The sequence below is a fragment of the Nocardia sp. NPDC058705 genome, assembly GCF_042749305.1.
GTDB lineage: Bacteria > Actinomycetota > Actinomycetes > Mycobacteriales > Mycobacteriaceae > Nocardia.
In genome coordinates, this window is sequence record NZ_JBHYRN010000019.1 from 1 (window position 1) to 56,707 (window position 56,707).

Annotated in this window: 53 protein-coding genes, 1 pseudogene and 1 riboswitch (1 of these 55 cut by a window edge); of the genes and pseudogenes, 24 read left to right on the top strand and 30 right to left on the bottom strand. The window is 67.8% G+C overall.

Annotated elements, in window-relative coordinates; genetic code table 11:
- The first annotated feature begins 254 nt into the window (after positions 1–254).
- Positions 255–806: a hypothetical protein gene (locus tag ACFW6D_RS21040; RefSeq protein WP_379330544.1), complete on the top strand. Its 552-nt coding sequence runs from the start codon at positions 255–257 to the stop codon at positions 804–806.
- 4 nt (positions 807–810) lie between these two features.
- A complete protein-coding gene (locus ACFW6D_RS21045; RefSeq protein WP_379235786.1) occupies positions 811–1,086 on the top strand; it encodes an Lrp/AsnC family transcriptional regulator in 276 nt (91 codons plus the stop codon).
- Positions 1,087–1,134: 48 nt separating this feature from the next.
- Here the strand turns inward: ACFW6D_RS21045 and trpD are convergent, their stop codons facing one another.
- Together trpD and ACFW6D_RS21055 are read right to left on the bottom strand one after the other, a co-directional pair.
- Positions 1,135–2,196, bottom strand: a complete 1,062-nt coding sequence (gene trpD, locus ACFW6D_RS21050) for an anthranilate phosphoribosyltransferase (protein ID WP_379330546.1) — start codon at positions 2,194–2,196, stop codon at positions 1,135–1,137.
- Positions 2,197–2,289: 93 nt separating this feature from the next.
- Entirely contained in the window at positions 2,290–2,706 is a 417-nt protein-coding gene (locus ACFW6D_RS21055; protein ID WP_379330548.1) for a hypothetical protein, read from the bottom strand.
- Positions 2,707–2,887: 181 nt separating this feature from the next.
- Here ACFW6D_RS21055 and ACFW6D_RS21060 point away from each other — a divergent pair, with 181 nt between their 5' ends.
- From ACFW6D_RS21060 to ACFW6D_RS21075, 4 genes are read left to right on the top strand one after another with little or no spacing between them, the layout of a single operon-like run.
- A complete protein-coding gene (locus tag ACFW6D_RS21060) occupies positions 2,888–3,499 on the top strand; it encodes a heme-copper oxidase subunit III (RefSeq protein ID WP_379330550.1) in 612 nt (203 codons plus the stop codon).
- A 59-nt stretch (positions 3,500–3,558) separates the two neighbouring features.
- Positions 3,559–4,419 (top strand): c-type cytochrome, encoded by an 861-nt coding sequence (locus tag ACFW6D_RS21065; protein ID WP_379330552.1) that lies wholly within the window; start codon positions 3,559–3,561, stop codon positions 4,417–4,419.
- On the top strand, positions 4,416–5,555 hold the full coding sequence (locus ACFW6D_RS21070; RefSeq protein ID WP_379330554.1) for a ubiquinol-cytochrome c reductase iron-sulfur subunit: 1,140 nt from the start codon (positions 4,416–4,418) through the stop codon (positions 5,553–5,555). Before ACFW6D_RS21065 ends, ACFW6D_RS21070 begins: the two co-directional genes overlap by 4 nt.
- Entirely contained in the window at positions 5,552–7,183 is a 1,632-nt protein-coding gene (locus ACFW6D_RS21075) for a cytochrome bc complex cytochrome b subunit (RefSeq protein WP_379330556.1), read from the top strand. The genes ACFW6D_RS21070 and ACFW6D_RS21075 overlap by 4 nt, the downstream gene beginning before the upstream one ends.
- 59 nt (positions 7,184–7,242) lie before the next feature.
- Here the strand turns inward: ACFW6D_RS21075 and ACFW6D_RS21080 are convergent, their stop codons facing one another.
- On the bottom strand, positions 7,243–7,740 hold the full coding sequence (locus ACFW6D_RS21080) for a polyadenylate-specific 3'-exoribonuclease AS (RefSeq protein ID WP_379330738.1): 498 nt from the start codon (positions 7,738–7,740) through the stop codon (positions 7,243–7,245).
- A 182-nt stretch (positions 7,741–7,922) separates the two neighbouring features.
- Here ACFW6D_RS21080 and ACFW6D_RS21085 point away from each other — a divergent pair, with 182 nt between their 5' ends.
- The gene (locus ACFW6D_RS21085) at positions 7,923–9,308 is read left to right on the top strand and encodes a class II 3-deoxy-7-phosphoheptulonate synthase (RefSeq protein WP_379330558.1); all 1,386 of its coding nucleotides are present in this window, start codon (positions 7,923–7,925) and stop codon (positions 9,306–9,308) included.
- Between the two features lie 93 nt (positions 9,309–9,401).
- On the opposite strand, the gene pknB is transcribed toward ACFW6D_RS21085, so the two are convergent.
- Complete coding sequence (gene pknB, locus ACFW6D_RS21090; RefSeq protein WP_379330739.1) at positions 9,402–11,333, bottom strand: Stk1 family PASTA domain-containing Ser/Thr kinase; 1,932 nt, start codon at positions 11,331–11,333, stop codon at positions 9,402–9,404.
- Between the two features lie 125 nt (positions 11,334–11,458).
- Between pknB and ACFW6D_RS21095 the strand changes: the two genes are divergently transcribed.
- Positions 11,459–11,827, top strand: a complete 369-nt coding sequence (locus tag ACFW6D_RS21095) for an Rv2175c family DNA-binding protein (protein WP_379330560.1) — start codon at positions 11,459–11,461, stop codon at positions 11,825–11,827.
- A 4-nt stretch (positions 11,828–11,831) separates the two neighbouring features.
- Here ACFW6D_RS21095 and ACFW6D_RS21100 read toward each other — a convergent pair whose 3' ends face one another.
- The 6 genes from ACFW6D_RS21100 to ACFW6D_RS21125 all read right to left on the bottom strand — a co-directional run bounded on the left by ACFW6D_RS21100 (position 11,832) and on the right by ACFW6D_RS21125 (position 18,240).
- Positions 11,832–12,242, bottom strand: a complete 411-nt coding sequence (locus tag ACFW6D_RS21100; protein WP_379330562.1) for a type II toxin-antitoxin system VapC family toxin — start codon at positions 12,240–12,242, stop codon at positions 11,832–11,834.
- Entirely contained in the window at positions 12,239–12,520 is a 282-nt protein-coding gene (locus ACFW6D_RS21105) for a type II toxin-antitoxin system Phd/YefM family antitoxin (protein WP_379330564.1), read from the bottom strand. The genes ACFW6D_RS21100 and ACFW6D_RS21105 overlap by 4 nt, the downstream gene beginning before the upstream one ends.
- A 122-nt stretch (positions 12,521–12,642) precedes the next feature.
- Positions 12,643–13,635: a phytoene/squalene synthase family protein gene (locus ACFW6D_RS21110; RefSeq protein ID WP_379330566.1), complete on the bottom strand. Its 993-nt coding sequence runs from the start codon at positions 13,633–13,635 to the stop codon at positions 12,643–12,645.
- A gap of 30 nt (positions 13,636–13,665) precedes the next feature.
- Positions 13,666–15,321, bottom strand: coding sequence for an alpha-(1->6)-mannopyranosyltransferase A (locus ACFW6D_RS21115; protein ID WP_379330568.1), 1,656 nt, complete (start codon positions 15,319–15,321; stop codon positions 13,666–13,668).
- A gap of 101 nt (positions 15,322–15,422) precedes the next feature.
- Positions 15,423–17,072 carry a phytoene desaturase family protein gene (gene crtI, locus ACFW6D_RS21120; RefSeq protein WP_379330570.1) on the bottom strand — a complete coding sequence of 550 codons (1,650 nt, stop codon included), beginning with the start codon at positions 17,070–17,072 and terminating at the stop codon, positions 15,423–15,425.
- Positions 17,073–17,085: 13 nt separating this feature from the next.
- Positions 17,086–18,240, bottom strand: a complete 1,155-nt coding sequence (locus tag ACFW6D_RS21125) for a polyprenyl synthetase family protein (RefSeq protein ID WP_379330741.1) — start codon at positions 18,238–18,240, stop codon at positions 17,086–17,088.
- 318 nt (positions 18,241–18,558) lie between these two features.
- Between ACFW6D_RS21125 and ACFW6D_RS21130 the strand changes: the two genes are divergently transcribed.
- Positions 18,559–19,560, top strand: coding sequence for a methylenetetrahydrofolate reductase (locus tag ACFW6D_RS21130; protein ID WP_379330572.1), 1,002 nt, complete (start codon positions 18,559–18,561; stop codon positions 19,558–19,560).
- 139 nt (positions 19,561–19,699) lie between these two features.
- A complete protein-coding gene (locus ACFW6D_RS21135; RefSeq protein WP_379330574.1) occupies positions 19,700–20,842 on the top strand; it encodes a Fic family protein in 1,143 nt (380 codons plus the stop codon).
- A gap of 104 nt (positions 20,843–20,946) precedes the next feature.
- Here ACFW6D_RS21135 and ACFW6D_RS21140 read toward each other — a convergent pair whose 3' ends face one another.
- Complete coding sequence (locus tag ACFW6D_RS21140) at positions 20,947–21,477, bottom strand: DinB family protein (RefSeq protein ID WP_379330575.1); 531 nt, start codon at positions 21,475–21,477, stop codon at positions 20,947–20,949.
- A gap of 131 nt (positions 21,478–21,608) precedes the next feature.
- On the opposite strand from ACFW6D_RS21140, the gene ACFW6D_RS21145 reads away from it, so the two are divergent.
- The gene (locus ACFW6D_RS21145; RefSeq protein WP_379330577.1) at positions 21,609–22,322 is read left to right on the top strand and encodes a 2'-5' RNA ligase family protein; all 714 of its coding nucleotides are present in this window, start codon (positions 21,609–21,611) and stop codon (positions 22,320–22,322) included.
- Between the two features lie 10 nt (positions 22,323–22,332).
- Here the strand turns inward: ACFW6D_RS21145 and ACFW6D_RS21150 are convergent, their stop codons facing one another.
- A complete protein-coding gene (locus tag ACFW6D_RS21150) occupies positions 22,333–22,911 on the bottom strand; it encodes a DUF2867 domain-containing protein (protein ID WP_379330579.1) in 579 nt (192 codons plus the stop codon).
- A gap of 136 nt (positions 22,912–23,047) precedes the next feature.
- Positions 23,048–24,634 carry a DHA2 family efflux MFS transporter permease subunit gene (locus ACFW6D_RS21155; RefSeq protein WP_379330581.1) on the bottom strand — a complete coding sequence of 529 codons (1,587 nt, stop codon included), beginning with the start codon at positions 24,632–24,634 and terminating at the stop codon, positions 23,048–23,050.
- 84 nt (positions 24,635–24,718) lie between these two features.
- On the opposite strand from ACFW6D_RS21155, the gene ACFW6D_RS21160 reads away from it, so the two are divergent.
- The gene (locus tag ACFW6D_RS21160; RefSeq protein WP_379330583.1) at positions 24,719–25,195 is read left to right on the top strand and encodes a MarR family winged helix-turn-helix transcriptional regulator; all 477 of its coding nucleotides are present in this window, start codon (positions 24,719–24,721) and stop codon (positions 25,193–25,195) included.
- An 18-nt stretch (positions 25,196–25,213) separates the two neighbouring features.
- On the opposite strand, the gene ACFW6D_RS21165 is transcribed toward ACFW6D_RS21160, so the two are convergent.
- The 10 genes and pseudogenes from ACFW6D_RS21165 to ACFW6D_RS21210 form a co-directional block, all read right to left on the bottom strand.
- Positions 25,214–26,362 carry an LLM class flavin-dependent oxidoreductase gene (locus ACFW6D_RS21165; protein WP_379330585.1) on the bottom strand — a complete coding sequence of 383 codons (1,149 nt, stop codon included), beginning with the start codon at positions 26,360–26,362 and terminating at the stop codon, positions 25,214–25,216.
- Positions 26,359–27,168 (bottom strand): DUF1684 domain-containing protein, encoded by an 810-nt coding sequence (locus tag ACFW6D_RS21170; protein WP_379330587.1) that lies wholly within the window; start codon positions 27,166–27,168, stop codon positions 26,359–26,361. The genes ACFW6D_RS21165 and ACFW6D_RS21170 overlap by 4 nt, the downstream gene beginning before the upstream one ends.
- Positions 27,165–28,529, bottom strand: coding sequence for an NtaA/DmoA family FMN-dependent monooxygenase (locus ACFW6D_RS21175; RefSeq protein WP_379330589.1), 1,365 nt, complete (start codon positions 28,527–28,529; stop codon positions 27,165–27,167). Before ACFW6D_RS21175 ends, ACFW6D_RS21170 begins: the two co-directional genes overlap by 4 nt.
- Entirely contained in the window at positions 28,526–29,797 is a 1,272-nt protein-coding gene (locus ACFW6D_RS21180) for an LLM class flavin-dependent oxidoreductase (RefSeq protein WP_379330591.1), read from the bottom strand. Before ACFW6D_RS21180 ends, ACFW6D_RS21175 begins: the two co-directional genes overlap by 4 nt.
- Positions 29,794–31,413, bottom strand: a complete 1,620-nt coding sequence (locus ACFW6D_RS21185; protein ID WP_379330593.1) for a dipeptide ABC transporter ATP-binding protein — start codon at positions 31,411–31,413, stop codon at positions 29,794–29,796. Before ACFW6D_RS21185 ends, ACFW6D_RS21180 begins: the two co-directional genes overlap by 4 nt.
- A complete protein-coding gene (locus ACFW6D_RS21190; protein ID WP_379330595.1) occupies positions 31,410–32,306 on the bottom strand; it encodes an ABC transporter permease in 897 nt (298 codons plus the stop codon). Before ACFW6D_RS21190 ends, ACFW6D_RS21185 begins: the two co-directional genes overlap by 4 nt.
- Positions 32,299–33,273 (bottom strand): ABC transporter permease, encoded by a 975-nt coding sequence (locus ACFW6D_RS21195; protein WP_379330743.1) that lies wholly within the window; start codon positions 33,271–33,273, stop codon positions 32,299–32,301. The genes ACFW6D_RS21190 and ACFW6D_RS21195 overlap by 8 nt, the downstream gene beginning before the upstream one ends.
- A gap of 137 nt (positions 33,274–33,410) precedes the next feature.
- Positions 33,411–35,024, bottom strand: coding sequence for an ABC transporter substrate-binding protein (locus ACFW6D_RS21200; RefSeq protein ID WP_379330597.1), 1,614 nt, complete (start codon positions 35,022–35,024; stop codon positions 33,411–33,413).
- Complete coding sequence (locus tag ACFW6D_RS21205) at positions 35,021–36,091, bottom strand: LLM class flavin-dependent oxidoreductase (protein WP_379330599.1); 1,071 nt, start codon at positions 36,089–36,091, stop codon at positions 35,021–35,023. The genes ACFW6D_RS21200 and ACFW6D_RS21205 overlap by 4 nt, the downstream gene beginning before the upstream one ends.
- 28 nt (positions 36,092–36,119) lie before the next feature.
- Positions 36,120–36,416: pseudogene (locus ACFW6D_RS21210) on the bottom strand (ABC transporter substrate-binding protein); the annotation flags it as partial.
- A gap of 115 nt (positions 36,417–36,531) precedes the next feature.
- Positions 36,532–36,624: riboswitch (SAM riboswitch) on the bottom strand.
- 242 nt (positions 36,625–36,866) lie between these two features.
- Here ACFW6D_RS21210 and ACFW6D_RS21215 point away from each other — a divergent pair.
- Positions 36,867–37,580: a hypothetical protein gene (locus tag ACFW6D_RS21215; protein ID WP_379330745.1), complete on the top strand. Its 714-nt coding sequence runs from the start codon at positions 36,867–36,869 to the stop codon at positions 37,578–37,580.
- Between the two features lie 57 nt (positions 37,581–37,637).
- Here the strand turns inward: ACFW6D_RS21215 and ACFW6D_RS21220 are convergent, their stop codons facing one another.
- The 7 genes from ACFW6D_RS21220 to ACFW6D_RS21250 all read right to left on the bottom strand — a co-directional run bounded on the left by ACFW6D_RS21220 (position 37,638) and on the right by ACFW6D_RS21250 (position 43,596).
- Positions 37,638–37,847 (bottom strand): hypothetical protein, encoded by a 210-nt coding sequence (locus ACFW6D_RS21220; protein ID WP_379330601.1) that lies wholly within the window; start codon positions 37,845–37,847, stop codon positions 37,638–37,640.
- Positions 37,848–37,930: 83 nt separating this feature from the next.
- A complete protein-coding gene (locus tag ACFW6D_RS21225; RefSeq protein ID WP_379330602.1) occupies positions 37,931–38,266 on the bottom strand; it encodes an AbrB/MazE/SpoVT family DNA-binding domain-containing protein in 336 nt (111 codons plus the stop codon).
- Between the two features lie 74 nt (positions 38,267–38,340).
- A complete protein-coding gene (locus tag ACFW6D_RS21230) occupies positions 38,341–39,513 on the bottom strand; it encodes a glycosyltransferase family 2 protein (RefSeq protein WP_379330604.1) in 1,173 nt (390 codons plus the stop codon).
- 1 nt (position 39,514) lies between these two features.
- Complete coding sequence (locus tag ACFW6D_RS21235) at positions 39,515–40,303, bottom strand: LppM family (lipo)protein (RefSeq protein ID WP_379330606.1); 789 nt, start codon at positions 40,301–40,303, stop codon at positions 39,515–39,517.
- Between the two features lie 53 nt (positions 40,304–40,356).
- On the bottom strand, positions 40,357–41,175 hold the full coding sequence (locus tag ACFW6D_RS21240) for a carotenoid biosynthesis protein (protein WP_379330747.1): 819 nt from the start codon (positions 41,173–41,175) through the stop codon (positions 40,357–40,359).
- 232 nt (positions 41,176–41,407) lie between these two features.
- On the bottom strand, positions 41,408–42,973 hold the full coding sequence (locus ACFW6D_RS21245) for a phytoene desaturase family protein (protein ID WP_379330608.1): 1,566 nt from the start codon (positions 42,971–42,973) through the stop codon (positions 41,408–41,410).
- Complete coding sequence (locus tag ACFW6D_RS21250; protein ID WP_379235864.1) at positions 42,970–43,596, bottom strand: GNAT family N-acetyltransferase; 627 nt, start codon at positions 43,594–43,596, stop codon at positions 42,970–42,972. Before ACFW6D_RS21250 ends, ACFW6D_RS21245 begins: the two co-directional genes overlap by 4 nt.
- A gap of 117 nt (positions 43,597–43,713) precedes the next feature.
- Between ACFW6D_RS21250 and ACFW6D_RS21255 the strand changes: the two genes are divergently transcribed.
- The 11 genes from ACFW6D_RS21255 to ftsW form a co-directional block, all read left to right on the top strand.
- Entirely contained in the window at positions 43,714–44,163 is a 450-nt protein-coding gene (locus ACFW6D_RS21255) for an SAV_6107 family HEPN domain-containing protein (protein WP_379235866.1), read from the top strand.
- Between the two features lie 125 nt (positions 44,164–44,288).
- Positions 44,289–44,717 carry a DUF3040 domain-containing protein gene (locus tag ACFW6D_RS21260; RefSeq protein WP_379330610.1) on the top strand — a complete coding sequence of 143 codons (429 nt, stop codon included), beginning with the start codon at positions 44,289–44,291 and terminating at the stop codon, positions 44,715–44,717.
- Between the two features lie 391 nt (positions 44,718–45,108).
- Complete coding sequence (gene mraZ, locus ACFW6D_RS21265) at positions 45,109–45,540, top strand: division/cell wall cluster transcriptional repressor MraZ (protein ID WP_056816815.1); 432 nt, start codon at positions 45,109–45,111, stop codon at positions 45,538–45,540.
- Positions 45,541–45,721: 181 nt separating this feature from the next.
- Positions 45,722–46,720 carry a 16S rRNA (cytosine(1402)-N(4))-methyltransferase RsmH gene (rsmH, locus tag ACFW6D_RS21270; RefSeq protein WP_379330612.1) on the top strand — a complete coding sequence of 333 codons (999 nt, stop codon included), beginning with the start codon at positions 45,722–45,724 and terminating at the stop codon, positions 46,718–46,720.
- Positions 46,717–47,643, top strand: coding sequence for a hypothetical protein (locus ACFW6D_RS21275; protein ID WP_379330614.1), 927 nt, complete (start codon positions 46,717–46,719; stop codon positions 47,641–47,643). Before rsmH ends, ACFW6D_RS21275 begins: the two co-directional genes overlap by 4 nt.
- Positions 47,640–49,514, top strand: a complete 1,875-nt coding sequence (locus ACFW6D_RS21280; RefSeq protein ID WP_379330616.1) for a peptidoglycan D,D-transpeptidase FtsI family protein — start codon at positions 47,640–47,642, stop codon at positions 49,512–49,514. Before ACFW6D_RS21275 ends, ACFW6D_RS21280 begins: the two co-directional genes overlap by 4 nt.
- 207 nt (positions 49,515–49,721) lie before the next feature.
- Positions 49,722–51,356, top strand: a complete 1,635-nt coding sequence (locus ACFW6D_RS21285; protein WP_379330618.1) for a UDP-N-acetylmuramoyl-L-alanyl-D-glutamate--2,6-diaminopimelate ligase — start codon at positions 49,722–49,724, stop codon at positions 51,354–51,356.
- On the top strand, positions 51,353–52,843 hold the full coding sequence (gene murF, locus ACFW6D_RS21290) for a UDP-N-acetylmuramoyl-tripeptide--D-alanyl-D-alanine ligase (RefSeq protein WP_379330620.1): 1,491 nt from the start codon (positions 51,353–51,355) through the stop codon (positions 52,841–52,843). Before ACFW6D_RS21285 ends, murF begins: the two co-directional genes overlap by 4 nt.
- Complete coding sequence (mraY, locus tag ACFW6D_RS21295; protein WP_379330622.1) at positions 52,840–53,916, top strand: phospho-N-acetylmuramoyl-pentapeptide-transferase; 1,077 nt, start codon at positions 52,840–52,842, stop codon at positions 53,914–53,916. The genes murF and mraY overlap by 4 nt, the downstream gene beginning before the upstream one ends.
- Before the next feature lie 50 nt (positions 53,917–53,966).
- Positions 53,967–55,403, top strand: a complete 1,437-nt coding sequence (gene murD / locus ACFW6D_RS21300) for a UDP-N-acetylmuramoyl-L-alanine--D-glutamate ligase (protein WP_379330749.1) — start codon at positions 53,967–53,969, stop codon at positions 55,401–55,403.
- Positions 55,404–55,490: 87 nt separating this feature from the next.
- Positions 55,491–56,707, top strand: partial view of a putative lipid II flippase FtsW gene (gene ftsW / locus ACFW6D_RS21305; RefSeq protein WP_379330751.1) — the 5' portion only. The gene runs 199 nt beyond the window's last position; the window shows 1,217 of its 1,416 coding nt (coding positions 1–1,217); its start codon is at positions 55,491–55,493; the stop codon falls past the right edge of the window.

Here is a 56,707-nt window from a genome sequence, read left to right on the forward strand (position 1 = left end):
ATGCGACGCAGGAGCAAGCCCCGGCGGCTAACCGGCGACCCCTTGGGGCCGCGACTCGAGCGCGCCAGCGCTCCAACAAACACAGCCAGTGCCTAACGGACTACTCGAACCCCGAGGCCACGTCGTTCGATGTGAGCGCGGGTGGTGGCGTAAGTGATCAGCGCCGGATCGAGGTCGGTCACGACATTGCGGGATCATGGGACAGTGACTTCGCCGGACGCGGCGGGGCCGATAGGGATAAGGAGCAGCGGCGGATGTTCGTGAAGGTGTGCGGTCTGACCACCGAGGAGCAGATCGACTGGGCGGTCGAGCTCGGGTACTCCGCGATCGGCGTCATGGTGACGACCAAGAGCAAGCGCTATCGCACCCCCGAACAGGCTCGCGCCCTCGCCGATTACGCACGCGGCCGCATCACCACCTTCGCCGTGGCCCTCGAAGCGAGCGAAGTCGCCGAGGTGACGGACGCGTTCGACGTCGTGCAGCTCTACCAGTGGGCCGACCTGCCGAATCTGGCCTTCTGCTCCGCGAACCCACCCGCACCCGAGCAGACCAGCAAATACTTCTTCTACGACGCCAGCGCGGGCTCCGGCATCTTCGAGGAATTCCCCGATTGGGTGCGCGCGCAACCCGGTCAGATCGTGCTGGCCGGCGGTCTCGACCCGGACAACGTCGCCGCCGTCATCGCCGAGCACCACCCCTACGGCGTCGACGTGTCCAGTTCGGTGGAAACCGCACCCGGCGTGAAGAGCCGGGAACTGATGCGACGATTCAAAGCCGCCACCGAAGCCGGCGAAGTTCTAGAGTGATCCCATGATTACCGCGATCGTGATGATCCAGGCGCAGAACTCTCGCATCCCCGAAACCGCGCAGGCCCTCGCCGATACCGAAGGAGTCGCCGAGGTCTACTCCTGCGCGGGCGACGTCGACCTGATCGCGATCGTGCGTGTCCGCGACCACGCGCGCATCGCCGACGTGGTCACCGGGGCCATCGACAAGGTGGACGGCGTGGTCCGCACCACCACCCACATCGCCTTCAAGTCCTACTCCAGCCATGATGTCGAAGCCGGATTCTCCCTGGGGGAGTGAGCCTTTCGTCGAACGTTGCCTCGGCCGCGGGCGAGCCCGGCCGAGGCGTCAGCGCTCGTCGAGTACCTGGGTGAGTTCGGCCCAGCTCTGCAACAACTTGGCCGCCGCCCCGCTGTCCACCGCCGCGGCGGCGCGCTCGAGCCCGCCGGCCAGCGCGGCATCCAGATCCGAGTCGACATCGCCGACCCCGCGCGAGAGGTCGTAGGCCACGATCGCCGCGGCCGAGTTCAACAGCACCGCGTCCCGCACCGGCCCCGGCGTCCCCGCGAACACCTCACGCGCGATCCGGGCGTTGACCTCGGCGTCGCCACCGCGCAGTTCGTCGAGGTCCACCCGGGCGATCCCGAGGCGCGTCGGGTCGATCACCGTCTGACGGATCCGCCCACCGCTGACCACCCACACATCCGTGAGGTCCGAGGTGGTGATCTCGTCGAGCCCGTCGCGCCCACGCACCACCAGCGCACTCGCGTCACGCGCTGCGAAAACTCCCGCGATCACGGGCGCCAGATCGGCGAACGCGCACCCGATCAGCCCCGCGCGCGGCTGCGCCGGATTCGTCAGCGGTCCGAGCACGTTGAACACGGTCGGAATGCCGATCTCCTTGCGTGCCGCACCCGCGAAGCGCAGCCCGGAGTGGAACAGCGGCGCGAAACAGAACCCGATCCCCGCCTCGCGCACCGACCGCGCCACCGATTCGGGCCCGAGCGCGAGCTTCACCCCCAGCGCTTCCAGCACATCGGCGCCACCGGACTTCGACGAAGCCGCCCGGTTCCCGTGCTTGACCACCGGCACCCCTGCCGAGGCCACGACCACCGAGGACATGGTCGAGATGTTCACCGACCCCGACCGATCGCCACCGGTACCGACGACATCGACCGCGTCGCCATCGATGCGCACCAGCTTCGCGTGTCCGAGCATCCCGGCCACCATGCCCGCCAATTCGGACGGCGTGGGTCCCTTGATCTTCATGGCGACGCCGAAAGCCGCGATCTGGGCAGCGGTGGCGTTGTCGGTGAAGATCTCGTCGATCACCCAGGTGGTGTCGTCCGCGGCCAGGTCGCCACCGTCGGCGAGGGTTCCGAGCACCTGGGCCCAGCTGCGCACGCTCATTTGCTCTGCTTCTCCTTCGACGACACCGTTGCGCCACTACTAGATCGGGCACGCGGGAGGTGGCGCAATGTCTTTTGCGCCGTTCGGGCAAGTTTAAGGGGCCGTACGCGGCGGTTGCATGGCGTCCCACCCGTCGGCGATCCCGTCGTGACGCTGGGCCAGGCCCGCCATTCGCGAACGTTCCTGCGAACAGGTCAGCGGATCCAACCGTTGCACCCGCTGCAGGATGATCGGCACCAGGCCGTCGGACGCAACATCGTCGCCTACGCGCGCATATCCGTCGTACCCCGCGATCTCCACCGCCTTCTCGATCTGCCCGGCGGGCAGGCGCAGATGGTGGCGCAACACCGCGTCGGCCTCCCGATCCAGCTCGCTCGCCCGGTCCAGCGCCGTCGAACACGCCTCGACATCGTCGAAACTCGACGCCACCACCACCAGATCGTCCCGCAGGGGATCCAGCGCCTGCGCGGATCCGCCGAACAGGCGCCGCCACATCCGAACCACGACCATCGTCGCCTCCTCGCGTCTCAGCCTATCCACATCAACCGCTGTCACAATGAGTTGTCGCGCGATCGTCGCCAACACGCCGACGGAAGTCGTAGACCCCCTCTGTGCGTGGGTTTTCCGACTCGCGCCACAAACTTTCGTACCCGGGTACATGTGTCGTACTACGAAGAGTCATACTTACCCCGTGACGACCGCAGTAGGCACCCCAGGATCGGCCATTACTCAGCGTGTGCATTCGCTGAACCGGCCCAACATGGTCAGCGTCGGAACCATCATCTGGCTGTCGAGCGAGTTGATGTTCTTCGCTGGTCTGTTCGCCATGTACTTCGTTGCGCGCGCGCAAGCGCACGGCAACTGGCCCCCGGAGCCGACCGAGCTGAACATGAAGCTCGCCATTCCGGTGACGGCCGTGCTGATCGCATCGTCGTTCACCTGCCAGATGGGCGTGTTCGCCGCGGAGAAGGGCGACGTGTTCGGCCTTCGCCGCTGGTACACGATCACCCTGCTGATGGGCGCGTTCTTCGTGTTCGGTCAGGGCTACGAGTACTACCACCTGGTGCACGAGGGAACCACGATCGCCGGTAGCTCCTACGGCTCGGTTTTCTACATCACCACCGGATTCCACGGTCTGCACGTGATCGGCGGTCTGATCGCGTTCGTGTTCCTGCTCGTGCGCACCACGCTGAGCAAGTTCACGCCCGCCCAGGCCACCGCCGCGATCGTGGTGTCCTACTACTGGCACTTCGTCGACATCGTCTGGATCGGGCTGTTCGCCACGATCTACTTCGTCCGCTAGCGCGCGGTACACCAAAGCTTTTTGCACAAGTCGGTTCCGTCTACTCCAAAGGGACACAGATGAGTTCATCTCCCCCGTCGGCCCCCGAGCCCGCTGACACCGGGCAGGCCGCCGCCAAGGCGCGTAAACAGCGTCGCGCCCGCCGTCGTATCGCGGGTGCTCTCGCGTTGATGATCGGCTTGGTCGGAGCCGGCTTCCTGGCTACCGCGCTCACCCCCGAGCCGCAGGTCGCCACCGCGCACGAGGACCAGTCCGCGCTCATCCGCGAGGGCAAGCAGCTCTACGACACCTCCTGCGTCACGTGCCACGGCGCGAACCTGCAGGGTGTGCCCGACCGTGGTCCGAGCCTGATCGGTGTCGGCGAGGCCGCGGTCTACTTCCAGGTCTCCTCCGGTCGCATGCCGATGGCCATGAACGGCGCCCAGGCCGAGCGCAAGCCGGTCAAGTTCGACGCGCACCAGACCGACGCGATGGGCGCCTACATCGCCGCCAACGGCGGTGGTCCCTCGGTGATCCGCGATGCCAACGGTGAGATCGCGCAGGAATCGCTGCGCGGCGACGACATCGCCCGCGGCTCGGAGCTGTTCCGGATGAACTGCGCCTCCTGCCACAACTTCACCGGCCGTGGTGGCGCGCTGTCCAGCGGCAAGTTCGCGCCGCCCCTGGCTGAGGCCAACGAGCAGCAGATCTACGACGCGATGGTCACCGGCCCGCAGAACATGCCGAAGTTCTCCGACCGGCAGCTGACGCCGGAGGAGAAGCGCGACATCGTCGCCTATGTCAAGAACTCCGCCGAGGAGAAGGCTCCCGGCGGCTGGGATCTCGGCGGATTCGGTCCGGCGACCGAAGGTTTGGCGATCTGGGTCATCGGCATCACCGCCGTTGTCGGCGCCGCGATGTGGATCGGTTCCCGATCATGAGTGGACAGGAGCACAGCGACATGGGTCGCGAACCCACCGAAGACGAACTCGACGCGATGTCGACCGCCGAGCTCGCCGAGCTCGGCACCAAGCGCGACGACGTCGATGTTGTCTACCGCAACGAGCGGTGGCCGGTGCCCGGCACCAAGGCCGAGAAGCGCGCCGAACGTGAGGTCACGTTCTGGTTCGCGATCTCCGGCCTGGCCGCTGCCGCGCTCATCGGTGTCTTCCTGTTCTGGCCGTGGGAGTGGAAGGGCTACGGCGACGAAGGCCATGCCGCCTACTCGCTGTTCACCCCGCTCATCGGCCTGACGTTCGGCATCTCGGTGCTGGTCATCGGTGTCGCCGTGGTGCTGATCCGCAAGAAGTTCATCCCCGCCGAGATCTCCATCCAGCAGCGCCACGACGGCCCGTCGGACGAGGTCGAGCGTCGCACCCTGGCCGCCGAGCTGCAGGAAGCGCTCGACTCCTCGACCCTCGGTCGTCGCAAGATGATGCTCGGTACCGCGGGCGCCGGTGTCGGCGTGCTCGGTGTGGGCGCGCTGCTGGTGTTCGTCGGTGGCATGGTGAAGAACCCGTGGGCCAAGCGCGACAAGTCGCCGCTGTGGGTGTCGGGCTGGACCCCGGACTACCCGGGCGAGACCATCTACATCCGTCGCGACACCGGCCGCCCCAACGACATCGTGCTGGTCCGTCCCGAGGATCTCGACGCCGGCTCCATGGAAACCGTATTCCCGTGGAAAGAGAAGTGGCGCGGGGATTCGCACGAGACCCTGCAGTCGCTGCGCGGCATCCGCAACGCCGTGATGCTGATCCGTCTGCGCACCGAAGACGCCGAGAAGGCGATCAAGCGCAAGGGCCAGGAGAGCTTCAACTTCGGCGACTACTTCGCCTACTCGAAGATCTGCACCCATCTCGGCTGCCCCACCTCGCTGTTCGAGCAGCAGACCAACCGAATCCTGTGCCCCTGCCACCAGTCGCAGTTCTCCGCGACCGAGTGGGGTAAGCCGGTCTTCGGTCCTGCCGCCCGCGCACTGCCTCAGCTGCCGATCACCGTCAACTCCGAGGGCTTCCTGGTCGCCGCGGGCGACTTCATCGAGCCGCTCGGCCCGGCCTTCTGGGAGCGTCGTTCATGAGCTTGGGAGATATGGCCGCCAACCAGGCCAACGAGATGGACGAGCGGTATCGCGCCGCCGCGTTCATGAAGCGGTCGATCAACAAGGTCTTCCCGACCCACTGGTCGTTCCTGCTGGGTGAGATCGCGCTCTACGCGTTCATCATCCTGCTGCTGTCGGGCATCTACCTGACGCTGTTCTTCGACCCGTCGATGACCCACGTGGTCTACGACGGCGCTTACCAGCCGCTGCGCGGTGTCGGTATGTCGCGGGCGTACGAGACCGCGCTGAACATCTCCTTCGAGGTGCGCGGCGGTCTGTTCGTGCGACAGATCCACCACTGGGCGGCCCTGCTGTTCGCGGCGTCGATCATCATCCACCTGTTCCGCATCTTCTTCACCGGCGCGTTCCGCAAGCCGCGTGAAGGCAACTGGGTGATCGGCTCGCTGCTGCTGATCCTGGCGATGTTCGAAGGCTTCTTCGGCTACTCGCTGCCCGACGACCTGCTCTCCGGTACCGGTCTGCGCGCCGCGTTCTCCGGTATCACCATCGGCGTGCCGGTGGTCGGTACCTGGATGCACTGGCTGATGTTCGGCGGCGACTTCCCCGGCGACATCATCATCCCGCGCCTCTACATCGCGCACGTGCTGCTGCTGCCCGGCATCATCCTGGCGCTGATCGGTGCGCACGTCGCGTTGGTCTGGTACCAGAAGCACACCCAGTTCCCCGGACCGGCCCGCACCGAGAACAACGTTGTCGGCGCGCGCATCATCCCGGTGTTCGCCGCCGACCAGGGCGCGTTCTTCGCGTTCACCCTCGGCATCGTCGGCATCATGGGCGGTGTCCTCCAGATCAACCCGATCTGGAACCTCGGTCCGTACAACCCATCACAGGTGTCGGCGGGTTCACAGCCCGACTTCTACATGATGTGGACCGACGGTATGGCGCGTCTGATGCCCGCCTGGGAGGTCTATCTCGGCAACTACACGATCCCGGCCGCGTTCTGGGTCGCGCTGGTGATGGGCCTGGTGTTCACCCTGCTGATCGCCTACCCGTGGATCGAGAAGCGCCTCACCAACGACACCACCGCGCATCACAACCTGCTGCAGCGTCCGCGCGACGTGCCGGTCCGTACCGCTATCGGCGCCATGGCCATCACGTTCTACGTGATCCTGACGCTGTCGTGTGTCAACGACATCATCGCGCTGAAGTTCGACATCTCGCTGAACGCGACCACCTGGATCGGTCGTATCGGCGTGCTGCTGCTGCCGCCGCTGGCGTACTTCATCACCTACCGGTTCTGCATCGGTCTGCAGCGCAGTGACCGGGCGGTGCTCGAGCACGGCATCGAGACCGGTGTGATCAAGCGTCTGCCGCACGGTGAGTACATCGAGGTGCACCAGCCGCTGGGTGGGGTCGACGAGCACGGCCACGCCATCCCGCTGGAGTACCAGGGCGCCCCGGTGCCCAAGAAGATGAACAAGCTGGGTTCGGCGGGCAAGCCGGGTACCGGTAGCTTCCTGAAGGCCGATCCCAAGGCCGAGGGCGAGACCTGGGCCGAGATCGAAGAGGCCGAGGAGCACAAGATGCTCACCGTCCTCGCCGAGCAGCAGGCGATCGCGAACAACAGCGAGCCGTTCGGTCACTGACCGACGACAAGCACAAAGGCCCCGAGTCGAATTCGACTCGGGGCCTTTGCTTTTACCGGTTACAGGCGTGGGGTTCGGCGGTAGGTCTCGATGGCCTCGAACTTGGCCAGATTGTGCCGGGCGTCGGCGAGCGCGTCGTGGGCGTCGTCGGGGATCGGCGGCAGCGCGGGGGAGCCGTTGACGGCCCAGTGCTGGCGCAGTTCGTTGGTGTAGCGCGGCATCCCCTTGGGCAGGGCGGTCATGTCACCCCACAGCTGGCACAGCGCCACATGGTCGTAGGCGCCGACCCAGGCCCACAGCTCTGGCACCACGCTGGGTCGCGGTAGGAAGAACTTGAACAGATCGTCGCGGATCTGCTCCCTGGTCCGATACAGCGGCGACCCGGCAGCAGGCAGCTTGGGCAGCACATGCTTGCGCACCCACGGCCCCGCCTTCGTCGCATCGAATTCGGTGGAGATCGCGTAATACTCGCGCCCGTCCTCGCAGACGACGCCGATCGAGATCAGATCGATCGTCGTGCCGTCCTCGATGAATTCCGAATCGTAAAAATATCGCAGGGAGATCGCCTCTTCGTGCCGGTGGGGTGCGCGTGACGTCCGGCGTGACGATCCGTGCGGTGACCCACGGTGGGTTGACGAAAACCCTATGTCGGCGGCTCGCGCGGACTTCGCACGGGTCGCGCGTCCGACGCAGGTACGCCGGATATTCGCTCGTGCGCGCGGGTACGTATTCTTAGCGGGTGACCTGGACCGTCGACGTACCCATTGACCGCCTGCCGGAACTGCCGCCGCTGCCCACCGAACTGCGTGCGCGCCTGGATGCCGCTCTGGCCCGGCCCGCCCTGCAGCAGCCGTCATGGGACGCCGACGAGGCCGCGACCATGCGGACCGTGCTCGAGAGCGTGCCGCCGATCTGCCTGCCCGCCGAGGTCGAGGACCTCAAGGCGCAGCTGGCCGCCGTCGCGCGCGGTGAGGCATTCCTGATGCAGGGTGGTGACTGCGCGGAGACCTTTGTCGACAACACCGAACCGCACATCCGTGGCAACATCCGTACGCTGCTGCAGATGGCCGTGGTCCTCACCTACGGCGCGAGCATGCCGGTGGTGAAGGTGGCCAGGATCGCCGGCCAGTACGCCAAGCCGCGCTCCGCCGACACCGATGCCATGGGCCTGAAGTCCTACCGCGGTGACATGGTGAACTCGATCGTCGCCGACGAGGCCCTGCGCCGCCACGACCCCTCACGCCTGGTCCGTGCCTACGCCAACGCCAGCGCCGCGATGAACCTGGTCCGCGCGCTCACCAGCGCGGGCACCGCCGACCTGCACCGCCTGCACGACTGGAACCGCGATTTCGTCGCCCAGTCACCCGCGGGCGCGCGCTACGAGACCCTGGCCGAGGAGATCGATCGCGGCCTGCGCTTCATGGCCGCCTGTCAGGTCAACGACCCGAGCCTGAAGACCGCGCGCATCTACGCCTCACACGAGGCGCTTGTCCTCGACTACGAACGCGCCATGCTGCGGCTGAGCGAGAGCGAAACCGGCGAACCGCTGCTCTACGACCTGTCGGCGCACTTCCTGTGGATCGGCGAGCGCACCCGTCAGCTCGACGGCGCCCACATCGCACTGGCCGAGCTCCTCGCCAACCCGATCGGCCTCAAGATCGGGCCGACGACCACGCCGGATCAGGCGGTGGAGTACGTCGAGCGGCTCGACCCGAACAACCAGCCGGGCCGGCTCACCCTGGTCGCTCGCATGGGCAACGGCAAGGTGCGCGACGTGCTGCCGCCCATCATCGAGAAGGTGCAGGCCACCGGCCACCAGGTGATCTGGCAGTGCGACCCCATGCACGGCAACACCCACGAGTCGTCCACCGGTTTCAAGACCCGCCACTTCGACCGCATCGTCGACGAGGTCCAGGGCTTCTTCGAGGTCCACCACGCCCTCGGCACCCACCCCGGCGGCCTGCACATCGAGCTGACCGGCGAGAACGTGACCGAATGCCTCGGCGGCGCCCAGGACATCTCCGACCTCGACCTCGGCGGTCGCTACGAAACCGCCTGCGACCCGCGCCTGAACACCCAGCAGTCCCTGGAACTGTCGTTCCTCGTTGCGGAGATGCTGCGCTGAATCAGCTCGGATGAGGCCCGGGGGCGGTCAGCGATCACCGCGCCCGGGCTTCTCCTTGTGCTCGTCTTTGTCCTTCTCGGGATCCTTGCCCCTTCAAGGCAGGGCGGTGAGCGTGACGACGCTGCCCGCCTCCACATTCGTATTGATGCCCGGTACCTGGCCGATCACCAGGGAACTGTCGGAATCGGTGAGGGACTTGACCTCCACCCGCAGGCCGAGCTGCTGGAGCTTGGACCGGGCGTTGCCGACGTTCTGACCCATCACGTTGGGGACCTTGATCGCGTTCGACACGATCAGCGTCACGGTGTCGCCCGATTGCAGGGTGGTGCCGACGGCGGGCTCGGTCGCGACAGCCTTGTCGCCCTCGACGTTCTTGTCGAACTGCACGCGCGTCTCGCGCACGACCAGGCCCGCGGTGGTCAGGGCGCTGGCCGCCTCCTCAGCGGACTTGCCGCGCACGTCGGGCACATTGACCGGCTGAGATCCCTTGCTGCGGTACACCTTCACCTGCGCGCCCATCGGCAGGATGGTGCCCGGTGCAGGCTCCACCTTCGCCAGTGAACCCTTCGGCGCAGTGCTGGCCGCCTCACCGGCGTCGATCGGCTGCAGACCGCCGTCGCGGATCGCCTGGTTGACGGTGCTGATCTGATCGCCGGTCTTGACGTCGGGCACCCGGGGTTTGCCGTTGGAGATCAGCACCGCGATCGTGGTGCTCTTGGTCACCCGCGACCCGGCCGACGGATCGGTACCGACGACGCCGCCGATCGGAATGGTGTCGGAAGCCTTCTGCCGCAACTCCGTCTCGAACCCGGCCTCCTGCAGGACCGCGACGGCGCGCTCGGAGTCCATCCCCGCGATCGGCGGCACCGCGCTGTAGCGGCCGACCCCGAGCCACCAGCCGCCGATGCCGACCAGCAGGGTCAGCGCGGTGACGATGCCCACCCACATCAACCCTGTTCGACGGGCGTGACTGTCGCCGAACGCGGTGGCCGCGGGCACGGGTGCGTACTCCTCAGGCCGGGGGCGCTGCGCGGTGACCACCCGGGTGTGGTGCGGTTCCATCGCGGGCGAATGGTGTGTGGCAACAGGATTGGGGGTGAACGCGGGATTGGGGGTGTGCGGGCGCTCACCGGGGTGGTGCGCGGCGCCGGTCTGGTAGCTCTCACTGAGGTGTTCGGCCGAATCCCGCGGCGCCGGAACCCGATACGGCGGCAGGTTCAGCTCCATCGCGATCGTCTGCAGCCGCGCCGCCATCTCGTTGGCGTCGGCGAAGCGCTGCGCGGGGTCTCGGGAGGTGGCCTTGGCGACCAACTCGTCGAACTCGGGCGGCACGCCACCGATGAACTTGCTCGGCGCGGGCACATCGTTCTCGACCCGCTGATAGGCCACCGACAGCGAGTTGTCGCCGCTGAACGGCACCCGCCCGGTGAGCAGTTCGAAGATCAGGATGCCGAAGGCATACACGTCGCTGCGCGCGTCGGCGGTGCCGGTGGTGACCTGCTCGGGGGCGAGATAGGCGGCGGTGCCGAGGATCACGCTCGCGGAGGTGGTGTTGGCCGCGGCCACGGCACGCACCAGGCCGAAGTCGGCGATCTTCACCTCGCCCGCGTCCGAGATCAGCACGTTCTCGGGCTTCACGTCACGGTGTACCAGGCCCGCGTCGTGGGCCGTGCCGATCGCGCGCAGCACCGGCTCGGCGACGGCACGCACGGCGTGCGGCGGCATCGGCCCGCGTTCGCGCAGCAGCTCGCGCAGCGTGCCGCCCTCGACCAATTCCATGATCAGGAACGGGTATTCGCCGTCGATGCCCTGGTCGTACACCGCCACCAGCGACGGATGCTTGAGCTTGGCCACCGCCCGCGCTTCGAACTCGAAACGGCTGAGGAACTGCGGGTCACCGGCGAATTTCGGGTCCATCACCTTGATCGCCACGGGGCGATCGAGCCGGGTGTCGGTCCCGCGGAAGACCATCGACATCCCGCCGCGAGCGATCGGCGCATCGATGCGATAGCGCCCTTCCAGCATCTGGCCGATCAAGTGATGTCCTCCGGCATTCAACCGGCCGCCCTGTGCGGCCACCACGATCGTAACCGGGCGGTGTCGGCATGCCAGACGATGCGTGTTCGCCGACACGTACTACCGTTGTGAAGGTGAGTGCCTTCCCTTGCAGCGATGACGTGCTGCCCGACACCGAAACCACCGTCTCGCTGCCCGAGGCGGCCGACATACTCGGCGTCCCGGTCACCTCGGTGCACCAGTTGCTGCGTGACTACCAGATCCTCGCGATCCGCCGCAACGGTGTGGTCGGCATTCCCGCTCGCTTCTTCGACGCCGAAGGCGAGATCGTCCGCATGCTCCCCGGTGTGATCACCGTCATGCGTGACGGCAAGTACAGCAACGAGGACATCCTCGAATGGCTCTACACCGATGACCCCTCCCTCCCCGGTCGCCCCGTCGACGCCCTGCACACCCAACTGGCCCGCGAGGTAGTCCGCCGCGCCCACGCCGAACCATTCTGATTCGTCACGCTCGATCGAACGGGTTCACCAGGGCGGCGCCCGAGCCCTTGAAGTGCTTGGTATTTCGGGTGGCGACGGTGTGACCGTGTGCCAATGCCGTTGCCGCGATCAGACCGTCGCTGACATCGACGGATGCTGGGATCAGCGCCCATCGATGGATGACGGGTGTGTCGACCGCCAGGATGCGTTGCGCGAAGCTGCCTTCGATCTCGTCGACGGCAGCCTCGATCCGGTCCGCGCGGGCGCTCTCCTCTCGCGCACGCAGGAGCGCGACGCCACGACGGAGTTCACCGACGGTGATCACGCTCAACCACAACTCGTTGGACCGGTTGCGCGCGAACCAGTCGAGAACTGCGGAGTGCGGCTTTCGTCGCATCAGTTCGGAGACGACGTTGGTGTCGACGAGAAAGCTCACGACAGCTCGGTGAAGTCGAATTCACGGGGCTGCGACCGCGCCCGCTCGGCCTCCACCTCATCGATGACATCGGCGGTCTCGTCGTCGAGTCCACCGAAGGTCACCAGTAATCGATCGACGAAGCTGATATCGGGCCGGACCAGCCGTCGATACTCGGCGACGTCGATAACCACAGCGACCTCGTCACCGTGGCGAGTGATGGTCTGCGGACCTTCCGCTTCCACCGCGCGCAGTACCTCGGAAAATCGCTGTTTGGCTTCCTGTACCTGCCACCGCATAGCGCACCACCCCTGGTCGGTTCCTATCTGGACAGACTAGACAGATTCTAGTCCGATGTCGAGAGGTCTGGCGGTCGGGACGGCGCGGCCGACGAAATGCGGCGAACCGGCCGACGGCTCGACTAGTGGCGGCGGGTGGTGGCCAAACCCTTGGCGGCGACCAGGATTCGGCGACGATGGGGGACCGTGGCGCGGGTGGTGAAGACCTGGTAGTCGGCCGCTTCGATGCGATCGAGGATTTCGGCGTAGAGGGTGGCGGCGGTGGTGATGGCCGGACGTACCCGGGGGGCGAGCAGGGCGATGCCGGGGACCGCTTGCCGGTAGATGTCGCGGTTGAGGGCGATCAGGTGGGCCAGTGCACGGCGAAGCGGTGCGTCGGTGTGACCGCGCTGGTGGCAGGCGCGCAAGTGGGCTTCATCGACACCGAAGGCTGCGAGTTCGTCGGTGGGAAGGTAGATGCGGTCGAGGTCGAGGTCTTCGGCGACGTCGCGCAGGAAATTGGTGAGCTGGAAGGCTTCGCCGAGGGCGGCTGCGGCCGGTTCGGCATCGGCTACGGGAACAACCGTGCCGAGGACCGGGAGCAGCTGTAGGCCGATGGCTGCGGCGGATCCGTGCATGTACTCGCCGAGCTCGGTCATCGTGGCGTAGCGGGTGCGGTGGGTGGCCGTGCCGGGGACGTCCATGCGCATGGCGTCGAGGAACGTCCAGAGGTGGGCGTGTGCGATGTCGTAGCGGGTGATGGTGTCGGCGGCCGCGGTGACGATCTGACGGCGACGCAGGTCGGTGGTGTCGAGGTTGCCGTGTTCCAGTACCAGCCGTAGTTGCTTCTCGACCAGGTCGAGTTGCTGGGCGGGGGAGTCGGCGAGCGGGGCGGGATCCCGTCGGTCGGTGGCATCCTGCGGGTCGAGAATGCGGACCGGGTTGTCGGCGTGGTCGACGATGTCATCGACCATTCGCGCGAACGCGTACAGGGCGTGCACGGCCCGTCGACGCTCCGGTGAGAGCAGGGTGGTGGCCAGGTAATACGTGCGACCGTGCTCGGCGGCGATCCGACGGCAGCTCGCATAGGCCGCGGAGAGGTCGTCTGTCCGCCGTCGGGGCTCAGGACCGGTCATTACGGCTCTGGAGGCCTGGTGCGCGCCCGCTCATGTCCGAACGGACGGCGCCGATTCCGTGGCAGCGGCCTTCGAACTTGCCCAACGCAGATGCAGCGGATCGACGGTACGCAGCGACAGCGCCGCGACCACGGCGGCGAACATCGCCAGCGCGACATGCCAGAAGTTGTAGAGCCCGTTCGGCCCGTCCGGGTAGAACATCAGCATCAACCAAGTGCACAGCCCCACCAGCCACATCAACGTCCTGGTCGACAGCGCGAATGCCGCTGCCAGCGCCAGCGGCCACGAGTAGTACCAGGGCAGCGCAGCGGGCGAGAGCACCACGATCGCGGCGAACGCGATGATGATGCCCATCACGGCCTCGCGCTCGCTGTGTCGGAACCGCCACCAGGTCGCGACGAGAAGCAATACCAGGGCAACCTGGCACAGTTTGCGGGTCACCCACAGCACCGAGAAGAAGTCCAGCGGGGTCACCCAGGTGACCATGTGCGCGAGGATTGTCGGCAGCGAAAGCCATTGGATGATCTTGTTCGAACCCTGCAGTGCGGTGACCCAGCCGAACCCGACTCCCGCGATGGCCGACGCGGCGCCGAATACCAGCGCGAACACACCGATGCCGATGCCTGCGATCTTCGCGAACACGAACAGCGGATGCGGCATATCGGCGGACGGGCGAGCAGCATCCGGGTGTTTCTGATCTTCGGGAGGTCCGGTCTCGGAGTCCGCGGTGCCACGACGCTCGGCGGCGCGACGTTCCTTCTCGTGCAGGATCCAGATCCATACCAGGAACGGCAGCGCGACACCGGCGGTCGCCTTGATAGCAACGCCGATGGCAACGACGACGATGCCTGCCACGTGGTGGCGTTCGAGCACCAGGGCGATGCCCGCGCACATCAGCCCGACCATCAGCATTTCGTTGTGCACGCCGCCGATCAGGTGCACCAGCACCAGCGGGTTGAGCACCGCCAACCACAGCGCGACCGTCGGCTTGCCGCCGAGGTGCTTGGTCAGGTAGGGCACGGCCCACATCATCAGCGCCAGTCCGGGCAGCATGACGATGCGCAAGGCAATGGTCCCGGCGATCAAATTGTCGCCGGTGAGCGAGGTGATCGCATGGCCGATCAGCAAGAACATCGGACCGTACGGTGCGGTGGTTGTGGTCCAGACTGTGCTCACATTGTCCAGCAGCACACCGGGATTGGCGACGGGACCCACCTGATAGGGGTCGAAACCGTCGCGCAGCAGCGCACCCTGCGCGAGATAGGAGTAGACGTCGCGGCTGAACATGGGCGCCGCGAACAGCAGCGGCGTGGTCCAGATTCCGACGATCGCCCGCAACTCGTTGAGCGTGACCGTCGACTCACCCTTGCTGATGGTGGCGCGGCCCAGTCGAACCCATGCGGTGATCATCATCAGCACACCGGCCCAGATCACGATCGACGACAGCGCATATCCGTGGCCGAACCGCAGCCAGGACAGATGCAGTGCTTCGAGGAGCGGGTCGTGTTTGCGGACAGCGCCCGCGCCGAAACCACCGAAGGTGATCATGGCGGCGCCGAAGAATCCGAGGAGGGCGGCGTGGCCTTCGGGGCTCCGGGCGAACTCGCCCGCAGTGCGCAGCCAGGTTCGGCCGCCGGGATCAGCTCCGGCGGGCAGGTGGCGCTCGAGGGTACGCGTGGTGTCCATGGTGCCTACGGTCGTCTCCGGGGGCGGCATGTTCGGTCGGTCCCCCCGGGTGGTCGGCGGTCGTAACCGCGAGCTGATAAGTCGGCCGTCAGTTTACGGCTTCAAGTTGGAACACTAACCCGGTGGTCGGTACCGGTGCGCGTCCGGCTGCCGGTGATTCGTGCCGCGGCCAGCTTGCCCGACAGCAGCGTGGTGGGCACACCCACCCCCGGAGTGGTGCCGCAACCTGCGAGAACAACGTTGTCGACACCCCTTGGCAGATTGCGCGGCCGGAAGGGCCCGGTCTGCCGGAACAGGTGTGCGATGGAGAACGGGGTGCCCGCGATCATGCCCTGGGCGGCCCAGGTGGCGGGAGTGTCGAGGTGGTCGACGTGGAAGTGCTCGGTGATACCGGTGTAGCCGCGCTGTTCCAGCACCCCGAGCAGCTCGCGCAGATAGAAGGGGCCGAGGCGTTCCCAGTCGAGCGGGGCGGCGTTCAGGTTGGGGCAGGGCGCGAGCACCGACAGCGGTTCGAAGCGCCCGCTCGCCCGGTCGACGAACTGTCCGGGATCGGTCAGCGCGGGCCTGGTGAGCAGCAGCGACGGGTCGCTCATGAGCCGCCCGCGACCCTTGCGCGCGGCGATTTCGGCGAAGGTCTGCGCCCAGGCGGCACCGAAGTCGATAGTGTGATGCGCCTGCACGGGCCACTGCGCCGCGATGTCGGCCGGGATGGTGCCGTGGGCGACGACGGCCGACGGTGATGCGCGCAGGCCGCGGCGGTGGCGCAGGCCGAATTGAGGAAGCGAGCCGATGTCGGCGGTGAGGACCACCGCATCGCAGGGGTAGCAACGGCCGTCGACGGTCCGCACAGCTTCGGCGTGACGGCTACGAGTCGGCGCCTCGACGCGGATGCCCTGCGGCGAAATGGCATCCCTGGAAACGGCACCCTTCGCGGGATCCTGCGCGCCCGAGAGCAGGCGCATACCCGGCGCATAGTCGATGCCATCGACCTCCGCATTCAGCACGAGGCGGCCACCGGCATCGGTGAATGCCTCGGCGAGCGCGGCGGTGATCGCGCGCATCCCCCCTTCGGGGAAGTAGACGCCGAGGCAGGTGTCCATGTTCGGGATCGCGCCGTAGATCGCCAGCGCGTCATCCGGCGACATGCCCGCATACAGCGCCTGAAAGGTGAACAGCCTGGTCAGCCGCTCATCGTGCAGATAGGACCGCACCCGCGGCCCCAGCTTGCCGAACCCCCCGAGCTTGGCGAGCGCGGCCAGCGCGGCCCTGGCACGCGGCGTGCGCACCATATCCAGCGGCGAATCGAAGTCCGCGTTCATGAACTCGTCGAATTCAGCGTCGTAGATGCGACCGAGCCAGTCCCGCAGACGCCGGTAATTGCGTGCTTCCCCTGGACCGCAAGCGCTTTCGACCTCGGCGGCCATCTGATCGGCGTCATCGAAGACGCGGATGTCGGAGCCGTCGGCGAAGCGCGCGTGATAAGCGGGGGTGAGGCGATGGATGCGCAGGTCGACGCTGTCGCGGGTGTGCCCGACGGCGGCGAGCGCATCGTCGATCACCTCGGGCAACGTGAGTACCGTTGCACCACTGTCGATCTCGTAGTCGTCGAACCGGTATCGCCCGACCCGTCCGCCCGGATGATCGGCCCGCTCGAGCACCGTCACCTCGTGACCGTCACCCCGCAGATGTAGTGCGGCCGCCAAACCTGCCAGACCTGCGCCGACTACGACAACCTGATTCGCTTGTCCCACAATACTTTCCCTGTCAGGCTGCGCGGCGAGTGGCCGCCAGCGCCATGTCGTGCAACAACTGCTTGGCCTCCGCAGTCGCGGAACTTGTTGCGACAGCGGCCATTCCGGTCTCGGTGAGCTCGGTGATCCGCCGCTCGACCTCGTCGACCGCGCCCAGCTCGGTGAGCACCGTGCGCAACCGGTCGACGGCGTCGTCGTCGAGATCGGTCCCGAGCCCCGTCCGGATCAGGTCGGCCGAGGCCGGATCGGCCCGGCGCAACGCCTCCGCGATCAACACGGTCCGCTTGCCTTCGCGCAGGTCATCGCCCGACGGCTTGCCCGTCACCATCGGGTCGCCGAACACCCCGAGCAGGTCGTCGCGCAGCTGGAACGCGATCCCCACATCGGTTCCGTAGATCCGCAGCGCCTCCACCAGCGCGTCGTCGGCACCGGCCAGCGCCGCACCGAGGTGCAACGGCCGTTCGATCGTGTACGCGGCGGTCTTGTACCGGTTGATCCGCAAAGCGGCCTCGACCGACTCGTCCCCACCGGCCTCGCCGTTGATGTCGAGCAGCTGCCCGCCGAGCACCTCGGTGCGCATCCGCGCCCACACCGGCGCGAACCTGGCCAGCGCGTCCGGGTGCAACCCGGCCTCGTGGACAAGATCATCGGCCCAGGCCAGCGCGAGATCGCCGATCAGGATCGCGACAGCCGAGCCGTACGAGGCGCCGTCGCCGGGCCAGCCCGCCGCCCGATACCGATCCTCGAAGTCGATGTGCACCGTCGGGAAACCGCGCCGAGTCCGCGAGGAGTCGATGATGTCGTCGTGCACGAGCGCGCACGCCTGCACCAATTCCAGCGCTGAACAGGCGGCGAGCACCGCGGCCGCATCGGGCCCGGCCGGATCGCCACCGGCACCGAGCCAGCCGGTCCACGCGAACCCCGGCCGCGTCCGCTTGCCGCCGCGGATCACGAACTCTTCCATCGCCTCGACGGCGTCGACGAACACCGGCCCCAGCGGTTCGACGATCTCACGCCGGGTCGTGAAGAAGCTGGTCAGCACCTGTTCGACGGCGTCGACGAAGGCCGGCGTGCCCGGGGTCAGCGCGACGAGGTCGACCGAGGTCGCAGCGTCGGCGGCGAACCGGGAGAGCGGGGTACCGATTCCGGCGGACAGGGCGGCCTCCAGGTGGCGAAGTGGGCGAGCGGTGGGACCGGGTTTCGCACGCGGGGAGTGCGGTCACCAGCGTTGCGTCGAACGATACGCGGGCGCCGTGGCGCGATGGCCAGCGCACTTGGCCGCTGCGACGGAGCCCACACCTGGCGTTTCGGCAGGTTCGACCTGTCTTCGGCTGACACCGGTCGGTATCGGCGCTGATCCGGCGGTGCCGGGCGTTCACCCGGTCTTGACGTGTGACGTGCCTCGTCCACGGGCCGCGCGGGCCCGGCGGCGGCGAGGATCACCGGTCGGCGCAGCAGCGTAGGGGTGTCCCACTAGACTGGCACGGTGACTTTCGACAATGGACGGGGACGTTCGACCCCAGATCGACCCGCCCAACAGCCGTCGATCGTCTCGAACACTCCCTCGGTGGTGCAGAGCCTGCGCACCCACTCGGGTAACGGCGTGCCGTTCTCCGTGGAGTTCAACCCCCCGCGTGACGAGGCGGGCGAGGCCCGGCTGTGGCGCGCGGTCCGCGAGTTCGAACGCATGCACCCCGCCTTCGTGTCCATGACCTACGGTGCCGGCGGTTCCACCCGCGACCGCACCGTCCGCATCACCGGCGAACTCGCGCAGGAAACCACCCTGCTGCCGGTCGCCCACCTCACCGCCGTCGGCCACAGCATCGCCGAACTGCGCTCGCTGGTCGGCTCCTACGCCGACTCCGGCATCTGCAACATCCTGGTCCTGCGCGGCGACCCGCCCGGCGACCCCCTCGGCGAATGGGCCAAGCATCCCGGTGGTGTCGAATACGCCGAGGAACTGGTCCGCATCGTGCGCGACCTCGGCGACTTCCACGTCGGCGTCGCCTCGTTCCCCCAGGGCCACCACCGCTCACCCGACCTCGACCACGACACCCACCACCTGGCCGCGAAACTCCGTGCGGGAGCCGAGTATTCGATCACCCAGATGTTCTTCGACGTCGAGCACTACCTGCGCCTGCGCGACCGCGTGATCGCCATGGACCCCATCGAGGGCGCCAAACCGATCATCCCCGAACTGATGCCCATCACCTCCCTGCGCACCGTCGCCCGCGCCGAAGAACTCAGCGGCCGCCCCATCCCCCCCGACGTCGTCGCCCGCCTCACCCGAGCAGCAGGCACCGGCCCGGAAGAAGACCGCGCCGCCGTCCGCGCCGAAGGCATCCAGATCGCCACCGAAATGGCCCAACGCCTCACCGAAGAAGGCGCCCCCTGCCTCCACTTCATCACCTTGAACTTCGCCAAAGCCACCAGCGAAGTCCTCACCAACCTCGGCTACGGAGTGACCGCCGCACCACTCAGCGCGTAGAGGTGAGGGCCCCAGTGCTACTTTTCATGCGAAATGTAGCACAACTGGCTGGCGCTGCTACTTAAGTAGCACTACCCTTCATCAGTGATACTTTTCGGCCGAAAAGTATCACTGAATGTCGATCCGAGGGGTTGAGTCGATGCTTCTGGAGGACTTCTCTACTGCGCAGCAGGTGAACGTTGTGCGCGCGGACAATGGATACCGCGCATTCTCGCCGCCGCCGCTGCCGCCGATCGTCCAGATGTCTCCGAAACTCGTCCGCCGACTGTCCAGCGCGGATCGGGCGGTCGGCGAACTTGCCGGTCTCGGGCGTGGGTTGCCCAGCCCCGAACTGTTCGGTCGAGCGCTGGTGCGTCGTGAGGCCGTTTTGTCGAGCCGGATCGAGGGAACTGTCGCGTCATTGTCGGACGTGGCGATGTACGAGGTCGAGCGCCCGGCCCACCCTCGAGGTGACGTCCAAGAAGTGTTCAATTACATGAGCGCGATGGATCATGTTCTCGACCCGGGTAGGCGTTTGCCGTTGAGCCTGTCGCTCCTGCGGGAAGCGCATCGGATTCTGATGACCGGCGTTCGCGGTGACTACGCCACCCCCGGCGAATTCCGGCGCAGTCAGAACTGGATCGGCCCTCCCGGCTCCACCATCGACACCGCGAAATACGTTCCGCCGCCGCCGGAATCGCTCTGGCAGGACCTCGACGCCTTCGAGAAGTTCCTGCATGCTGATGGGGATCTGCCGCCGCTGTTGGCGATCGCCGCGGTGCACTATCAGTTCGAGGCGATCCATCCTTTCATCGACGGTAACGGCCGCATCGGCCGACTGCTCGCGGTGATGCTCCTGGTCGAGTGGGAGCTGCTGCCCGGCCCCCTGCTCGACCTGTCGTCATATATCGAGCCACGCCGAGACCGGTATTACGAAGGCTTGCTGCGTGTTTCAACCGACGGCGACTGGCTCGGCTGGTTCGACTTCTTTCTCGAGGTCATCGAGGAGCAGGCCCGCGACAGTCTCGCCCGCGCTGTGCGTCTGGATGCGCTGCGAACCGAACTCAGATTGCGGGTCGCCAGAGCCCGCTCGTCCGGCCTGTTGCCGATCCTGATCGACGAGCTGTTCCGCTCGCCGATCATCGGTATCGCCAATGCGATGAAGGCCCTCGACGTCACCCACCGCTCCGCCACCTTGAATGTCGAAAAACTAGTGGAGGCAGGGATTCTCGTAGAAGTCACCCGAGCCCGAACCCGCTTCTTCGCCGCTCCGGATGTGCTCGCGGTGATGAACGGAACCTGACTCGGCGATCCAGGGCGTCGACGGCTCGGTTGTGACCGCATGCTCGCACGGAAGCTGGTGCACTCCATTCATCGAGGCTGCAGACCAAGTGGACGGCACGACCGTCACTGGTTGTCGCGGGCTGCGCGTAGTAGCCGTAACTGGCCGATCTCGGTGGCGTTCTTCATCAGTTCGGCGTTCACCCAGGCGAGGGTGTGGGCGATGGACTTGTCCGGGTTGTCCTGCCACGGAAAGGCGGCTGGGGCGGTGATATCGGCTTCGGTGATCTGGTCCAGAATGGCCAGCCATTCCTCGCGCAGGCCGCGCAGCCAATCCACCGTCGCGGGCCCCGGTCCCGGCCACGCGATGTCGGTGCGGTCGCGTGGTGTGCGTGCTCCTAGGTGATCGATGGTGACGCTCCACCACCACCCGAGATGCCAGCTGACCCAACCGATGGTCGGAACCGGAATCGGATCAGGCTCGGTGTCCGCCCAGTCCGGCTCCCAGACGCCGCGCTCATCCAGGTGCAGTGTCCAGCACAAATCCGCAGGCTCCCACAGGAAGTCGTCGTCCTCCAGCCGATCGAGATGGAAATCGAACAAAGACCAGGTCAGATCGAACTGCCAGCGCAGCACGGTAGAACACGATGCATCCACGCGCACATTTTGCGCGAAACCGCCGACTCCGACCAGTTGTTTTGCCGACCAGAAGCCATTGATTTGCCGTACGTTCGGAGCGTGGTTCGGGCAGACTCGCCGACCAGTACTTCAACGGGGAGGGGTCATGCATGGCACCGAGCGGCCCCTTTCCTCGGCTGCTGCCGGACTCGACATCGGATCCGGCAGCGATCGCGCGAAACGATTGGAACGCCTTTTCCGAGATCGAGGTCCTTCGCGACCACTGGACGGTGAAGCGGTGGGCGCCGGGGCACACGGGCTACTACTGGTATCTGACATTCGATGACGCTGAGCTGATCGACTGCGTGGCTGAATGTCAGGATGCGCTCGGCGCTGACGGAGTTGATCCGGTTCCGTTGGACGCCTTGCACGTCACCTTGATGGGAATCGGCTCCACCAAAGATGTCGTATCGGATGAGATCGATAGGCTGATTTCGGCTGCACGCGAAAGACTTTCGGATGTGATGCCGTTCGTTCTCGCCGTCGGTCCGCTGAGCGGATCGCGTAGTGCGGTCAGGTTCTCCGTCGCACCGTGGGACCCACTCCTCGATCTGCACCGGCTTCTGTCGACGTGCACTTCCGAATCGTTGTCGAACCCGACGGAGTTTGTGCGGGCGAAGTCCGCACGCTTCCGTCCGCATCTCGGCATCGCGTACAACAACACCGACCGCAAAGCTGCGGAAGTCATCGACGCAGTCTCCAGGCTGCGTGGGATTCACAGAGTCAACGTGCGAGTGAGCCACGTCGAACTGGTCGTACTCAGGCGAGAAGGCCGTGCCTACCGTTGGGATACCCGCGCGATACTCGCCCTCGGCGGTGCGTGATCGGGGTTGTTCATGGGGTGACGGCGCGGTTGTTCCAGGTTCGTTCCCAGCTGCGAGTCATTGCGGGGTAGACGATGCCGTAGCGGAAGGGCTTGATCAGGGCCATGTAGAGGCGGCCGAGCCGGCCGTTGGGCTTCACCAGGACTGCCATTTGGAGGTGGTAGCCGGTGGGGTCGGGGACCCAGCCGAGGTGCATGATGCCGTGCATTGTGCCGTTGGCGATTTCGGCGGCGTATTCGTTTTCGAGGACGTACAGGCTGGTGAGGGGGCTTTCCTCGATGGGGGTGGGGGTGTTGCGGAGGTCGGTGGGGAGGCGGTCGACGAGGGAGGGGACTCGGGTGCCGGTGCCTGCGTCTTCGCGGTCCCAGCCGAACCATTCGCCCAGCTTCCAGCGGGCCTTGAACAGGAGGCCGCTGAGGCCGGTGGACTCGGACGCGCGTTCGGCGTGGAGGGCGGCGAGTAGGGCGGGGAAGTCGTGGGGGCCTGCGCCGGGGGTGCGGAATTTCCAGATGTCCTCGACGTCGAAGTCGGGGGCGATCTCGTGGATGCGCCAGGGTTGATCGGTGTGGGCCGATTCGGGTAGTCGCATGACTGGAACCTCCATCTGTACGGGAGCGTATAAGTCGACGATACCGCTGATATACGGCTACGTATAGATGGGGAAGATGTGACGAATGCGGCGTGGCGGCCACGGGAGATTCCATGGCCGCCACGTGTTGTGGGAACTATTGTGTCGCTGCTTGTTTCGCGGGTTTGACGAAGGCGGTTGTCGCCAAGGCGAGGATGAGAAGCCCGGCGCACAAGTAGCTCGCTACTTCGATGCCTGCCGCCATGGCCGCACGAGCCGCTTCCGCGACGGGGAGCGTTTCAGGGTTCTCGGCGAAGGCTGGGATCACCGAGCCCGCGCTGTCGGTGACGGTGGACGACAGTTGGTCGACCTCGGATTCGGGCAGCCCCGAGTCGGCCAGACGATCACTCAGGTCTGCCCCGAGGGTGCTGAAATACAGCGTGGTGAGGACGGCGATGCCGAGTGCCGAGCCGAGTTCGCGGGCGGCGCTTTGGATTCCCGACCCCTGCCCCGCGCTTTCACCGGGCACGTCGGCGAGCACCACATTGGTGACCTGCGCGGTCGCGAAGCCGACACCGATGCCGTAGACGAACAGGGCGAGCGCGATCGACCACCAACTACTGTCCGCCGCGGCGAACAGACCGAGCATCGCCAAGCCGAGCGCTTCCAGGAACAACCCGATCCTGACCTGCCCCAGGGCCGAAACCGACGCTGTCAGTGAGAAACTCGCGCCGCTGGCGACGAAACTGCCGATCGCCAACGGCACCAGCGCGAGCCCGGCCTGGAATGCGGTGTACCCGAGCGCGAACTGCATCCACAACGGCAACACCGCGATGATCCCGAACTCGCCGAGCCCGACGATCAGCGTCACCACATTGCCCTTGCGGAACGAATCGATCGAGAACAACCGCACATCCACCAGTGGTTCACCACCGGCGCGCCCGAGCATCGCCTGCCTGCGCCAGAACAATCCGAGCACGAGTGCGGCGCCGAGGAACGCGACGAGAACTGGCGAAGGCCCACTGCGCCAGACGAATTCACCCACCTGCAGCGGTTCGGTCACCATCAGCCAGCCGTAGTGCCGCCCCTCGATCATGGCGAAAGAGAGCAGGCCGAGGCCGAGTGCGGACTGGGCAGCCCCGAGCCAATCGACGCGACCGGTGTTGGTCGCAGTGGCGGGCAGGTAGGCCAGCACGGCCACCATGATCAGCGCGACCGCGGGAATGTTGATGCCGAACGCCCAGCGCCACGAGAAGTCGGCGAGCCACCCGCCGAGCAGCGGGCCCACCGCCGCGGCCGCGCCGATCGTGGATCCCCAGATCGCGAAGGCCTGCCCGCGCGCCTTGCCGGTGAATGCCGCGTTCACCAGGGCGAGGGAGGTCGGCAGGATCATCGCCCCGCCGACGCCCTGCAGGAAGCGGGCCGCGATGAGCAGTCCGCCGTTCGGGGCGAGCGCGGCGAGCAGGCTGGTGGCGCCGAACACGATCAACCCGATCAGGAACAGCTTGCGCGCGCCGTAGAGGTCGCTGAGTCGACCGGCGACCAGCAGTAATGCCGCGAAAACGATCGCATACGACTCCTGGATCCACTGCGCCTGAATCGAGGTGATCCCCAGGTCGTCGACGATCGGCGCGAGGATCACGTTCACGATCGTCAGATCGACCACGATCAACGCGACGCCGAGCGAGACGGCGATCAGCCCCAACCACAAGCGCAGCGTTGGAGTCTCGGTTTCTGTCCGCACTATACCTCCGTCATGAAGTTACTTTACGATGAAGGTAAATGGCGGGCGGTAAGTTGTCAATCGAGCGGTCGACGAGAGGACGAGATGGTGGAGCAGACATCCGATGTCGCGATGCGGCGGCAGCGGCTCGCCGCGGGCCTCATCGACTACGGCGCGAGCTTCACCGAACTGGGCCGCCGATTCGCCGAAACCTTGGGCGTGCACTCCACCGACGCCTTCGCGCTGATGGAGATCGCGGCCGCCGAACAGGCCGCCGAGCCGCTCTCGCCCGCGCTGTTGAGCAAGCGGATCACGCTGACATCGGGAGCGATGACGACCCTGCTGAACCGGCTGGAGCAGGCCGGATACATCACCCGCAGTCGCGAGCACGCCGATCGGCGGGTGGTGACATTGCGGTGCAGCGAGAACGCGCGACGGCTGGCCGACGAGTTCTTCCGCCCGATCAATGCCGAGCAGGACGCGATCCTGGCCGACTACGAGCCCGCCCAACTCGCGGAGTTCGAGCGGTTGCTCGGGCGGCTGCGCACGGCGATGGACGGACAGACCGAGGGCGCCCCGTAGTCGGGACGCCCTCGGTTGTCAGGCGGCGCGGGCGGCTCGCAGCCCCCAGGCGTCGGCCAGGAGACGGTGGGATTCGAGACGGTCGGCGTGGTCGTGGGTGATGGTGGTGATGAGGAGTTCGTCTGCGCCGGTGACCTTTTGGAGGGCATCGAGCCGCTCCACCACGGTGGCGGGGGAGCCGACGATCTGGGCGGCCAGGCGGTCGTCGACCAGGCGGAGCTGGTCCGGGGTGAGCGGGGACGCTGTTGCGGGGTCGGGGTATTCGGCCGCGCCGCCGCTGCGGATGCTGTGCACCCAGTGCCCGTAGGTGCTCGCGTGGTGGCGGGCGGTGTCGTCGTCGGCGGCCACCACGACATCCGCCGACACGATGACGTGCGGTTCGGCCAGCAGCTCCGAAGGTCGGAACGCCGCCCGATACGCCGCGACCGCGTCCAGCGCGGTGCCGGGAGCAACGTGATAAGCCGCCGCGAACGGCAAACCCCAGGCACCGGCCAGCTCCGCGCTCTCGCCCGCCGAACTGCCGAACAACCACAGCTCGGTGTCGATACCTTCCCCCGGAACCGCGTGCAGCTCAACACCATTGGAGGTGAAGTAGCGGCCGTCGAGCAGCGCCTGAACCTCGGCGACCTGGTCCGCGAAGTTGAGCGACTCCGCGCCCGGTTGCTGCAGCGCCTCGATCGACGCGAGGAACTTCGAGCGGTCGGTGACCCGGCGCGGATCGAAAGGTGGTGGCACCACGACGCCGTCGCGGATCTGGGTGCGCCCGGTCACCGTGTCGAGGATCGGATGCCCGCCCTTGGTCGTGGCCGCGGCGGCGCCGAACTGGCTGCGTCGATGTCCTGACCGGCCGAGACCCAGATCGAGTCGCCCCGGATGCAGGGCGTCGACGGTGCCGAACGCCTCCACGATCGAGGCCGACGTGTGGTGGCCCACCTGCACCGCACCGGTCCCGACCCGGATGCGCGAGGTGGCCGCGGCGACCAGCCCGAGCAGGGTCAGCGACGACGAACTCGCCACCGACACGAAATGGTGCTCGGCCAACCAGTATCGGCGGTACCCCCACTGCTCGGCATGGCGTGCCAGGTCGATGGTGTTGCGCAATGCCTGTGCGGCATTCGACCCTTCGCTGATCGGTGAAAGGTCGAGGATCGACAGCGGTACGCTCATAGCTTCGGATCCTGTTCTCCCGCTTCGATCGCCACGCGCAGCCGGTTCTCGCGTGGCGCCACCGGGCAGGTGGCGAAGTCGGTGAACGCGCACGGTAGGTTCACGGCCCGGTTGAAGTCGAGGGTGACGGTGCCGTCGGCCCCGACCGCCCCGACGGCGAGCGAGCGGGCGGCCGGGTAGGTGGTGACGCCGCTGGTGGCGTCGGTGAACAGTACCTTCAGATCGTCGGGGGCGCCGAAGGCGAGCAGTGCCTCGTGGCTGTCGCCGATCCGGAACTCGATGATCCCCGCGGCGCTGTGGTGGTGTTCCAGCCCGTCGACCACGGCGCCGGTGGTGACCGTGCGTGCCTGCTCGAAGGCGGTGAAACGCCCGGTCACGACCCAGCGCGGGTCGGCCGGATAGGCGGCGACCCCGGTGAACGCGGTGAGGGTCGGCGCGGCCGGATCGTGCACGCGCACCGCGTACTGCCCGGAGCGCCGGATCACTTCGAGGACCTTCTCCTCCTTGAGCACGCTCACCCCCGGCGCGCCCTCCACCGGCCTCACGATCCGCACACCGGCGATCCGCTCGCCGTCCACATCGAGCCGGTCGGCGGGCTGGGCAGTGATGAACACCTTCTCGTCGGTGACCCACCAGGTGCCGGGGACGCCGTCCAGACGCTGCGGGCTGTCGGTGAGCCAGTGCAGCCCGGCCAGGCTGAGCCAGCCAAGCGGATCGCGCAGGCCGTCCTCGCGGGCCTCGTGCCAGCGCGACCACTCGTCGGCGAATGTGGCGGTGGTGCTGAGGTTTTCGACGGTGATGGTCATGATGCGCGTGCTCCTTCGGCGACGGTGTGGTTGGGGTGGCGCAGACCGAGGTGGTCGCGCAGGGTGGTGCCGGTGTACTCGGTGCGGAAACTGCCGCGTTCCTGCAGTTCGGGGACCACCTTGTCGACGAAATCGTCGAGTCCGGCGGGGGTCAGGTGCGGGACGAGGATGAAACCGTCGGCGGCATCGGACTGCACGTAGTGGTCGATCTGTTCGGCGACCTGGGCGGGCGTGCCGATGAACTGCTGGCGGGCGGTGACCTCGATGATGAGCTCACGGATGCTCAGCTTTTCCGCCGCCGCCTTCTCGCGCCACGCTTTCGCCACGGCCAGTGGATCTTTCGTGTGCCTGACCCGGCCGCGGGTGATCTCGGCGGCAGCGTCGGGTTCGACGTCGGGCAGTGGGCCGTCGGGGTCGTAGCCGGAAAGGTCACGGCCCCAGACCTGTTCGAGGAAGGCGATCGCGGTCTGCGGGCTCACCTGCTGGTAGCGGATTTCGCGAGCTCGCTCGTGCGCGTCGTCGGTGGTGTCGCCGAGGACGAACGTGGCTGCGGGCAGCACCAGCAGATCGCCCTGTGCGCGACCGTATTTCGCCAGGCGGCCCTTCACGTCGGCGTAGAACTTCTGGCCGGATTCGAGGGTGCCGTGCCCGGTGAAGATCGCATCGGCGGTTTTCGCGCCGAACTCGCGGCCTTCGTCGGAATCGCCCGCCTGCAACAACACCGGATGCCCCTGCGGGCTCGGCGGCACGACGAATGGCGCCGTGAAGTCGAACTGTGAACTGCGGAAGGATGTTTCGGGAATCTCGCGGGCGAAGACCCCACGTTCCCGATCGATCACCAGCGAATCGATGGGCCAGCTGTCCCACAGCGCCCTGGTCGCGGCGACGACCTCTTCCGCGCGCCGATACCGCTCGCTGTAGTCGAGGTAGCCGCCGCGCCGGAAGTTCTCACCCGTGAACGCATCCGAGGACGTGACCACGTTCCACGCGGCCCGGCCACCGGAGAGATGATCGAGCGAGGCGAACTGCTTGGCCACCTCGAACGGTTCGTTGTAGGTGCTGTTGATGGTGCCCGCCAGCCCGAGCCGCTGGGTCACCGCCGCCACCGCGTTGAGCACGGTGAACGTGTCGGGCCTGCCCACCACATCCAGGTCGTGGATCCGGCCGCGATGCTCGCGCAACCGCAGCCCCTCGGCCAGGAAGAAGAAGTCGAACAGGCCACGTTCGGCGGTGCGCGCCAGATGCTCGAAGGAGGCGAAGTCGACCTGCGATTTCGAGGCCGGATCGGCCCAGACGGTGGTGTTGTTGACGCCGGGGAAGTGCGCGGCGAGGTGGACAAGCTTTCGTGGTTTCGAGGTCACAGCGCTGCTCCTGTCGTGGCGTATCGGCTGGCGGGGCGGGGGAGACCCAGGTGGTCACGCAGGGTCGCGGGTCGACCGGCAGCGGCTGCGAGCGACGGGACCACGCCCGACTCGTGCGCGGAATCGCGCTGAGGCGCAGGCTCGGTCGCCGCGTCCACGTACGACGTGGTTGTCGGCGGGAGAACCGAACGTCTATGAGCGGCGATCGCGCGCAGCGTGGCCGGGAGTGCCAAGGGGCGCAACACCGCACCGTCGGCGATCTTGTTCCGTGCGATGTCTGCGAGCAGTTCGTCGAGTTCGTCGGCAGTGCCGACATGACGGAGCGAAGGCGAATCGTCACCGGTTGTCGACGGGGCACCGTGTCGGTCGTCCGCGCGGCGCGGGCCGTCCGCCTGTTCAGCCCACCCGGCGAGCTCACCTACATCCGCCTGCGCGCCCTCTACCGAATCCGCCAGGTGGACAGGAAGATCCAGCAGAATCCGCACGGTGTCGGGATCGCGCCCTGCGCCGGCGATGGCGGCGCGCAAGGCGATGCGGCGTTCGCGGGCGGTGGCGAGATCCGGGGCGGTGATGCGGATGAGGTCGGCGCGGTGAACGGCGACCTCGGTCGATGCCTCGTCGTCGGCGTGGATCGTGACGATCGGCTGGCCCTGGGGCGAGCGGGGCGTGATCGACGGGCCTTTGACCGAGAAGTGCTCGCCGACGAAGTCGATGTAGTGCAGGCGGTCGCGGTCGATGAACCGGCCGGTGGGCACGTCGCGGATCTCGGCGTCGTCCTCCCAGCTGTCCCACAGCCGGGTCACCACCTCGACCGCTTCGTCGGCCTCCTGCCACAGCGACGTCGAATCCTGAACATCCTTGCGCCCGAACGCCTTCGACTCGGCCGTGGACACCGTCACCTCCCAGCCCGCACGACCGAGACTCGCGAAGTCGAGCGCGGTCACCGCCTTGGACACGTGGAACGGTTCGGTGTGGGTCACCGGCACCTGCGGGATCAGGCCGATGTGGCTGGTCAGTGGGGCGGTGCGGGCCGCGATGGCGACGGCGTCGAGCCTTCCCCGGGTCACGGCCGCGCCACCGGATTGGATGCCGAACGAGTCGGGCAGGAAGACGGCGTCGAACCCGAGCTGCTCGGCCTCGGTGACCACGTGGGTCCAGTAATCGGCCGTGAACAGGTCTTCGGCGCCGGAGTCGGCCCGCCGCCAGGACGCGGGATGTATTCCGGTGCCTGCTGTTTCGAGGCCGAGGAACAGGCTTGGCTCGCTCATCGGGTGAGGTCCTTTCCGTCGAGGGGGTCGATCCGGGTACCGGGCGTGGGGATCGCCGCGAGCAGCTCCCTGGTGTAGGGGTGCTGTGGATCGGTGAACAAGGTTGCGGTGGGGCCGGTTTCGACGATGCGACCGTGGCGCATCACCGCGACCCGGTCACTGATCCGGCGCACAACGGCCAGGTCGTGGGAGATGAACAGGTAGCCGAGGGCGAGTCCGGTTTGCAGGTCGTCGAGCAGGTCGAGGATCTGCGCCTGCACGGAGGCGTCGAGCGCGGACACCGGCTCGTCGAGTACCAGTAGGTCGGGACGCAGGGCCAGTGCGCGGGCGATCGCCACCCGTTGTCGTTGTCCGCCGGACAGTTCCGCGGGCTTTCGGGTGGTGAAAGCCGCTGGGAGCGCAACTTGTTCGAGTAGTTCGGTGACCCGTCTCGCACGGTCGCCGACGCCGTAGGCGCGCAGTGGTTCGGCGATGATGTCGGCGACATCCCAGCGCGGATCGAGGGAGGAGTACGGGTTCTGATACACCACCTGGAATCGTTGGCGCAGGGCGCGCAACTGCTTGCGGCGGACGCTGGTGAGGTTGTGACCGTCGAAGGTGACGGTCCCGCTGTCGGCTTCGGTGAGTCGCACCGCGATCCGTGCCGTCGTGGACTTGCCTGAGCCGGATTCGCCTACCAGCGCAAGGGTTTCGCCACGGTCGAGACTGAACTCGACGTCGTCGACGGCGGTGATGGTGCCCGATCCCGCATGGAATCGTTTGTGCAAGGCGCGAACTGACAGCAAAGGTGCTTCCGCTCTGGATCGCAGGGGCCGGAACTCGGTAGGGGACAGGGCGGGCGAGGCTGCCAACAGTCGCTGGGTGTAGGGCTGTGCCGGGTGGTGCAGAACCTGTGCGGTGGCACCGGATTCGACGACCCGGCCGTGTTCGAGCACCACCAGCCGGTCGGCCCGCTCGGCGGCGACGGCCAGGTCGTGGGTGATCAGCAGGACCGCAGTCCCCCGCGCGGCGGTGCGTTCGGCCAGCCGGTCCAGGACCTGCCGCGCAACTGTCGCGTCGAGCGCGCTGGTGGGTTCGTCGGCGATGATCAGCTCTGGCCCGCAGGCCAGTGCGATGGCGATCAGCACTCGCTGTCGCTGCCCACCGGACAACTCGTGCGGGTACTGCCTGGCCCGAACCTCCGGGCGGTCCAGCCCGACTTCCTCGAGCAGATCCAGAGCCTGCAGCGCGGCCCCGCGCCGGTCGGCCAGCCGATGTACGAGCAGGGCCTCCGCCACCTGATCGCCCACCCGCAGTACCGGATTCAGCGAAAGGCCAGGATCCTGCGGGACGAACCCCACCCGTGCGCCCCGCAGTCGCCGCAACGTCTTCTCGTCGTCGGGATCGACCTGCTCGCCGCCGAATTCGATCCGGCCCGAGGTGATGTGCGCCGACGCACCGAGGAGCCCGATCACCGCGTGCGCCAACGTGGACTTCCCCGAGCCGGACTCCCCGACGAGGGCGACGACCTCCCCGCGGGCCACCGTGACCGACACACCATCGAGTGCGGTGACAGCGCCCGCGCCGACCCGGTAGTCGATGTGCAAGTCGTCGACTCGAAGCAGAGGAACGCTCATCGTGACGTGGTCCTTCCTGCGAAGCGGCCGAGACGCTGGGCCGACAGCACCACGGCGACGATGACCAGACCGGGCAAGGTGGTCAGCCACCAGGCGGAGGCGAGGAAATTGCGGCCCTCCGAAATCAGCGAACCCCATTCGGGGGTAGGCGGTTTGGTGCCGTAACCGAGGAAACTGAGTGAGGACACCGCCAGCACCGCTATGCCGAATTCGACTGCGGCCAAGGCGAGTACGGGCTGGAACGAATTGGGCATGATGTGCCGGACGAGCACCGCGTACCAGCGCACCCCAGATGCGTGCGCGGCCTCGACATAGGGCGCGTGCCGCACCCGCAACACCTCCGAACGCATCACCCGCGCGAAGTTCGCGATCAACGACACACCCACGGCGACAGCCACATTGCGGGTGCCGAAGCCGAGCGCGGTGACCAGTGCCAGCGCGAGCAACAGCGACGGAATCGACAGCAGCACATCGACAACCCGCATGATCGCGGTGTCGACGATGCCGCCCGCCGCGCCGGACAGCAGCCCGAGCGCCGATCCGACGACCAGGGCGATCCCGACCGCGGTGAGCGTGGCGGTGAGCGAGAGCCCCGCACCGTGGACCATGCGCGTGTACAGGTCGCGCCCGAGATTGTCGGTGCCGAACCAGTGCGCCGCGCTGGGCGCCTGGAATTTCTCCGCGGGCACCCCGGTCAGCGGATCACCGGAGGCGAACACCGACGGCGTCACCGCCCACCCGACGGCGAGCACGAGCACTACACCGGCGAGCACGAGTCCGAGATGTCCGCGCGTCCAGCGGAGAAGTTGGGCACCGCGAAACCCGCGCGCGGAGCCGGATGTCGAGGCGGGTCGATCAGCGACTGCCTCACGTCGAACAAGAACGTCAACCATGGTCGCTCCCTTCGGTATCGGTGGTGCGAGTCCGAGTAGGTTGGCGCGTTCCGGTGATGCGCGGATCGAGCAGCGGGTAGAGCAGATCGACCGCCAGATTCACCGCCACGAAGATCAGCGCCGAGAGCAGCACCACCCCTTGGACGACGGGGATGTCCTGATTGAGCACCGAAGTCTGGGTGAGCCTGCCGACGCCCGCCCGGGCGAACACCGACTCCACCACCACCGACCCGGCCAGCATGGTGCCCACCAGCACCCCGGCGATGGTGAACGCGGGCACGCTCGCCAGCCGGGCGATATGGCGGCGCTGCACCCACCACCGCGATGCCCCCTTGGCCAGCGCCACCTCCGTGAACGGCTGCCGCCAGGTCTGTTCCAGCCCGGCGGCCAGCACCTGGGCCAGCACCGCACCGATCGGCAGCGCCAGCGTCAGCGCGGGCAGCAGGGTGCCGCGTAGTCCGGTGCCGCCGAAGGCTGGGAACCAGTGCAGGCGGAACGAGAACAGTTGCAGCAGGAGCAGGCCGGTCCAGAACGTCGGTACCGAAACGCCCAGTGGGGGAAGCGCGCTCAGTGTGTTGCGCAACCACGGTCGCCGTGTGTAGGTGGCGGCGAAGGCCAGTACTGTCCCGCCGATGATCGCGAAAAGCAGTGCGAGAGCGGTTAGTCCGAGCGTTGACGGCAGCGCGTCAGCGAGAGCTTCGGTCACCGGCTGACCGGTGTTGATGGAACGGCCGAGATCGCCGGTGACGGCATTGCCCAGCGCGGTCACGTATTGCTCCCACAGCGGCTTGTCCAACCCGTAGCGAGCTTGCATCTCGGCGACCGCCGCCTGGTCGACCGGCGTGCCGGTGCCAGCGCTGTCGGCCGCCATCGACACCGGATCCGCGGGGAGCAGGTACAGCACCACGAACGAGATCGTGAATGCCGCCCACAACACCCAGATCGCCTGCAATACACGCGAACCCAGGTATCGAGCAGTGCCACTGCCTGCCGAGTTCGTGCGGCCCGGACTGAGGCGTGGAACGACGCGCCGACCCTGGAGACCGCCGCGAACACCTCCACTCGCCGCGCGCCCGTCCCGTGAATCCCCGTCCGAGGCGCTCATCAGTGCCCGCTCAACCAGGTGTCGAAGAACTGCAGTCGAGCCGAGGCCTCGAACTTCAGATCCTGCGTATGCGAGGCTGCGCCGATCGCCTGGGACAGCTCGATCGTGGGGATGGAGAGCCCGTTGGCGAGGATCAACCGCTGCGCGGTTTTGATCAGTTCCGCTCGTGCTGCGGGATCGCTGGTGGCCAGCTGCTTGTCGAGAGCCTCATCGAGCTCCGGAATCGGGCCCCGCGCATTGAGATTGCGTCCGGTCAGGGAAAACGACGTGCGCAAGATGTCGCCGTCGGCGCGGGTGTTGTTGCCGTAATTCGAATCGAAGTCCTTGGCGTTCTGCCGCGCCGTCCACTCCGGCGTCGACACCAGGTCGAGCTTCAGTTCGACGCCCACCTGTCGCAACTGCTGCTGCACCAATTCCAGGATCGCCTGATTGCCCGCGAAAACCTGGCTGAAGGTCACCGAAAAGCTCAGCCGCTCACCGGCTTTTGTCCTGATGCCGTCGGGGCCGGGTACCCAGCCGGCCTGCTCGAGGATCGACTTCGCCTTGGCCGGGTCGTAGGCCAGTTCGGCCGACAGATCCGTGTAGCCGGGGGTCGTCGCGGCCAAGCTCGAGGTGGCGGTTCTGAACTGTGGGCCGAGGACGGTGTCGACGAGCTGCTGGCGATCCAGTGCGGGGAGTAGCGCTTGGCGCACCGCTGGATCTCGCAGCGGGCCACGAGTCACATTGAGGGAGAAGCCGAACGGAGTGCCCGGGTTGGAGGTGGACAGCACCCGGCCGCCGGTCGCTTCGATCTGCGGTGCGTCCTGTGGCAGTGCGTCGCTGATCGCGTCGAGCTGGCCCGATGCCAGGCTGCCGGTGCGCACCCCGGATTCCGGAACGACGGTGAACTCGATCCGATCCAGGTAGGCCTCACCCTTGTGTGCGAAAACGGCTGAACCCCAGTGGTATCCGGCACGCTTGGCCAGTGTGGCGGAGGTGTCCTGCTTCCACTCGGCGTAGGTGAACGGTCCGCTGCCGATGGTGTCACCAGCGCAGCGAGCCTCCGATGGTCTGGCATTGGTCGACTGGCTCAGGATGCCGAGCTGCGATGTCGAGGAGGCCTGGAGGAACTGCGCGTTGGGCTGACTGAATTCGACTCGGGCGGTGAGCTTGTCGACGGCCGTGGTGCCGACATAGTTGGTGAGATAGCTCGCACCGAGCGGAGCCTTCGCCCCGCCGAGTTCGATCACCGCGTCGAAGGTGTCGCGCACCGAGTCGGCGGTCAGCGGGGTTCCGTCGCTGAAGCTCACCCCGTCGGCCAGCTTGAACGTGAAGACCTTCGAGTCCGGGCTGACCTCCCAGCTTTCGGCCAGCCACGGCGTGATGGCCCCGGTCTTCGGATCCTGGTCGGTCAGCGAATCGACGATCTGGCGGGTCACATAGATGGTCTGGTTCGAGCCGGCCTGCGCCGGATCCGAGCAGGTGGGCGCCTGCGAGAGCCCGTAGCGCAGAGTGCCGCCGGGCTGCGGCGGACCGGCCTGGCCGCCCTGATCGCCGGTGCCGCTCCCGCACGCCACCACAGTGGTCGCGGCGGCGAACACACCGGCGAACGCGGAGAGACGATGTCGAATCACGAGGTAACTCCAGACAATTGGCGACCTGCGGCCAGCGGACGGCTCGGAATGCGGCGGCGCAGCTCGGGCGCCACCTCGGCCTGGAACAGCTCGAGACTGCCCAGGTAGTCGGCTTCGGTGCGGCCGTCGCGTTCGGCGGACAGGTGGATCACCTCGTGCCCGAACTGCTCGTGATAACGGCCGACCTTGTCGATCACCTGCTCCGCACTACCGACCAGCGCCGACGATCGGGCGATGAAATCTTCGACGGTCTCGAACACGACCGGATTGCCGACCTTGCGCTGCAAGGCGGTCCGTGCCTCGTAGAGCGGCCGGAACACCTCGACGGCCTCCTGCGAGGTCCGCGCGACATGGAAACCCGCCGTGCCCGCCCCGACCAAGGCGTCAGCCGGGTTGTGACCGTAGTGCGCCCACTGTTCGCGATAGTGGCGGATCAGCTCGGCATACGGCTCGATCGGATGGGTGACATTCGCCGAGAACACCGGATCACCGTGGCGCGCGGCCAGTTCCACCGACTCCCGGCTCGTCGCACTGCCGTGCCAGATCCGCACGCGCGGCTGCAACGGTCGCGGGAGCGCCTTGGCCGCGGTGAGTGACGGCCGAAATTGGCCCGACCACGTCACCTCCTCGCTGTCCCACAGCGCCCGAAAGAGTTCGTACCCTTCACGATTGCGCTCCCACTGGTCCTCGGTGGTGACGTGATAGAGCTGCGCTTGCGCCGCCCCGTTGCCCTTGCCGATGATCAGCTCGAGCCTGCCCTCGGACAGGTTGTCGAGCGTGGAGTAGTCCTCGAACGCGCGCACCGGATCGAGCAGGCTCAAGGTGGTGACCGCGGTGAACAGGCTGATCCGCGTGGTGACCGCGGCGATATGGCTCAGTACCACCGGGGGAGCGCCGGACAGGAACGGGTCCTCGTGCCGCTCACCGACCGCGAATCCGTCGTAACCGAATTCTTCGGCGCGCCTTGCCTGTTCGATCACTTCGTGCAGGCCGTCACGCGTTGTCGGGACCACACCGGTGACCGGGTCGGGCACCCGGGTGATCAGTGTCATCAGCAGGAATTTCATGCCCGTGCTCCTGATCTCTCGAACGAACTCATGCGGCGGGCTTCTTCGGCAGACCGGGCGGGTTGATGCGCGACTCGGTGACCTTCTCCGAATCCAGCCCCCAGCGATCGGGGACCTTCTGATAGCTGCCGTCGGCGATGGCATCGACGAGGGCCTTGTGGACGGCGGTGTTGAGGCCGCTGTTCTTCTTGGTGAGCACCGCGATCTCGCCTTGCAGGGCGTCACCGGCACCGGAAAAGGTGGCGATGAGCTTGGTTTCGCCTGTGGTCGTCGAGTGATAGACACCGGACGGGTTCGGCCCGAGGTAGCCGTCGAGGCGCTTGGAGGGTGCCAGGAACCGGCGATCCGGGGGAGGTCGTCGGCGGCACCAGCGGGCGGAGCATCGCCCAGCGGGGCGGTCTCGACGCCGGAGACAGTGGACGCGGTCAGCACGAAAAACTCCTCCATCGATCCCGGCAGAAGCACCCGCACCCTCGAAGGGCGGGTTGCTGCGACGTCGTAGAGCCGGGTCTCTCGGTCGCTCTGGATGGTTGTGCTCGCCTGCCTCGCGGCCCGAGCTGAATCAGCATGTGACACAGGTGTCGTGGTCGCAACGGTAGAAATCAGCGTGAGCGCAGGGGTTGGAACCGGCCGCCGGGGCAGCCACAATTGCCCCGGTTCGGTTCGCTGGGAGATTGCGACGCGCCGAACCCCCGGTTACTTCACCTTGCCCGATTCACCCATCGCACGCGGTAGCGTCGGCCTTCTCTGCGTCGATGAGGAGTACGTCGTGAACATGGGGCGTCGTTCCACCACACTGACCGCGCTGACGGCCTGCGCCGCCGCGTTGCTGCTGACCGCGCCGTCGGCCACCGCTGAACCGGCCGCGCCGGTGACGCCCGCCGTCACCAGGGACGCGCCGAACGCCACTCCAGCCGCGGGCCCGGGCGACCTGCTCGGCGCCTACCGGACCGTCGTCGAGACGCTGAAAGCCATGGGTATTCAGCCGTTCCTCTATCCGACGGTTGCGGCGAACTGCACCGGTGACGGCGCGGGGCTCGTCCCGGCGGTCGCGGGTGCGGTGCCGGGTCCGTGGCCGACGAACACGCTGCCCACTCCGGGACTCGACCTGTCCGCGGTGAAGTCCGGGCAGACGTTGTTCACGTTCCTGCCCTATGGACTCGCTCCCGACACTGCTGCTACGAAGACCTCCGGGATGCAGGTGGCGTGGCTCAATATCAGCACCGGACGGGGTGGGATGGCTTCGATGGGGCCCATTGCCGACCTCGTTCGGGCGATGGTTCCGCCCGAGGTTCCTGTAGAACTGCGGCCGCTGGCTGAAAACGCGATTCGCGACTTTCTCTTCGCCGCTGTTCCCGTCGGTGGTGTGCGTGCGGTGCCTGTGGACACTGGGCGTGGCACTGTGCTGGCTGCCGTCTTCGGAACCACTGACAACGCGGGGCGGTCGTGCTTCTTCTTTCCGACCGTCGGCATCACTGAGGTTCCTTGAAACCTGCCGGGCGCCGTCCGCTCGGTTGAGGTACCCGCCGTGGCAACAGTCGTTCGCTTATGGAGCGGTGAAGATGTCGTGGGTGCCTATTCGCCGCCAGATCACATGGGCCTCACCCGTCGTCACCGAGTCGCCGTAACTGAACGTCGCGCGCCCGTCAGGCGCCCACGTCATCTCCCAGATGTTGTCGTAGCCCTTCATCTTCTTGACGCGCAGTCCAGGGCGGAACCCGGCTCCGGCGCGCAGATCTTCGACCAGGATCGACACCGATCGTAGGAAGGCTACTTGCTGATCGCGAGTCAACTTTTGCCAATCTCGGGTGAAGAGCGTCAACCAGGCATAGGTGGGCATCAGTGCCGCTCGGGCTGGATCTCGGCCAGGTCGATGCCTGCGGAGGCAGCCAGTCCTCGCAAGAACGAGTCACCATCTTCGAAGACCTCGTGCGGGACGCCCGCGGCCAGTTCCTGGTCAGCTTCTTGCTCTTTGCGCTGCCATTCCGGGGTAAAGAACCATGCCTGATCGACCGGGATCGACCGATAGCCGCGCACCGTGACATCACCAGCCTCGTTGACCGTGAATTCCAGTTCGTCATCCTCGCGAACATGCAGCACGGCACGGATTTCCTGAGGCAGAGTCACTTGATGGCGACTGCCTCGGATGCGTGCACGGATGTTCATCGCGGTCATGCCACAGTGTAGCACGGTGCTACGGTGCTACAGAAGTCGACGGCCGCCAATTGTGTCGACAAGCTGGTACTCGGTCAGGCGCGGCGGGCGATGGCCTCGTCGGGAGCGACCAGGGGGCGCTGCTTCCAGCGGAGGCGGCCGGTTTGGTGGCGGTGGTGGGAGCGGGTCCACAGGGATAGGTAGTGGGCTACTGCTACCGGGTGGGCCAGGGCTGAGGCTAGGTCGGAAGGTGTCGGGGGGCGGCGGGTTTCGATGGTGCGGGCGGTGAGGCGGCTGGTGACTGCGGCCAGGTAGCCGAGGATTCCCGCGCGGCGGGTTCGGCCGCGGCCGAGTAGGGCGGCCAGTGGGGGGATCCAGTAGGCGAGGGTGGCGAGGATCCCTATGGCTGCGCCGGTGTCGCGGCGGCCGCCGTAGGCGGACCAGAGCCAGCGGGTGTAGCCGTCGGTGAGTTCGGTTGTGCCGGTGTACATTCGGGTGCTCGCTGCGGGGCCTGCGGTGACCAGAGCGGTGCGGTGGCCTACTCGGCGGATCGAGCGGGCCAGGTCGAGGTCTTCGGTGGCGCTGGCGGCTACGGCTGCGTGGCCGCCTGCGGCGCGGTAGGCCTCGGCGTCGACGGCGAGGAACTGGCCGCAGGCTACGGCGGTGGAGGGGCGCAGGCTGTGGTTGGAGGGGCCTACGGGCAGGGTTGATGCCCATGACCAGGCGAGCAGGGGCTGGACCAGGCGTTCGGTGGGCGAACCGGCTTCCTGGATCGGCCAGGCCGAGACCAAACCTGCTCCGCGCCTGCGTAATTCGGTGACCGCCGCTGCGACGGCGTGGGGTGCGAGGCGCACATCGGCGTCGACGAAGACCAGGGCTGCCGCGTCGGTGCGGGCGGCGAGGCGGGCGCACGCTGCTGCTTTGCCGGTCCAGCCGGGGGCGGGGTGGGCGGCGGAGCGGAGCACGGTGAAGCGTTCGTCGCCGGCGATCGCGGTCAGTGCGGCGTCGTAGGTGCCGTCGGTGGAGGCGTCGTCGAGGATCAGCACGTGCAGGCGGGGGACACCGGTCTGGGCGCGCAGGTCGGCGATCAGGGCGGGTAGGTGCTCGGCTTCGTCGCGGGCTGGCACGCAGACCGTGACCGGTTCGATCACGCCCGCGACGCCGCGCGGCAGGGTGCGCAGGGTGAGCAGGTTGTAGGCGGCGGTGCTCGCGCCGAGCGCGGCGAGGCCGGTGCCTGCCCAGGTCAGGTAGCGAGCCGCCGCGCCCATGTCAGCGGCCCAGTCTGCGGCTGGAGATCTCGCGCCACATCTCGGAGGGGGAGAAGCCGCCACGGGGGGCGTGCGGTGGGGCGGGGTTGCGGTCGCGGAACGCCAGCCCGGCGATCAGCGCGGCCACCGCGAGGGTGATACCGCCGACGATGCCGGCCCAGCCCGCGAACGAGCGGGTGTTGGGGTCGGCGTATTTCACCTCGGCGCGCAGGGTCGACACCTCACCGGCGGGCAGCTTCCACGAGACGGTGTTCTCGCTGTTGGCTGTTTCGCGGGTGCCGTTGGTCTTGGCGACGCGCGCGGGGAAGGCGATGGAGAACTGCACGTCCGAACCGTGTGGCGGCACCGATTCCAGATCGACCCGGCCGGTGAGACTCACCAGATCGCCACTGCGCTGGAAGTCGAGGGTGAACATGCCCTGCGTCTGATCCGACAGCCCGCCGAGCTGGCCGACCTCGCCGAAGGACAGATCGTCGAAGAACACCTGGGTGCCGACGTAGCCGTCCTGGTTGTAGTTCTCCACCCGCACCTTCGACGCCAACTGCGCGGGCGACTTCAGCTGTGGTCCTTTGTCCTCGGGCCCGGTCGGCACCACCGCGGCGACGATCCGACCCGACACGCGGTCGTTCGACGACACCCCCATCGACACCTGCACGCGCAGGCACCCGGCCAGCGCGGGCACGAGCAGTGCCAGCAGGACGGCAACGGCCGCCACGCGCCGCGCGGGCACGCGACGACGCGGTGAAGGAGTGGGCATGTCGGCGACGGGACTCGGCTGCACGATTGACATCGTGCCAGGCTCAGGCCCCAGAGCCCACACGACGGGCCCACCACCCACGCCGATCAGGCATTTTCGCGCCGATTCGAGGGGTGTCGAGGTGGGTTCGGGCGCTCACGCCGTGCCAACAGGGGGATTCCGAGCACGCCCAGACCGCAGAAACCCCAGATCGCCGACGCGGGCAGCCCGAGGAACACCGCGTGCGCGAGGGTCGAACCGAGCCAGGTCCACCCGAACACCGCGACCGGGACCGCCACCGAGGGATCACGCGGTGGCGCGAGAAGCCGATCGAGCAGGGTGAGCAGCACCGCCATGACCGTGGCGACGAGCGCCCAACCCAGATAGTTCGTGTACGGGATCTCGGGCAGACCGGGCAGCCCGGCGTCGCGGACCGCCCAGGTCCACTGGCCATCGGCGACCATCTGCGGATCGAGGAACAGGTCCCACCCGACCGCACCGAGGACGAACAGTCCCACGCGTCGCACGGTCCTGGCGGACATCAGGATGCCCGCGACGATCCAGATCGAGTACAGCCCACCGGTCCAGGCGAGGGGCACCACCAGTGGAACGTCCGCGACCGCGGGTCCGAGCCGGTCGACGGCGTAGGTATAGCTACCGAACGGGAATCCGGTGGCGGTGCCGACGATTTCGGCGGTGAGTCCCAACCCGGACACGATGACGAAAAATCCGACAGCCCACCGCAATCCGCGAGTCGTAGCCGCGTGCAGCAACGCGGTCGCGGCCGACAGCGCCACCACGGCAACCGTGATCCGGTCGCGCGCCACATCCGTGCTCAATGGGTAGGTGATCTGCGCGAACACCAACGCCAGCGCGGTGGCGGCGGGAATCGCACGGTAGGGATCTGCGCGTAACCAGTCGCGGATCGCGACGACACCGCGACGCGGCGCATCCGCCCCGTGCTCGCGGGCCGCGCCGGTCACAGGCGCTGCCGAACGCTCGACCCCGCGGTGCGCGTCGAGTGAACGCCCGTATTGCCGGTTCGGCCCGGGCACACAGCGGCGCGCGCGTGCCACCGTGGGTATCGAGCCAGTTCCGGGAAGTCGGCGCCGCGGGCCGACGGCGCGTCGCTGCCGAGCACCTGCGACGAGAAGGCGTTCATCGCTTGCGTGGCAGCAGGAATCGAGGCTTGCGGCGATCGCCGAGAACCAATCGCGCCGCGCTGCGACCGCTCGCGCCCGACACTCCGCCGCCGGGATGGGTGGACGCGCCGGTCAGATAAAGGCCGGGAGCCCCGGGAACTCGCTGACCCGACAGCTCGGGCAGCGGTCGCCACAGCATCATCTGGTCAAGCGACATCTCCACGTGCATCACATTGCCGCCGCGCAACCCCATCTCCCGCTCGAGATCGACCGGCGTCTGCACGAATCGCTGACGCACCGACGAGGCGAAACCCGGTGCGTACCGGTCGACTTCGGCGATGATCCGATCCGCCTCGTGCTCGGCGTGTGCTGCCCAGTCGCTGCCGTCGGCGAGCTCGTAGGGATGCCACTGCGCCCACAGCGACAGCTGATGTTCGCCGGCGGGTGCGATGGACGGGTCGAGCGCGCTGAAACTCATCGCCAGCACCACCGGGCGCGGCGGCAGCGAACCGGCCAGCGCGGCGCCGTGGGCCAGTCGGAGCTGTCGACGGTCGGAGACGAGGAACTGCAGACCACGGGCGGATTCGGCGGGGGAGGCGCCGGGGTACTCGGGTAGCCGATCGGTCGCCAGACGCACCACCATGCCGATGCCGGGGCCGACCCGGATGCGCCGCTGCCAGTCGTCGAGGACCGCGGGGTCGAAATCGCCCGCGCGCAACAGGTCCAGCGTCGAAAGGATGTGGGAGCCCGCGATCACCGTGTCGGCGTGCAGGGTCCGGCCCGCTGCGGTCGTCACCTGCCACCCACTGCTGGACCGGCGTAGCGCGGTGACGGCGTCACCGGTGTGCAGCTCGCCACCGTCGGCCCGCAGCCGCGCGATCAACGCCGCGCTGAGCGCCCCACTTCCCCCCACGGCACGGCCGGGCGGCAAAGTGTGCATGAGCGCGGCGAACCCGGCCATCGGCGCGGTCCCCGGTTCCGACATCGGCGGACCCGACTGCGCGCCGAACCACGCCAGCGACGCCTTGAGTCGTTCGTCGTCGAACCAGAAGTCCAACAGCGCGTCACCGGACTGCAGGAACTCCCGCGACAGCGCCGATCCACCGGCCCGCGCGTCCAGCCCCCAGAACGAGCGAACGAGCCTGCCCGGCGTCGGCGGGCCACCGAACGAGCGCATCACCCGCGCGCTGCGCTCGCCCCACACCCCGACGAACCGGCGATATGCGTCAGCGTCCTTGACACCACACGCCGTCGCGATCGACGCGCACGTCTCGTCGAGATCACGGTGGAAGACGATCGGCGGGCGCACACCGTCGGACGGGGTGAACCCCCACGGATCGCAGTCGAGATAACGCAATCCGAACCGCTCGAGCTCGAGCTCCTCGATGATCCCGGTGTGCCGGATCATGATGTGCGCCGAAGAACCGCGATCGACAAGATGGCCGGGGAAACGCTCCACCGTCGAGACCGCGCCACCGGGCACCTCATCGCGTTCGAGCACCTGCACCCGGTGCCCGGCCCGCGCCAGATAACAGGCTGCGACCAGCGCGTTGTGGCCGGACCCGACCACCACCGTCGTCATGGGTTCGACGGCGGCATCGGCAGCCTGCGCCCGAGAATGGCGAAGGGCCTTGTATCGCCCGCGAACACGAAATTGCGGATCACATCGGTGAATCCCGCCCGTCGGTACAGATTCCAGGCCCGGTTCGCCTCCTCCGGGACCTCCGGCGTCGACAGCAGCACGGCGGCCTCGGTGCGATCGGCCAGCAGTCGCTCCAGCAGTCGCGCGCCGATTCCGCGTCCCTGCGCGGCGGGATGGACGTGCAGCTCGGTGAGCTCGAAGTAGTCGGCCAGCAGGTCGCGCGCGGCCGCATCGGGCCACCCGCACCGGCGCATCCCGGTCTGGACCTGCTGATGCCACCACTGTCGCGGGGCGCCGCTGTAGCCGTAGGCGATGGCCAGAATCGGCGCGGTGCGCAGGTCGACGCCACCGGCATCGTCGGGCAGCACCGCGGCGACGGCGCGCCAACCGGTCCTTGTGGTGTGCTCGGTCCACATCGGGGCGCGATGGTGTTCGGTGCCGCGCGGGTACTCCATGGCGGCCACATAGACCGAGAGTGCGTCGTGCAGGCGCGCGCGCAAGGCGGCGACGCTCAGGTCGACGACGACGGGTGCGGGGGTGTGATTCGGCTTGACGGCTGTCATGGCTCTCGTCGATGGCGCGCGGACGGGGAAAGTTGTCAGTGGGTGTCCCTATATTCAATCTCAATTCAAACGTTCGAATGCTAGTTCGATCAGTGCGAGGGGCGAAAGGGGCAGCAGATGGCTGGTCACAACGATGGTCGAGCACACGCGAGCCACGACGGGCGCGCCGGTGGACTACTACGCCAGGCCGACGCGCTGCTCACCGATTCCGCCTGGGAGCACGAACCGGGGGAGCGATTCCGTACCGCCTACCTGGCCGCGCTACGCGGTGCGGGTTCGATGATCGCGCTCACCGGAGCCGACCGGGCGCCACGTGCGCGCTCGCGCAGCGCCTGGGTGTTACTGCGACGCGCCAGCCCGGAGTTCGTGATGTGGGCCGACTACTTCGAGGCGCACTCGCAATTACGGGCCGCGTTGGAGGCCGGATTGGACCGTGCGATCACCGACACACAAGCAGATGAGTTCTGCTCACGGGTGGGCGCATTCCTCTACGACGTCGACGATGCGCTGGTAGCCGCGGCCAAGAGCCTCCCGCAGCCGAGTCGTGGCCGCGACATGACCGCTTAGTTATGACCGAGTAGGTGGTACGCCACCGATCGAACTCGTATCATGGGGAGCAGATAGCCGCCAAGGTCGGCTACCCGTCGCCTACCCGGAGGCGACCAGCCACGCCTAGTGCCGGGGGAGGTACCGTGCCACTCTCCGAGCACGAGCAGCGCATGCTCGAACAGATCGAGAGCGCTCTCTATGCTGAGGACCCGAAGTTCGCCTCGTCCGTCCGCGGCGGACGACTTCGTTCCACGTCGAGTAGACGCAGACTTCAGGCTGCGGCGTTGTTCGCCGTCGGCCTTTTTCTGCTCGTCGCCGGCATCGCCGCCCCGTTCAAGCCGGGCGGTTTCCCGATCATCAGTCTCGTCGGATTCATCGCCATGTTCGGCGCTGGTGTCCTGTTGATGATCGGCAACTCGCGTCGCGCCGCCCAACCGGACGAGACCGAGCACCCCGCGGCGGGCAGCGGCCCGTCGAGCGGACCAACGGCCCGCGGTAGTCGCCAGCGCAAGTCCGGCGGCTTCTCCGAGCGAATGGAAGACCGATTCCGGCGACGGTTCGAGCAGGAATAGCTCACACCTAGCCGGACCCGAAAGGCGGCGCCACACCCACCGCGGGTGCGGCGCCGCCTTCGTGCGTTCCGGGGCGCCGCACCCGGTCAGGGTGGTTCCCCCACCTTCCCCACCGCGCCCCACACTTCCCCCACCAGGTCACGCGACCTGTGCCGCACCTGCGATGTTTGCTGAACGTTGTCGGAACGACGGGTTGCCGACCCGCGCGGGTTGCCCGAACACGGGATAACCGCGAATCTCAGTGATAGCTGGGATGACCTGCGGAATTGTGTTGGCGGGGAGCAGGATCACGCAGGGTTTCGATTGAAAGTGGGGGAAAGTGGGGTAATGTGGGTCGCGCACTACAGGAGAGGCCGCACGGCGAGGTGAATCCAGTAGGGAGGTGGCCGAGATGTTCCTCGGTACCTACACCCCCCGATTGGACGACAAAGGGCGGCTGACGTTGCCTGCGAAGTTTCGAGACGATCTGGCGGGAGGGTTGATGGTCACGAAAGGCCAAGACCACAGCCTGGCCGTGTATCCCAAAGACGAGTTCACCGCGCTCGCGCGGCGGGCCGCGTCGGCGTCTCGAAGTAACCCGCAGGCAAGGGCTTTCGTCCGAGCGCTGGCGGCAGGCACCGACGAGCAACGTCCGGACGCACAGGGCCGGATCACGCTGTCGCCGGACCATCGGCGCTATGCGAACCTCTCGCGGGATTGCGTGGTGATCGGTTCGGTCGACTTCCTCGAAATATGGGATAAGCAGGCGTGGGAGACCTACCTCGAAGAACACGAGGAGGACTACGCGCAAGCCGGAGACGAGTCGCTGGGCGGAATCTTCTGACCCGGAGCACGCGAGTGCTGCGAGGCCTCTGCCCGGGCGTGGACCCTGACGTACTTCCCCGACGCCAGGTGCCTTGCCCCGGTCAGAGACCTCGAAGCATTCGCACCATCAACTCATTCGAAAAGCACTGTGTGGCAAGGCGACCCGTCTGCGACGCGAGGCAGTATCCCGGGAGGTCGAGGTGAACCATGACGCCGAGAACCCCCGTCATGTGCCGGTGCTGCTGGAGCGCGCCGACGATCTGCTCGGCCCCGCGCTGAGCGAACCGGGCGCCGTCTACATCGACGCGACGCTCGGATTGGGCGGGCACGCAGAACATTTCCTGCGCACCTACCCGCAGGCACGTCTGGTCGGACTCGACCGCGACACCACCGCGTTACGGATGGCCGGCGAGCGCCTCGCGCCCTACGCCGACCGGATCACGCTGGTGCACACTCGCTACGACGGCATCCCCGAGGCGCTGGCCGAAGCGGGACTCGACCGGTTCGGTTCCGTATCAGCGATTCTCATGGACCTCGGGGTGTCGTCGATGCAGCTCGACGAGGCCGAACGCGGCTTCGCCTACTCTGTCGACGCGCCCCTCGATATGCGGATGGACCCGACCACCGGCATCACCGCCGCCGACGTGCTCAACACCTACAGCCACGGCGACCTGGCCCGGGTGCTGAAAACCTATGGCGACGAACGGTTCGCGGGCAAGATCGCCTCGGAAGTGCTGCGGCGGCGGGTGGTGAAACCGTTCACCACCAGCGCCGAGCTCGTCGAGGTGCTCTACGCGAGCATTCCGGCCGCGGCGCGGCGCACCGGCGGGCATCCGGCCAAGCGTTCCTTCCAGGCGTTGCGCGTGGAAGTCAACGGTGAGCTCGACTCGCTGCGGGCGGCACTGCCCGCGGCACTGGATTCACTGCGGGTGGGCGGACGGATCTGCGTCATGTCGTATCAGTCGCTCGAAGATCGGCTGGTCAAACACGAACTCGCGCCACGGATCATCTCCAGGTCCCCGATGGACCTGCCGGTCGAACTGCCCGGCATGGGACCGGAATTCACGATGCTCACCCGTGGCGCGGAAAAAGCGACCGAAGCCGAGATCGAGGTCAATCCGCGATCCGCGCCGGTGCGGATGCGCGCGGCCGAACGAATCGCGGAGAGGTCAGGGAGGACACAGGAGGGGACACGATGAGCGTGCGGACGAGCACAGTCGCGGTGCCGAGCAAGACCGCTCGGCGCGTGGAGGCAGCCGAACGAGTGAAATCCGGTGCGGCACAGCGGGCCTACGCCCGCAAGCGCACCAGGGAACAGTTGCTCGACGGCATCGAACTGCCCGCACGCGACTCGACGATGGCGGGACGGATCCCGTTCGTCACCGCGATCATCGGTCTGCTCGGCTGCGGCCTCGCCCTCACCCTGTTGCTCACCACCCGCGCCGCCGAGGACAGCTACCAGCTCAGCGACATCAGGGCGACCAACCGTCAGCTCGCCGACGAGCGGGCCGCGCTGCAGCGTGAGGTCGCCGCCGCCGACTCCGCTCCCGAATTGGCGTCGCGCGCACGTGAACTCGGCATGATCCCCGCGAAGGATCCGGCCCGGCTGGTGGTCGGCGCCGACGGCGAGGTGACGGTGATCGGCGACCCGACGCCCGCGCAGGGTGCGCCGGTGCCGCCGCTGAACGGCCCGCCGACCACCACTGCGAACGGCCCCGCGCCCCGGCACGCCCAGGCGCAGGGTGAGCGCGTGGTGCCGGTGCAGCCGGGTGCGGCCACGGCCGCGCCCACCGGTGTGGCGCCGAACGCGCTCGCGTCACCGGCCACGAATTCGCCGCAGGCTCCGGCTGTTTCGCCGCAGCCTGCAGTCGCTCCGGTGCCGACTCCGATCGCTCCGGCCCCGGTCGAAGCCGCCGTGCCCGCCCCGCCGAACGGCCTCGCTCCGGTGACCGTCCCCGATCGGGTCGACGTCGCAGCGCAGGGTGAACCGCTGGCCGCGGCCGACACTCCGGGTGTCGTCCCGGATCCGACCGACGCGCCGCTACCCGGTGCGCCAACCCCCGTGGCCGGACCGCCGAGCGAACAGCCGCAGGTCGTCGAATCGCAGGACGCTCCCCGATGAAGCGGAGTGGGCCCGCGTCGCAGCAGCGACGCGGGCCGGTCTCGTCGAGGGCCCGCTCCGGGTCGCTCTCGCCGGACCGGCCGATCCGGCTGCGCCTCGGCGTCGGCCGGGTCACCCTGCTGGCGACGCTGGCCGTTGTCGCGTTGCAGCTGCTCTACATTCAGAGTTTCGCCGCCCCCGCGCTGTCGGCGCAGGCGGCCTCGCAGCGCACCATCAAGGCGACCGAGGCGGCCGTGCGCGGTCCCATCACCGACCGGCACGGCAACCAGCTCGCCTTCACGCTCACCGTGAAAGCCCTGACCTTCCAGCCGGTGACCGAGCGCGAGAAACTGGTCGAAGCCAAGAAACTCGACCCCAGCGCTCCCGATCCGGAAAAGCGGCTCGCCGACATCGCGAAGTTCATTCACGACAAGCTCGGCGCTCCTTCCGAGAAGGAACTCCTCGACAAACTGAAGAGCGACAAGAAGTTCCACTACCTGGCCAAGAACGTCGATCCGCGGGTGGCCGCCGAGGTCACCAAGAAGTTCCCGGAGGTCGGTGCCGAACGCCAGGACCTGCGTGAGTATCCCGGGGGTTCGTTGGCGTCGAATGTCGTCGGCGCGATCGGCGGTGACCGGCACGGCCAGGTCGGCCTCGAGTCGGCGCTGGATTCGGTGCTGTCGGGTACCGACGGTTCGCGCACCTACGACCAGGGTTCCGACGGCGCGGTGATCCCCGGCAGCTACCGCGACCTGCAGCCCGCGGTGAACGGCCACGGCGTCGAACTGACCCTCGACGCGGACCTGCAGTACTACGTGCAGCAGCAGGTGCAGCAGGCCAAACAGGTGTCCGGCGCGTCCTCGGCCTCGGCCGTGGTGCTCGACGCCAAGACCGGCCAGGTGCTGGCCATGGCCAACGACGGCACCTTCAATCCCGCACTCGGCCCGAACCATTGGGCCTCGGGCAAGATGAGCAACCCCTCGGTCGCCGAACCCTTCGAACCGGGCTCGGTCAACAAGATCGTCACCGCGGCGGCCGCCATCGAATACGGCGTGACCACCCCCGACGAGGTGTTGCAGGTGCCCGGCTCGATCCGCATGTCGGGCGTCACCGTGAACGACGCGTGGCAACACGACGTCGCGCCCTACACCACCACCGGGATCTTCGGAAAGTCGTCCAACGTCGGCACTCTCATGCTCGCCCAGCGCGTGGGGGAGGACCGGTTCGCCGACATGATCGACCGGTTCGGGCTCGGTCAGCGCACCGGTGTCGGCCTGCCCGGCGAGAGCGGCGGCCAGGTGCCCGCCCGCGATCAGTGGTCGGGTGGTTCCTTCGCGAACCTGCCGATCGGCCAAGGTCTTTCGATGACGACCCTGCAGATGACCGCCATGTACCAGGCCATCGCCAACGACGGCCTGCGGATCCCGCCGCGCATCGTCAAGGCCAAGGTGGCGCCCGACGGCACCCGCGCCGAGGAACTGCAGCCCGACGGTGTGCGCGTGGTCAGCCCGCAGACCGCGCACACCCTGCGCGAACTGTTCCAGGCGACGGTGCAGAAGGACCCGATGGGTGTGCAGATGGGCACCGGCGTACCCGCCTCGATCGAGGGGTACCAGGTGGCGGGCAAGACCGGCACCGCGCAGAAGGTCGACCCCGCGTGCCGGTGCTATTCGACCTCGGAGTACTACAGCACCTTTGCCGGTATGGCACCCGCCGACAACCCCCGCTACGTGATCGGCATGATGCTCGACGCGCCCGTGCGCAGCTCCGACGGCACCGGTGGCGGATCGGCCGCACCGCTGTTCCACAGCATCGCGTCCTGGGCGTTGCAGCGCGACCGGGTGCCGCCCTCGCCCGAGCCGAAGCGACTGGTGCTGGAGGCGGTGTCATAGCGGCTGGCGCCGCGGGTTCTCGGCCCCCGGTTGCCCGCCTCTTCCCTCCCTCCGGGTACTCCTTCGTCGCACCCTCCACTCAGTCCGGAGGCGGGCGGGCCGAGAACCAACAATTAACTCAACCCACGTTGTCCCTCCGACACCGCGCGTCGGTAACCTGACTGCTCGTCTCGCCTACGCGCTCGATCACTCTCAGAGAGGAGCCTTGTGCCCGCGCAGTCCAGCCCGCACGCGCTCCGGCCAACCACTCCGCTGTCGACGTCGCTGCAGGCCGTAGCGGACCTCGTGGGCGCCACGACGGCGTCCACCGAGGTGACGATCACCGGCATCGAGCAGCGCTCCAACGCGGTGCGCCCCGGCGACCTGTTCGCCGCACTGCCCGGCGCGAACTCCCACGGTGCCCGATTCGCCGCCGACGCGATCGCGAGCGGCGCGGTGGCGGTGTTCACCGACGCCGCGGGCGCGGAGCTGATCGGTGACGTGGCGGTGCCCGTGCTGGTGCGCGAGCAGCCACGCGCGGTCCTCGGCGAACTCTCCGCCGCGATCTACGGACACCCCAGCGACCGGCTGCGCATCATCGGCATCACCGGCACCTCGGGCAAGACCACCACGTCGTATCTGGTGGAAGCGGGTCTGGCCGCGGCCGGACTGTCCACCGGGCTGATCGGCACCATCGAAACGCGCATCGGCGGGCAGCGGGTGCCGAGCGCGCTCACCACGCCCGAGGCGCCGCAGTTGCACGCGATGTTCGCCGCGATGGTCGAGCAGGGCGTCGACGCGGTCGTGATGGAGGTGTCGAGCCACGCGCTCGCGCTGGGCCGGGTCGACGGGGTGCGCTTCGCGGTCGGCGCGTTCACCAATCTCTCGCAGGATCATCTCGACTTCCACAAGGACTTCGAGGACTACTTCGCCGCGAAACGTCGCCTGTTCGAAGCGGATTCGCCGGTAGCCGCACGCACCTCGGTGATCTGCGTCGACGACGAATGGGGCACCCGCCTGGCCGGTGACCTGGTCGAGCCGGTCACCGTGTCGACCACCGGTGCAGCCGTGTTCGATGGCGCCGCGACCGAGGGCGTGTCCCAGCCCGCCGATCGCGGCGCGACCTGGCAGATCACCGGTGACATCAAGACCACCGGCGGCGAACAGGAATTCACCGCCGCCGGACCCGACGGCGAACTGACGGTGCGCCTGCGCCTGCCCGGCCGCTACAACGTCGCCAACGCGCTGCTGGCCGTCGCCACCTGCGCCGCGGCAGGCGTCGATCCCGCCGTTGCCGCGCCCGCGCTGGCCGTCGTGGACGTGCCGGGCCGGATGCAGCGCGTCGAGCGCGGCCAGGACTTCCTCGCCGTAGTCGACTACGCGCACAAGCCCGCCGCCATCGAATCCGTGGTGACCACCCTGCGCGGCCACCTCGTCGAAGCCGGGGTGGGCAGACTGGCCGTCGTGCTCGGCGCCGGTGGCGACCGGGACGCGGGCAAACGTGCGCTGATGGGCGCCGCGGCGGCCCGTGCCGACCTGCTGATCGTCACCGACGACAACCCACGCACCGAGGACCCGGCGGCCATCAGGTCCGCCGTGGTGGCCGGTGCCAACGAACTCCCGGCCACCGACCGCGGCGAGATCCGCGAGATCGGTGACCGCGCGGCGGCCATCGCCGCCGCACTCGCCTGGGCCCGCTCCGGCGACGTGGTACTCGTCGCGGGCAAGGGCCACGAGGCGGGGCAGGAGATCAAGGGCGTCAAGCATCCCTTCGACGACCGTGAGGTGGTCGCGGTGGCGCTGGATGCCCTGCGGACACCACAGCGTCCGCACACAGACTCGGAGGACTTGACAGTTTCATGATCGAGATGACACTGCGGGAGATCGCGGACGTCGTCGGCGGCGAGCTGCACGACGTACCCGACCCCCAGGCACTGGTAACCGGTTCGGTCGAATTCGATTCGCGCCGAATCGGTTCCGGCGATCTGTTCCTCGCCCTACCCGGCGCCAACTCCGACGGACACGACTACGCCGCGAAGGCTGTCGCCAGCGGGGCGGTCGCGGTGCTCGCGGCTCGCCCGGTCGGCGTGCCCGCGATCGTCGTCGCACCCAACCTCGGCGCGGTTCCCGGGACTTCAGTCGCGCTGAGCCACGACGACAGCGTTGGTTCCGGCGCGGCTGTGCTGGCCGCGCTGGCCGAGCTGGCGCGGGTCAGCACCGAGCGGCTGGCCGAGCGCACCGGGCTCACCGTCGTCGGTGTCACCGGTTCGTCCGGCAAGACCTCGACCAAGGATCTGCTGGCGGCCGTGCTGGCGCCGCTGGGTCCGGTCATCGCCCCGCCCGGTTCGTTCAACAGCGAATTGGGCCACCCGTGGACCGCCCTTCGCGCCGGTCTCGACACCAAGTTCCTCGCGCTCGAACTCTCTGCTCGCGGTGTCGGCCACATCGCCGCGGCGGCTCGCGTCACCCCGCCTCGGATCGGTGTGGTGCTCAATGTCGGCACCGCCCACCTCGGCGAATTCGGCAGCCGCGAGGCGATCGCGCAAGCCAAGGGCGAACTCGTCGAAGCACTGCCCGCCGAAGGCCTCGCGGTGCTCAACGCCGACGATCCGAACGTTTCGGCCATGGCATCGCGTACCAAGGCCCGCGTGGTCAAGGTCGGCCTGTCCGGCGACGCCGACATCCGCGCCACCGACGTGATCACCGACGACCAGGCCCGCGCCCACTTCACGATGCACGTCGCAGGCGAATCGATCCCGGTCCAGCTCGCGGTGCACGGCGAACACCAGGTAGGCAATGCCCTGGCCGCCGCCGCCGTCGCCCTGGAATGCGGTGCCGACCTCGCGACCGTGGCGCAGGCGCTGTCCGGCGCCACTGCGGCCTCGGTCCGTCGGATGGACGTGTCGACCACCGCCGCCGGCGTCACCGTCATCAACGACTCCTACAACGCCAACCCCGACTCGGTGCGCGCCGCGCTCAAAGCGCTGGTCACCCTGGCCAAACCGACCAACCGGCGCAGCTGGGCCGTGCTGGGCGAGATGGGCGAACTCGGCGACACCTCGGTGATCGAACACGACGCGATCGGCCGCCTGGCCGTGCGCCTCGACGTCGACCGATTGATCGTGGTCGGCACCGGACGCCCCTCCCACGGGATGCACCAGGGAGCGGTGATGGAAGGCTCATGGGGCGAGGAATCGATCCTCGTTCCCGATATCGACGCGGCGATCGCGCTGCTCGACGACGAGATCGCCGCAGGCGATGTGGTACTGGTCAAGGCGTCGAAGGCGGTCGGTCTCTGGGCCGTCGCCGAGCACCTGACCGGGGCAGCGGAAGGTAATTCAGCTCGATGAGGCAAATTCTGTTCGCGGCGGGGATCGCATTGGCGGTGTCGATCCTGTTGACGCCGTTGCTGGTTCGGGTGTTCGCCAAGCAGGGCTTCGGCCAGGAGATCCGGGTCGACGGCCCGGCCAGCCACCAGGCCAAGCGGGGCACACCCACCATGGGCGGCGTCGCGATCCTGATCGGCATGTGGGCGGGCTACCTCGGCTCGCACCTGATCGGCATCGGCTACGACGCCGAAGGTCCGACCGCGTCGGGTCTGCTCGTGCTCGGTCTCACCACCGCGCTCGGCATCGTCGGCTTCCTCGACGACTTCATCAAGCTGCGCAAACAGCGCAATCTGGGTTTGACGGCCGCCGGTAAGTACATCGGCCAGACCGCCGCCGCCGTCATCTTCGCGGTGCTCGCCCTGCAGTTCCGCAGCACCGACGGGCTCACCCCCGCCAGCAAGCACCTGTCCTACGTGCGCGACTGGAACACCCTGTCGATGGGCGCGCTGATCTTCGTGATCTGGGTCCTGTTCCTGGTGATCGCCTGGTCCAACGCGGTGAACCTGACCGACGGCCTCGACGGTCTCGCGGCCGGTTCGATGAGCCTGCTGCTCGGCGCCTACGTGATCATCACCTTCTGGCAGTACCGCAACTCCTGCTCCACCAGCCCCGGCCCGGGCTGCTACAACGTGCGCGACCCCCTTGACCTGGCGTTGGTCTGCGCCGCGGCGGCCGCCGCGTGCATCGGCTTCCTCTGGTGGAATGCCGCGCCCGCGCGGATCTTCATGGGCGACACCGGTTCGCTGGCGCTCGGCGGCCTGATCGCCGGTCTGTCGATCACCACCCGCACCGAGCTGCTGATGGCCGTGATCGGCGCGCTGTTCGTCGCCGAGGCGGCGTCGGTGATGCTGCAGGTGGCGGTGTATCGCACCACGCGCAATCGCCTGTTCAAGATGGCGCCGTTCCATCATCACTTCGAGTTGAGTAAGTGGGCCGAAACCACGGTGATCATCCGGTTCTGGATATTGGCGGGCATCTCCGCCGCAGTGGGTCTCGGTTTGTTCTACAGCGAATATCTGTCACAGGTCGGGTGAGTAGAGACATGGTCGAACACTCGCCCCGCGCCCTGCGTTCCCCGGGCCCCATGCTCGAATTCCTGCGTGGCCGTGACGTTCTCGTCGCCGGTTGGGGCGTCTCCGGACGCTCGCTGATCGAACCGCTGCGCGACATCGGCGCCCACCCCGTGGTCACCGACAACGGCGCGAAGGCCCTCGCTGAGGCCGCCGAACTGGGCCTCGAGATCGCCCCAAGCGTCGAACTCGAAAGCGCGGACCTGAGCCGGTTCGCGCTGGTGATCACCAGCCCCGGCTGGCGCCCCGATTCGCCGGTGCTGGTCTCCGCCGTCACCGAAGGCGTGCCCGTGTGGGGTGACGTCGAATTCGCCTGGTGGGTCGATCAGGCCCGCATCTACGGCCCGGTCCGCAAGTGGCTGGTGATCACCGGCACCAACGGCAAGACCACCACCACCCAGATGACGCACTCGATCCTGCGCGCTGCGGGCATCGCCAGCGTGGCCTGCGGCAATATCGGCCTGCCGATCCTGGACGCGCTGCGCCGCAACCCCGGCCCGCAGGTCCTGGCCGTCGAACTGTCCTCGTTCCAGCTGCACTGGGCGCCCTCGGTGCGACCAGAGGCGGGCGTGGTGCTCAATGTCGCCGAGGATCACCTGGACTGGCACGGCGGCCTCGACGCCTATGCCGCCGCGAAGGCGCGCGCGCTGACGGGTCGCGTCGGCGTGGTCGGTCTCGACGATCCCGTCGCGGGCTCGCTGGCCCGCAAAGCCAAGGCGCGCCGCACGGTCGGCTTCCGGATCGGCGTCCCCGCCGACGGTGAGCTGGGTGTGGTCGACGGCAAACTCCTCGACCGCGCCTTCACCAAGGCCGCGATCCTCGCCGAGACCAGCGACATCAGCCCCCCGGGACCCGCCGGCATCGCCGACGCACTGGCCGCGTCCGCACTGACCAGGGCCATCGACGTGGCGCCACAGTTCGTCAAGGAAGGCCTCGCCGAACACAAGGTGGGCCCGCATCGCACCGCGTTCGTGCGCGAACTGGGCGGTGTCGAGTTCATCGACGATTCCAAGGCCACCAACCCGCACGCCGCGCGCGCCGCGATCATGGCGCACCCGCAGGTGGTGTGGGTGGCGGGCGGCCTGCTCAAGGGCGCGAGCGTCGACGATCTGATCGAAGAGATCGGTGACCGGCTCGTCGGCGCGGTGCTTTTCGGGGCCGACGCGCCGGTGATCGCCGCCGCAATGGCGCGACACGCACCCGAAGTCCCGGTCATCGAGCTGGATGCGGGAGACGATGCAGACATGGAGTCGTCGAGATCGGTGCGCGCCGAGGCCGTCATGGGCCGCGCGGTGCGTGCCGCGGCGGGCCTGGCCAGCGCGGGCGACACCGTCCTGCTGGCGCCAGCGGCCGCGTCCCTGGACATGTACGACGACTACACCCACCGCGGACGCTGTTTCGTGGACGCGGTGACGGCACTGGAAGATGGTGACATCGGGCGGGCGCTGTGACGAACGCGCGCCCGGCCGAGACGTCACCGCCCAAAAGGGGGCAGCGTGGGTAAGAGCCGGGGCAGCGCGGGTAAAGGCGCGAGCACTCTGCGCAAGAGTTCGGGGCAGCCGAACTGGGCGGGGGAGCGGTTCGGGGCGTGGTTGGCCCGGCCGCTCGCGTCGTTTCACCTGATCGTCACCATCGCGACCCTGCTCACCGTGCTCGGTCTGGTGATGGTGCTGTCGGCGTCGAGCGTCGAGGCCTACGCCGGTGGTGGTTCGGCCTACTCGCTGTTCATCCAGCAGGCGATGTTCGCCGGGCTCGGCGCGATCGCGTTCTATGTCGCGCTGCGGCTACCACTGCGGTTCCTGCGTCAGTGGTCGTTCCCGATCTTCAGCATCTCGGTGATCGCACTGGTGTTGGTGCTCATTCCCGGCATCGGCTCGGTCCACGGCGGCGCGCGGCGCTGGTTCGACATCGGCCCGCTGTCGATCCAGCCGTCGGAAGTCGTGAAGGTGACCCTGATCGTGTGGGGCGCGCATCTGCTCGCCTCGCGCCGGGGCGCCCAACTCAAGGACATCCTGGTGCCGTTGGTGCCCGCCGGTCTGCTGGTGTGCCTGCTGGTGGTGCTCGAGCCGAACCTGTCGACCACCATCGCGCTGGGCATCGTGCTGATGGCGTTGCTGTGGTTCGGTGGGCTGCCGGTGCGGTTGTTCGTGGGGATCATGGTCACCGGGCTGGTCGCGGCGTCGGTGCTGGCGCTGTCGGCCGGTTATCGCTCCGATCGGGTGCGCGCGTTCTTCAACCCCGGTGACGATCCGCAGGGCGTCAACTACCAGGCGCGCCAAGCCAAGTACTCCCTCGCCGACGGCGGTATCTGGGGCCGCGGCCTCGGCCAGAGCCGCGCGAAGTGGAGCTACCTGCCCAACTCGCACAACGACTTCATCTTCGCCATCATCGGCGAGGAACTCGGTTTCCTCGGCTGCATGCTGGTGCTGGCGTTGCTCGCCCTGTTCGTCTACGCGGGCATTCGCATCGCGTTGCGCTCGGTGGACCCGTTCCTGCGCCTGCTCACCGCCACCGCCACCACCTGGATCACCGCGCAGGCGCTGATCAACATCGGCTACGTCGTCGGCCTGCTGCCGGTCACCGGTCTGCAGCTGCCGCTGGTCTCGGCCGGTGGTTCGTCGCTGGCGATCACACTGTTCATGTTCGGCATCATCGCCAGCGCCGCCCGGCACGAACCGGAGGCGGTGTCGGCGTTGAAGGCCGGTCAGGACGGCCGACTCAGCCGACTGTTGCGACTGCCGGTGCCCGAGGTGTA

Excerpts from the sequence above, each read along its gene's own strand:
- ACFW6D_RS21040 (WP_379330544.1), top strand. The coding sequence starts at position 255 with ATGTTCGTGAAGGTGTGCGGTCTGACCACCGAGGAGCAGATCGACTGG.
- ACFW6D_RS21045 (WP_379235786.1), top strand. The coding sequence starts at position 811 with ATGATTACCGCGATCGTGATGATCCAGGCGCAGAACTCTCGCATCCCC.
- trpD (WP_379330546.1), bottom strand. The coding sequence starts at position 2,196 with ATGAGCGTGCGCAGCTGGGCCCAGGTGCTCGGAACCCTCGCCGACGGT.
- ACFW6D_RS21055 (WP_379330548.1), bottom strand. The coding sequence starts at position 2,706 with ATGGTCGTGGTTCGGATGTGGCGGCGCCTGTTCGGCGGATCCGCGCAG.
- ACFW6D_RS21065 (WP_379330552.1), top strand. The coding sequence starts at position 3,559 with ATGAGTTCATCTCCCCCGTCGGCCCCCGAGCCCGCTGACACCGGGCAG.
- ACFW6D_RS21070 (WP_379330554.1), top strand. The coding sequence starts at position 4,416 with ATGAGTGGACAGGAGCACAGCGACATGGGTCGCGAACCCACCGAAGAC.
- ACFW6D_RS21075 (WP_379330556.1), top strand. The coding sequence starts at position 5,552 with ATGAGCTTGGGAGATATGGCCGCCAACCAGGCCAACGAGATGGACGAG.
- pknB (WP_379330739.1), bottom strand. The coding sequence starts at position 11,333 with ATGCTGGAAGGGCGCTATCGCATCGATGCGCCGATCGCTCGCGGCGGG.
- ACFW6D_RS21105 (WP_379330564.1), bottom strand. The coding sequence starts at position 12,520 with ATGCGGTGGCAGGTACAGGAAGCCAAACAGCGATTTTCCGAGGTACTG.
- ACFW6D_RS21110 (WP_379330566.1), bottom strand. The coding sequence starts at position 13,635 with ATGACCGGTCCTGAGCCCCGACGGCGGACAGACGACCTCTCCGCGGCC.
- ACFW6D_RS21115 (WP_379330568.1), bottom strand. The coding sequence starts at position 15,321 with ATGGACACCACGCGTACCCTCGAGCGCCACCTGCCCGCCGGAGCTGAT.
- ACFW6D_RS21135 (WP_379330574.1), top strand. The coding sequence starts at position 19,700 with ATGCTTCTGGAGGACTTCTCTACTGCGCAGCAGGTGAACGTTGTGCGC.
- ACFW6D_RS21145 (WP_379330577.1), top strand. The coding sequence starts at position 21,609 with ATGGCACCGAGCGGCCCCTTTCCTCGGCTGCTGCCGGACTCGACATCG.
- ACFW6D_RS21150 (WP_379330579.1), bottom strand. The coding sequence starts at position 22,911 with ATGCGACTACCCGAATCGGCCCACACCGATCAACCCTGGCGCATCCAC.
- ACFW6D_RS21160 (WP_379330583.1), top strand. The coding sequence starts at position 24,719 with ATGGTGGAGCAGACATCCGATGTCGCGATGCGGCGGCAGCGGCTCGCC.
- ACFW6D_RS21165 (WP_379330585.1), bottom strand. The coding sequence starts at position 26,362 with ATGAGCGTACCGCTGTCGATCCTCGACCTTTCACCGATCAGCGAAGGG.
- ACFW6D_RS21170 (WP_379330587.1), bottom strand. The coding sequence starts at position 27,168 with ATGACCATCACCGTCGAAAACCTCAGCACCACCGCCACATTCGCCGAC.
- ACFW6D_RS21180 (WP_379330591.1), bottom strand. The coding sequence starts at position 29,797 with ATGAGCGAGCCAAGCCTGTTCCTCGGCCTCGAAACAGCAGGCACCGGA.
- ACFW6D_RS21185 (WP_379330593.1), bottom strand. The coding sequence starts at position 31,413 with ATGAGCGTTCCTCTGCTTCGAGTCGACGACTTGCACATCGACTACCGG.
- ACFW6D_RS21190 (WP_379330595.1), bottom strand. The coding sequence starts at position 32,306 with ATGGTTGACGTTCTTGTTCGACGTGAGGCAGTCGCTGATCGACCCGCC.
- ACFW6D_RS21205 (WP_379330599.1), bottom strand. The coding sequence starts at position 36,091 with ATGAAATTCCTGCTGATGACACTGATCACCCGGGTGCCCGACCCGGTC.
- ACFW6D_RS21215 (WP_379330745.1), top strand. The coding sequence starts at position 36,867 with ATGGGGCGTCGTTCCACCACACTGACCGCGCTGACGGCCTGCGCCGCC.
- ACFW6D_RS21225 (WP_379330602.1), bottom strand. The coding sequence starts at position 38,266 with ATGACCGCGATGAACATCCGTGCACGCATCCGAGGCAGTCGCCATCAA.
- ACFW6D_RS21230 (WP_379330604.1), bottom strand. The coding sequence starts at position 39,513 with ATGGGCGCGGCGGCTCGCTACCTGACCTGGGCAGGCACCGGCCTCGCC.
- ACFW6D_RS21235 (WP_379330606.1), bottom strand. The coding sequence starts at position 40,303 with ATGTCAATCGTGCAGCCGAGTCCCGTCGCCGACATGCCCACTCCTTCA.
- ACFW6D_RS21245 (WP_379330608.1), bottom strand. The coding sequence starts at position 42,973 with ATGACGACGGTGGTGGTCGGGTCCGGCCACAACGCGCTGGTCGCAGCC.
- ACFW6D_RS21250 (WP_379235864.1), bottom strand. The coding sequence starts at position 43,596 with ATGACAGCCGTCAAGCCGAATCACACCCCCGCACCCGTCGTCGTCGAC.
- ACFW6D_RS21255 (WP_379235866.1), top strand. The coding sequence starts at position 43,714 with ATGGCTGGTCACAACGATGGTCGAGCACACGCGAGCCACGACGGGCGC.
- mraZ (WP_056816815.1), top strand. The coding sequence starts at position 45,109 with ATGTTCCTCGGTACCTACACCCCCCGATTGGACGACAAAGGGCGGCTG.
- ACFW6D_RS21275 (WP_379330614.1), top strand. The coding sequence starts at position 46,717 with ATGAGCGTGCGGACGAGCACAGTCGCGGTGCCGAGCAAGACCGCTCGG.
- ACFW6D_RS21280 (WP_379330616.1), top strand. The coding sequence starts at position 47,640 with ATGAAGCGGAGTGGGCCCGCGTCGCAGCAGCGACGCGGGCCGGTCTCG.
- murF (WP_379330620.1), top strand. The coding sequence starts at position 51,353 with ATGATCGAGATGACACTGCGGGAGATCGCGGACGTCGTCGGCGGCGAG.
- mraY (WP_379330622.1), top strand. The coding sequence starts at position 52,840 with ATGAGGCAAATTCTGTTCGCGGCGGGGATCGCATTGGCGGTGTCGATC.
- murD (WP_379330749.1), top strand. The coding sequence starts at position 53,967 with ATGCTCGAATTCCTGCGTGGCCGTGACGTTCTCGTCGCCGGTTGGGGC.